The organism is Bifidobacterium stellenboschense (assembly GCF_000741785.1).
Taxonomy (GTDB): Bacteria; Actinomycetota; Actinomycetes; order Actinomycetales; family Bifidobacteriaceae; genus Bifidobacterium; species Bifidobacterium stellenboschense.
In genome coordinates this window covers 1-49,672 of sequence record NZ_JGZP01000008.1, presented here as the reverse complement: position 1 = coordinate 49,672, position 49,672 = coordinate 1, and the positions used below count along the sequence as shown (strand labels likewise).

35 protein-coding genes, 2 tRNA genes, 1 rRNA gene and 2 pseudogenes are annotated in these 49,672 nt (G+C 66.0%); 8 read left to right on the top strand and 32 right to left on the bottom strand.

The features are described from left to right. The 15 genes and pseudogenes from BSTEL_RS03335 to dapE all read right to left on the bottom strand — a co-directional run. Positions 1–274 (bottom strand): 16S ribosomal RNA (locus BSTEL_RS03335); the annotation flags it as partial. Positions 275–1,013: 739 nt separating this feature from the next. Continuing rightward, positions 1,014–1,706 (bottom strand): 50S ribosomal protein L1, encoded by a 693-nt coding sequence (rplA, locus tag BSTEL_RS03330; protein WP_034527119.1) that lies wholly within the window; start codon positions 1,704–1,706, stop codon positions 1,014–1,016. A gap of 15 nt (positions 1,707–1,721) precedes the next feature. Continuing rightward, on the bottom strand, positions 1,722–2,153 hold the full coding sequence (gene rplK, locus BSTEL_RS03325; protein ID WP_034527117.1) for a 50S ribosomal protein L11: 432 nt from the start codon (positions 2,151–2,153) through the stop codon (positions 1,722–1,724). A 331-nt stretch (positions 2,154–2,484) separates the two neighbouring features. Next, a complete protein-coding gene (locus BSTEL_RS03320) occupies positions 2,485–2,820 on the bottom strand; it encodes a hypothetical protein (RefSeq protein ID WP_034527115.1) in 336 nt (111 codons plus the stop codon). Between the two features lie 49 nt (positions 2,821–2,869). After that, a complete protein-coding gene (locus tag BSTEL_RS03315) occupies positions 2,870–4,621 on the bottom strand; it encodes a sodium:solute symporter family protein (protein WP_034527113.1) in 1,752 nt (583 codons plus the stop codon). A gap of 2,443 nt (positions 4,622–7,064) precedes the next feature. Then, on the bottom strand, positions 7,065–7,979 hold the full coding sequence (nusG, locus tag BSTEL_RS03310; RefSeq protein WP_034527111.1) for a transcription termination/antitermination protein NusG: 915 nt from the start codon (positions 7,977–7,979) through the stop codon (positions 7,065–7,067). A gap of 42 nt (positions 7,980–8,021) precedes the next feature. Next, positions 8,022–8,249, bottom strand: coding sequence for a preprotein translocase subunit SecE (secE, locus tag BSTEL_RS03305; protein WP_034527108.1), 228 nt, complete (start codon positions 8,247–8,249; stop codon positions 8,022–8,024). Positions 8,250–8,283: 34 nt separating this feature from the next. Then, positions 8,284–8,359, bottom strand: a tRNA-Trp gene (locus tag BSTEL_RS03300). Between the two features lie 187 nt (positions 8,360–8,546). Next, positions 8,547–9,755, bottom strand: coding sequence for a pyridoxal phosphate-dependent aminotransferase (locus BSTEL_RS03295; RefSeq protein ID WP_034527106.1), 1,209 nt, complete (start codon positions 9,753–9,755; stop codon positions 8,547–8,549). Positions 9,756–9,801: 46 nt separating this feature from the next. Continuing rightward, on the bottom strand, positions 9,802–10,935 hold the full coding sequence (gene proB / locus BSTEL_RS03290) for a glutamate 5-kinase (RefSeq protein ID WP_034527104.1): 1,134 nt from the start codon (positions 10,933–10,935) through the stop codon (positions 9,802–9,804). A gap of 143 nt (positions 10,936–11,078) precedes the next feature. Beyond that, positions 11,079–12,757, bottom strand: a pseudogene (gene obgE / locus BSTEL_RS03285) (GTPase ObgE). Between the two features lie 155 nt (positions 12,758–12,912). Continuing rightward, positions 12,913–13,164, bottom strand: a complete 252-nt coding sequence (rpmA, locus tag BSTEL_RS03280) for a 50S ribosomal protein L27 (protein WP_034527102.1) — start codon at positions 13,162–13,164, stop codon at positions 12,913–12,915. Positions 13,165–13,219: 55 nt separating this feature from the next. Beyond that, positions 13,220–13,528, bottom strand: coding sequence for a 50S ribosomal protein L21 (gene rplU / locus BSTEL_RS03275; protein ID WP_034527101.1), 309 nt, complete (start codon positions 13,526–13,528; stop codon positions 13,220–13,222). A gap of 166 nt (positions 13,529–13,694) precedes the next feature. Continuing rightward, positions 13,695–16,634, bottom strand: a complete 2,940-nt coding sequence (locus tag BSTEL_RS03270; RefSeq protein ID WP_051922816.1) for an Rne/Rng family ribonuclease — start codon at positions 16,632–16,634, stop codon at positions 13,695–13,697. Between the two features lie 330 nt (positions 16,635–16,964). After that, the gene (gene dapE / locus BSTEL_RS03265) at positions 16,965–18,170 is read right to left on the bottom strand and encodes a succinyl-diaminopimelate desuccinylase (RefSeq protein ID WP_101621778.1); all 1,206 of its coding nucleotides are present in this window, start codon (positions 18,168–18,170) and stop codon (positions 16,965–16,967) included. Positions 18,171–18,319: 149 nt separating this feature from the next. Here dapE and BSTEL_RS03260 point away from each other — a divergent pair, with 149 nt between their 5' ends. Beyond that, a complete protein-coding gene (locus BSTEL_RS03260) occupies positions 18,320–19,264 on the top strand; it encodes an AEC family transporter (protein ID WP_034527095.1) in 945 nt (314 codons plus the stop codon). Here the strand turns inward: BSTEL_RS03260 and BSTEL_RS03255 are convergent. The 7 genes from BSTEL_RS03255 to BSTEL_RS03225 all read right to left on the bottom strand — a co-directional run bounded on the left by BSTEL_RS03255 (position 19,242) and on the right by BSTEL_RS03225 (position 30,289). Further along, positions 19,242–19,964 carry an HAD family hydrolase gene (locus tag BSTEL_RS03255; protein WP_051922814.1) on the bottom strand — a complete coding sequence of 241 codons (723 nt, stop codon included), beginning with the start codon at positions 19,962–19,964 and terminating at the stop codon, positions 19,242–19,244. The two genes, BSTEL_RS03260 and BSTEL_RS03255, sit on opposite strands and share 23 nt — an antisense overlap. Positions 19,965–20,014: 50 nt before the next feature. Beyond that, positions 20,015–20,926, bottom strand: a complete 912-nt coding sequence (locus tag BSTEL_RS03250; RefSeq protein WP_051922813.1) for an AraC family transcriptional regulator — start codon at positions 20,924–20,926, stop codon at positions 20,015–20,017. 107 nt (positions 20,927–21,033) lie between these two features. After that, positions 21,034–23,349, bottom strand: coding sequence for a beta-galactosidase (locus BSTEL_RS03245; protein ID WP_034527093.1), 2,316 nt, complete (start codon positions 23,347–23,349; stop codon positions 21,034–21,036). Between the two features lie 182 nt (positions 23,350–23,531). Further along, positions 23,532–24,365, bottom strand: a complete 834-nt coding sequence (locus BSTEL_RS03240; protein WP_034527133.1) for a carbohydrate ABC transporter permease — start codon at positions 24,363–24,365, stop codon at positions 23,532–23,534. Positions 24,366–24,397: 32 nt separating this feature from the next. Then, positions 24,398–25,327 (bottom strand): carbohydrate ABC transporter permease, encoded by a 930-nt coding sequence (locus tag BSTEL_RS03235; protein WP_051922812.1) that lies wholly within the window; start codon positions 25,325–25,327, stop codon positions 24,398–24,400. Between the two features lie 38 nt (positions 25,328–25,365). Next, entirely contained in the window at positions 25,366–26,634 is a 1,269-nt protein-coding gene (locus BSTEL_RS03230) for an ABC transporter substrate-binding protein (RefSeq protein ID WP_238567612.1), read from the bottom strand. Between the two features lie 304 nt (positions 26,635–26,938). Then, a complete protein-coding gene (locus tag BSTEL_RS03225; protein WP_034527091.1) occupies positions 26,939–30,289 on the bottom strand; it encodes a tetratricopeptide repeat protein in 3,351 nt (1,116 codons plus the stop codon). A gap of 217 nt (positions 30,290–30,506) precedes the next feature. Here BSTEL_RS03225 and BSTEL_RS03220 point away from each other — a divergent pair, with 217 nt between their 5' ends. Further along, entirely contained in the window at positions 30,507–31,385 is an 879-nt protein-coding gene (locus tag BSTEL_RS03220) for an AraC family transcriptional regulator (protein ID WP_034527089.1), read from the top strand. Positions 31,386–31,424: 39 nt separating this feature from the next. Here BSTEL_RS03220 and BSTEL_RS03215 read toward each other — a convergent pair whose 3' ends face one another. From BSTEL_RS03215 to BSTEL_RS03205, 3 genes are all read right to left on the bottom strand, one after another. Then, complete coding sequence (locus tag BSTEL_RS03215) at positions 31,425–32,876, bottom strand: Maf family protein (protein ID WP_034527087.1); 1,452 nt, start codon at positions 32,874–32,876, stop codon at positions 31,425–31,427. Positions 32,877–33,160: 284 nt separating this feature from the next. Then, entirely contained in the window at positions 33,161–34,195 is a 1,035-nt protein-coding gene (locus BSTEL_RS03210; protein WP_034527085.1) for a homoserine kinase, read from the bottom strand. A 13-nt stretch (positions 34,196–34,208) separates the two neighbouring features. After that, the gene (locus tag BSTEL_RS03205; protein WP_420796392.1) at positions 34,209–35,564 is read right to left on the bottom strand and encodes a homoserine dehydrogenase; all 1,356 of its coding nucleotides are present in this window, start codon (positions 35,562–35,564) and stop codon (positions 34,209–34,211) included. A 318-nt stretch (positions 35,565–35,882) separates the two neighbouring features. Between BSTEL_RS03205 and nagE the strand changes: the two genes are divergently transcribed. Both nagE and BSTEL_RS03195 read left to right on the top strand, forming a co-directional pair. After that, positions 35,883–37,403, top strand: a complete 1,521-nt coding sequence (gene nagE / locus BSTEL_RS03200) for an N-acetylglucosamine-specific PTS transporter subunit IIBC (protein ID WP_034527083.1) — start codon at positions 35,883–35,885, stop codon at positions 37,401–37,403. Between the two features lie 150 nt (positions 37,404–37,553). Beyond that, positions 37,554–38,072 carry a PTS sugar transporter subunit IIA gene (locus BSTEL_RS03195; RefSeq protein ID WP_034527081.1) on the top strand — a complete coding sequence of 173 codons (519 nt, stop codon included), beginning with the start codon at positions 37,554–37,556 and terminating at the stop codon, positions 38,070–38,072. A 298-nt stretch (positions 38,073–38,370) separates the two neighbouring features. Here the strand turns inward: BSTEL_RS03195 and BSTEL_RS12680 are convergent, their stop codons facing one another. From BSTEL_RS12680 to BSTEL_RS03175, 4 genes are all read right to left on the bottom strand, one after another. Further along, positions 38,371–40,137: a diaminopimelate decarboxylase family protein gene (locus BSTEL_RS12680; protein WP_034527079.1), complete on the bottom strand. Its 1,767-nt coding sequence runs from the start codon at positions 40,135–40,137 to the stop codon at positions 38,371–38,373. A gap of 208 nt (positions 40,138–40,345) precedes the next feature. Beyond that, positions 40,346–42,190, bottom strand: a complete 1,845-nt coding sequence (gene argS / locus BSTEL_RS03185) for an arginine--tRNA ligase (RefSeq protein WP_034527077.1) — start codon at positions 42,188–42,190, stop codon at positions 40,346–40,348. A gap of 320 nt (positions 42,191–42,510) precedes the next feature. After that, on the bottom strand, positions 42,511–43,917 hold the full coding sequence (locus tag BSTEL_RS03180) for an amino acid permease (RefSeq protein WP_034527075.1): 1,407 nt from the start codon (positions 43,915–43,917) through the stop codon (positions 42,511–42,513). 96 nt (positions 43,918–44,013) lie between these two features. Next, a complete protein-coding gene (locus tag BSTEL_RS03175; RefSeq protein ID WP_034527123.1) occupies positions 44,014–44,403 on the bottom strand; it encodes a Rid family detoxifying hydrolase in 390 nt (129 codons plus the stop codon). Between the two features lie 238 nt (positions 44,404–44,641). On the opposite strand from BSTEL_RS03175, the gene BSTEL_RS03170 reads away from it, so the two are divergent. Then, positions 44,642–45,280: a hypothetical protein gene (locus tag BSTEL_RS03170; RefSeq protein WP_034527073.1), complete on the top strand. Its 639-nt coding sequence runs from the start codon at positions 44,642–44,644 to the stop codon at positions 45,278–45,280. Between the two features lie 51 nt (positions 45,281–45,331). Here the strand turns inward: BSTEL_RS03170 and BSTEL_RS03165 are convergent. Then, positions 45,332–45,404: transfer RNA gene (locus tag BSTEL_RS03165), tRNA-Arg, on the bottom strand. 1,214 nt (positions 45,405–46,618) lie between these two features. Here BSTEL_RS03165 and BSTEL_RS03160 point away from each other — a divergent pair. Together BSTEL_RS03160 and rpiA are read left to right on the top strand one after the other, a co-directional pair. Next, positions 46,619–47,608 (top strand): ribonuclease H family protein, encoded by a 990-nt coding sequence (locus tag BSTEL_RS03160; RefSeq protein WP_034527121.1) that lies wholly within the window; start codon positions 46,619–46,621, stop codon positions 47,606–47,608. Positions 47,609–47,703: 95 nt separating this feature from the next. Next, complete coding sequence (rpiA, locus tag BSTEL_RS03155) at positions 47,704–48,402, top strand: ribose-5-phosphate isomerase RpiA (RefSeq protein WP_034527071.1); 699 nt, start codon at positions 47,704–47,706, stop codon at positions 48,400–48,402. A 113-nt stretch (positions 48,403–48,515) separates the two neighbouring features. Here the strand turns inward: rpiA and BSTEL_RS11705 are convergent, their stop codons facing one another. Together BSTEL_RS11705 and BSTEL_RS03150 are read right to left on the bottom strand one after the other, a co-directional pair. Beyond that, on the bottom strand, positions 48,516–48,605 hold the full coding sequence (locus tag BSTEL_RS11705) for a 30S ribosomal protein bS22 (RefSeq protein ID WP_004268639.1): 90 nt from the start codon (positions 48,603–48,605) through the stop codon (positions 48,516–48,518). Between the two features lie 105 nt (positions 48,606–48,710). Next, the gene (locus BSTEL_RS03150) at positions 48,711–49,325 is read right to left on the bottom strand and encodes a hypothetical protein (protein WP_034527069.1); all 615 of its coding nucleotides are present in this window, start codon (positions 49,323–49,325) and stop codon (positions 48,711–48,713) included. Between the two features lie 186 nt (positions 49,326–49,511). Here BSTEL_RS03150 and BSTEL_RS12300 point away from each other — a divergent pair. Next, positions 49,512–49,672 (top strand): annotated as a pseudogene (locus tag BSTEL_RS12300) (DNA repair protein RadA); the annotation flags it as partial.

The window sequence follows — 49,672 nt, the reverse complement described above, 5'->3', positions numbered from 1 at the left end:
CACGGTAGGCCATCACCCCACCGTCAAGCTGATAGGACGCGACCCCATCCCATACCAGTAAGACCCTTTCCCAGAAGACCATGCGATCAACTGGAACATCCGGCATTACCACCCGTTTCCAGGAGCTATTCCAGAGTACGGGGCAGGTCGGTCACGCATTACTCACCCGTTCGCCACTCTCACCACCAAGCAAGCTTGATGGATCCCGTTCGACTTGCATGTGTTAAGCACGCCGCCAGCGTTCATCCTGAGCCAGAATCGAACCCTCCACAAAAAAACCTTCATGAAGAGAACCAAACAAATGACTCTCAAAAAAAGAAAAAAGACGGAACCCCTTATAAGGAAAGAGGTTCGCACAAAAACCCCGACACCATTCAAACCCCCTCGGGCACTCCGGAAAAACCGGAGCCGGCATCGGACTGGCAATCATTGACTATAAAGAAGTAAGTAGTACAACACACTCTTGAGTTCTCAAACCACCACACACAGCCAACCCCGGAACCACACAAGAGCAGGAACCAGAAGCCGACCGGCAGCAAGAGATAAACATACACCACCCGGCACCACCACGCAAACCCGCATGCGAAAACCACCCCGGAAACGTTGCAAACACAACAATCCACCGGCGTGTCGAAAACAGGCCCAACAAGCCCCACAACCACCAGACTACCCAACCAGACACCACCACACACGCCCCAACCAACACAATTCACCCACAACCAACCACACATTCACCCAACACGCCCCCGCCGGCGGGGGCTCCCGGCGAAGCGGGTGGGGGTGGTGCCGAACAACCACCGGCCACACCCTGGAACCAACGGCCACACACCCACGACCACCCTCCGACGCGCTGCGCGCGCCACCTCCCGCCAGCGGGAGGAACGACACGACGACAGCGGGAGGAACGACACGACGACGGCACATACGACAAGATCCCCGGCTCCTTTCGGAACCGGGGATCTTCAGTGTGTTACGGCTTCACGCCGAGACGGCATCACGCCTTGACGGTGACGTCAGGCAACCACGTTCGGGTCGACCGGGATGCCGGGGCCCATGGTGGAGGTGATGGTCGCCTTGGTGATGTAGCGGCCCTTGACGGTGGCCGGCTTGAGGCGCTTGACCTCGTCGGCGACGGCGCGGAAGTTCTCGTCCAGGGCGGACTCCTCGAAGGAGGCCTTGCCGATCAGGAAGGAGAGGTTGCCGTTCTTGTCGACGCGGAACTCGATCTTACCGGCCTTGATGTCCTTGACGGCCTTGGCGACGTCCATGGTCACGGTGCCGGTCTTCGGGTTCGGCATGAGGCCACGCGGACCGAGCACACGGCCGAGGCGGCCGACCTTGCCCATCATGTCCGGGGTGGCGACGACGGAATCGAAGTCGAGGAAGCCGCCCTGCACCTTGGCGATAAGCTCGTCGTCACCGACGATGTCGGCGCCGGCCTCCTGGGCCGCGGTGGCCTGCGGGCCACGGGCGAAGACGAGGACCTTGACGGTCTTACCGGTGCCGTGAGGCAGGCTCACGGTGCCGCGGACCAGCTGGTCGGCCTTGCGCGGGTCGACGTTCAGGCGAAGCACCGCTTCGACGGACTCGTCGAAGTTGCGGGCCGGCATGCTCTTGAGCAGCGCGATGGCCTGGTCGGGGGTGTACAGGTTGTTGCGATCGACCTTCTCGGCCGCCTCAAGGTACTTCTTGGAATGCTTAGCCATCTGTCCTTCTCCTTATCAGTCGGTCACCGTGATGCCCATGGAGCGGGCGGTACCTTCGATGATCTTCATGCCGGCCTCGATGTCACGGGCGGAGAGATCGGCCATCTTGGTCTCGGCGATCTCACGAACCTGCGCCTTGGTGACGGAGCCGACCTTGTGGGTCAGCGGGTTCTCGGTGCCCTTGTCGATGCCGGCGGCCTTCTTGAGCAGAGCCGCGGCCGGCGGGGTCTTGAGGATGAAGGTGAAGGAACGATCTTCGTAGACGGTGATCTCGACCGGGATCACCTGTCCCATCTTGTCCTGCGTCTGGGCGTTGTACGCCTTGCAGAAGTCCATGATGTTGACGCCGTGCGAACCCAGCGCAGGGCCCAGCGGCGGGGCCGGGTTGGCCTTGCCAGCCTGAATCTGCAGCTTGATCAGCGCGGAGACTTTCTTCTTGGGAGCCATGTTATGGTTCTTCTTTCTATAACGCGGTGCAATCGGTCGCCGTCCGTCCGCACGCGCCGCCGAAGCGATGCGCGGCCGCCGCACGGTCTCCTCCCGCAACTTATATTGCTGTGCTGTGCTAGCGGGTCTCCCCTCCAGACACAAACCATCCTATTATGCGGGTCCGTCCCGACATCATCGCCGTCATCGACACGCGCGATACGCGAAAGGGGACCGTCGGGAGAGCATTGCTCCCGACGGTCCCCTTTGCCGCGTGGCGGTGACGTTCCGCGCGTCGCCGGCGTGCCGGCCGCGCGCGACGTCACCTCATACGCGAGTCACCGCGCACGACTCACTTCGCGCTTTCGTGCTGGACCTGCGCCTTGCGCACGGACTCCTCGGCGGAGGCGATGATGTCCTCCGCGGACAGCGGCTTCAGACGGCACCACAGTTCGAACGCGATGCCGACGACCAGCATGATGATACCGGTCCACAGGTTGATCGCGATGCCGTTGGTGTCGGCGCCGTTCATGTTCGGCGCGACGATGCCGACGATCGTGACGATCACGCCGTAGATGATGAACAGGATGGCGATGAGCCGGCGCAGATCGTTGTTGCGCGCCGCCTTGACCGCCTGGTCCTTCTCGGCCTGAGTCAGCAGGTCCTTGCCCTGAGTCTCTTCTGCCATTGCAAACTCCTTAAGACGTTCCTACGTACTATGGGTCAACCCGATGGGTTTAGAAGAACGGGATGTAGAAGACGAGGCCGAGCACGAAGATCACGGTGCCCAGGATGAGCGGCTTCTTGTACCACGGGACCTTCACGGTGGCGACGTCCTTTCCGGCTTCCTTCGCGGCGCGCTTGGCGTCCTCAAGCTCCTCGGCGGAGGCCTCCTTGAAGTACTTGATGCCGTTGGTGCCGAAGGTCAGGCCCTCGAGCTCCTTGTCGGTCTTGGACTTGGTGAACGGCGTGAGCACCGCGGCCACGATCCAGGTGGCCAGGCAGGAGATGATGGCGCCGTACCAGGTCTCGGCGGTGGCGGAGCCGAAGATCGGGTTGCCGGCGGCGACGGACTGCAGGTACAGGATGTAGGTGATGAGCGGGGCGATGATGCCGCACACGTAGCCGACGGTGCCGGCGACGTTGGAGACGCGCTTCCACACGAGGCCGAGGATGAACACGGCGAACAGCGGGGCGTTGAAGAAGCTGAACAGCGTTTGCAGGTACGTCATGATGTTGCCGAACTGCGACGCGATCCACGCGGTGAACACGGAGATGAACACGCCGATCACGGTGATGATGCGGCCCATGTTCAGGTAGTACTTGTCGTTCTGGCCCGGCTTGACGTAGTCCTGCCACAGATCGTAGGTGAACACGGTGTTGAACGAGGAGACGTTCGCGGCCATGCCGGCCATGAAGGAGGCCATCATGCCGGTGATGGCGACGCCGAGGACGCCGTTCGGCAGGTACATCTTGAACAGGTACGGGATGGCTTCGTTGTACTGCAGGACCGGGTGGGCGCCGGAGAACAGGTTGCCGACGGTGGCGGCCGCGATCATGCCCGGGATGATGATGATGAGCCAGATGAGCATCTTCGGGATGGCTCCGAGGATAGGCGTCATGCGGGCTGCGGTCATGCTCTTCGCGGCGAAGGCGCGCTGCACCTCGGTGAAGTTCGTGGTCCAGTAGCCGAAGCCGAGCACGAAGCCGAGGCCCATCAGGATGGAGAACCAGTCGCCGCCGACTGGGTTGGTCACGTTGCCGATGCCGGTGCCGGCCCAGGCGTGGATGGAGCCGCTCCAGCCCTTCATGCTGTCGAGCTTGGCGGTCAGACCGCTCCAGCCGCCCACGTGGGACAGGCCGATGACGGTGACCGGGATGAGGGCCGCGACGATGACGAAGAACTGCATGACCTCGTTGTAGATGGCGGAGGTCAGGCCGCCGAGGGTGATGTAGGCGAGCACGAACACGGCGGACACGATGATGGCGGTCCACTGGCTCCAGCCGAGCATGGCCTGGAGGATCAGGGCCATGGCGTACAGGTTGATGCCGGCCTGAAGAATCGTGGAGACGGCGAAGCAGAGCGACACGATGACGTGCGCGCCCTTGCCGAAGCGCTGGTACATGAATTCAGGCACGGAGCGCACGCCGGAGCCGTAGTAGAACGGCATCATGAAGATGCCGAGGAACACCATGCCCGGCACGGCGCCGATCAGGTAGTAGTGGATGGTCGGCGTACCGATCTGGGCGCCGTTGGCGGCCATGCCCAGGATCTCGGTGGCGCCCAGGTTGGCGGCGCAGAACGCGAGGCCTGCGATCCAGGCCGGCATCGAACGACCGGCGAGCAGGAAGTCCTCGGAGGACTTCTGCTGCTTGTGGATTGAGTAGCCGATCCAGACGATCATGGCAAAGTAGACGATGAGGATAAGCCAATCCACCCAGCTCAGCGACAGGCGAATCGCGGATTCCCCGGCAGCAAGATCAATCATGCCGCTCCCTCTTTCCTAGAGTTGTTCTTCCTCGAACACAGGCACCGGCAGCCGCCGAGGCAACGTCGATGTTTGCGTTATCGTGACGGTAATATAGTCCGGTTTACACAAAATGCAACTCGTTTCGCACAATTCGACAGCAAAAAGAGAACATTTACTGACAAATCAAAACGGTTCGACACTTCGTCGCCCTATGATTCTGCGGCTCTCGGCATTGTGGCGCGCGTAGGCCCGCGCGACTGTGATTTCCCTCATACTCTCCCGCCGGAGGGTGGGCCCATGGGGAGTGGTGCTGGATCATGCGGCCGCAGTCTTCGTATCCACCTATCCCCTGCCGGCGCAGCCACCCCCACCCGACTCACACCGGGAGCCCCCGCCAACGGGGGCGAAGAAACCGTGGCAGGCTAGACGGGAAGTAGAGCACATGAGGCATGGCCTCCCTATTCTCCTCCCGCTGGCGGGAGGTGACGCACAGCGCCGGAGGACGGCCAACGGGCATGCGGCCTCGGATCACGCGGGGCAATTCCCCATTCCCCTCCCGCTGGCGGGAGGTGGCGCATGGCGCCGGAGGGTGGTCACGGGCCGGGATCCGGTGCGTTCGTCACTGCTGAGCCGGTCATTCCAGGCGTGGGCCGGTCATTCCAGGCGTGGGCCGGTCGGTTCGGTCATGGGCCCGGTTCGTTTTCGGGGTGCGCGCGGCATCCTGTGCCTCGTGTCCCGGCCGGTCCTGCTCCACAACACGTGCCGGAGAGCCTGTTGTGGAGCAGCATCCCGCCGCAACCCCCGCGTAAACCCCTGTTTTCGGCGTTCCCGGCCCGTGTAGTGCGCCACGACTCCCCGCAATCCCGGGTTCCGTCCCTGTTGTGGAGCGGGCCCGCTCCACAACAGCCGCCGGTATCGCTCCCACCGCATGTTGTGGAGCAGACAACCCTCAAATCGCGCCACAACTCCCACGAACCGCCTCCCACGACCCTGTTGTGGCGCACCACCGCTCCACAACACCATCCCCGCATGCCGTTGTGGAGCGCCACCATCCCACAGCAATTCCCACACGCTGTTGTGGAGCACCGCCCTCCCCACAGCACAATTCCCACATACTGTTGTGGCGTACCGCCATCCCAGCGGCCGCCCCATGGCACGGACCGGTGCGACGAGCGGAGCATCGCGGTCCCACATCACAATCCCCGCATGCCGTAGTGGAGCGTCGCCATCCCCACAACATGATCCCCGCACGCTGTTGTGGCGTACCGCCATCCCAGCGGCCGCCCCCATGACACGGACCGGTGCGACGAGCGGAGCATCGCGGTCCCACAGCGCTCCCCGCACAATGTCGTGGAACGCCGTCGCCCCAAACACGATCCCCGCACGCTGTCGTGGAGCGCCAACATCCCCATGGCTGCACCCCGTGGCGCGGATTCCGCATGTCGTAGTGGAGCATCGCCGCACCCCACGGCGCGGATCGGCGCGGCGCGCGTGGGGCATCATGGTTCCGTGGCATGTTCCCCGCTCAATGTTGTCGCAATGTTGTGCGGAGCACCCCAGGGGTGTGGGTCGGCGCAGCGGGTGGAGCTTGAGAACGTCCCCTGTCTTGAGAACGTCCCCTGGCCCGAGAGCGCCCCCGGTCCGAAGGCCGCCCACCGCATCACCCCAGGAGTTCGCCGCCAGCGTCACAAATCCCGGACGAAGCCGCTCATCTCCGGAATCCGGGACGCTGGGAGGGGCTCAGCATCCCGGATTACGGACGAAAGCGCCCGTTTCCCGAATCCGGGACGCACCCCCACTGGTCAGCGTCACAAATCCCGGACGAAACCGCTCAACTCCGGAATCCGGGACGCTGGGTGGGACACTGGGAAAGATTCAGCGTCCCGGGTTACGGACGAAGCCGCCCGTTTCCCGAATTGGGGACGTTGGGAGAGGCTCGGCATCCCGGGTTACGGACGAAGGCGCTCATCTCCCGCATTGGGGACGCTGGGAAAGACTCAGCATCCCGGATTACGGACGAAGCCGTTGTTCTCCGGGATTTGCGACGCCGGGGCGGATATCGGCGCATATCGTCCCGCCGTGGCTCGACCACCCTCCGGCGCTACGCGCCACCTCCCGCCAGCGGGAGGAAGATGGGAATCCCAGCTGCACAATCCAGCACGATCGACACCCCGACTCGTGACCACCCTCCGACGCGAAGCGCCAGTTCCCGCCAGCAGGAGGAAGGTAGGCGGCAACAAAAAATCCCCGCGCGAGGCGGGGATTCCTAAAGTCTGCGGGCACGCCGGCCCAGAAGAAAGGCGGAAGGCGCTCCGTCGTGGCATGTCATCCACTGAGGTTCGACGACGCGTGCGACTTCTAGGCGCACCGAGGGAAGATGTACGAAGGTACGTCGACCGAGGAGCAACAACGACAACGCTCAGTCGCCGAAACTCCGTCGTCGAAACTCCATCGCCGAAACTCAGTCGAGCTTCTGCACCTGGTTGAAGCCAAGCTCCACCGGCGTATCGCGGCCGAAGATGGACACGAGCACGGTGAGCTTCTGCGTGGTCGGCTCGACGTCGGAGACGACGGCGGCCATGGTGGCGAAGGGGCCGTCGGTGACAGTGACCTGATCGCCGATCGCGTAGGAGACTTCGACGGTGCGCTTCTTGGCGGCGGCGGGCTTGTCGCCGGCCTTCTTGAGCGCCTCGGAGGCGATCATCGGGGCCATCATCGCAACGACTTCCTTGCGGGACAGCGGCGCCGGGTCCTTGGTGGGGCCGACGAAGCCGGTCACGCCTTCGGTCTCGCGAACGATGCGGCGGGCGTTCTCGTCAGGCCACATGCGGATGAGCACGTAACCGGGAACACGCACGCGGGTGATGACCTTCTTGCCCTTTTCAGTGTGTTTTTCGACTTCCTCCATCGGCACTTCGATCTGGAAAATCGTGTCTTCGAGGCCGAAGGACTGGATGCGGGATTCGACGTTGGTCTTGACGCGCTTCTCGTAGCCGGAGTACGTGTGCAGCACATACCACTTGCCTTCGAGGGTGCGCAGGGACTTGGAGAACGCTTCGACGGCGGCCTGACCGGCATCGGTGGCTTCGGCCTGCTCGGATTCGTTGGTCTCCTGCTCCTCATCATCGTCGAGGGAAACAGCAGGGGTTTCGATGGAGGCAGCCGGAGCATCGTCAGTCTCGTCGGACTTGTCAGACTCTTCAGCCGTAGCGGTTTCAGCGGCCGCAGCAGCCTCGACCGTATCGTCGGAGGTGATAGCATCGACCGCCTCGGCGGCCTGATCGGATTCCGCGGTCTCGGCAGTCTGCTCGACCGGAGCGGTCTCCGGCAGATCGGGCAGCGCGTCGAGGTTATCGAGATTCACTTCATCACTCATGCGTATTCACCTTCGGGTTCGTTGTCGTTCACGTAAAGACGATCAGCCGAACATCCAGAGCGTGAGCTTGCTCAGACCGAAGTCCATGCCGGTGACGAGAGCCATCAGCAGCAGCACGAAGATGAACACGGCCAGCGACCAGAAGAACAGTTCCTTGGCGGTGGGGGTCACGACCTTGCGAAGCTCATCGATGATCTGCTTGATAAACAGACCGATGCGCATAAAGACGTTCGGCTTTACGGCCTTTTCGCTCTTGCTAGCCTTCGCCATATTCATCCTTCGCTCAGGGTATTCGTAAGATCCTTGGCAGGGAAGGCGGGACTCGAACCCACAACCTACGGTTTTGGAGACCGTTGCGCTACCAATTGCGCCACTTCCCTAGGTGAACTTCACCTTGCTCGACGTTCCCAAGAGAACGCTTCGCCCGGCGAAAACCGCCAAGCAGATATAGTAGCGGCTCCCCCGGATTCCGTCAATTCGTGGTGTCCACATACAGAGAATCCCGTGGCAAAACCACGGGATTCCAACGATGTCACGGCATGTCGCGAACCGCGCGAAACGCGGGCGTCACGCCTCGACGTAGGCCTTCATGCGGCGCATGCCCTCGGCGAGCTGGTCGTCGGCCAGCGCGTAGGAGAAGCGCAGGTAGCCAGGAGCGCCGAACGCCTCGCCCGGGACGGCGGCGACGTGCGCCTCGTCGAGCAGCGCGGCGGCGAATTCGGAGGAGGACTGCGAGACGGTGCCGTTGGGGCCGAGCGGCTTGCCGAGCAGCGCGGTGATGTCGGCGAACGCGTAGAACGCGCCGGTCGGCGTCGGGCAGTTCACGCCTTCGATGTCGTTCAGCGCGGCGACGATCGCCTTGCGGCGCACGTCGAACGCCTCACGCATGCGGTAGACGGCGTCGAGCGGGCCGGAAACGGCGGCGATGGCGGCGCGCTGGGAGACGTTCGCCACGTTGGAGGTCATGTGGCCCTGCAGCTTGGCGGCGGCCTTGGCGACCGGTTCGGGGGCGATGAGCCAGCCGACGCGCCAGCCGGGCATCGCGTAGGTCTTGGCGACGCCGTTGAGCACGATGAGCTGGTCGCGCACCTCGGGCACGGCGGTGCCGATGTACGTGGTGTGCGCGTCGTCGTAGTTGAGGTGCTCGTAGATTTCGTCGGAGATGACCCACACGTGGTGCTCGATCGCCCACTTTGCGATGCCTTCGATCGTCTCACGGCTCCACACGGCACCGGTCGGGTTGTTCGGGGAGGTCACGATGATCGCCTTGGTGCGCTCGGTGCGGGCCGCTTCGATCGCGTCGAGATCCGGCTCGAAGCCGCGGTCGGCGCCGGCGAACACCTCGACCGGCTTGCCGCCGGCGAGCTTGACGGCCTCCGGGTAGCTGGTCCAGTACGGCGTCGGGATGATGACCTCGTCGCCTTCGTCGAGCAGGATCTGGAACGTCGAGTAGACGGCCTGCTTGCCGCCGTTGGTCACGACGACCTGCTCGGGCGTCACCTCGTAGCCGGAGTCGCGCAGCGTCTTGTCGGCGATGGCGCGACGCAGCTCGGGCAGGCCCGGCGTGGGCGTGTACTTGTAGTTCTTCGGGTCGCGGCAGGCGGCGGCGGCCGCGTCGACGACGTAGTCGGGTGTCGGGAAGTTCGGTTCGCCGGCGCCGAAGCCGATGACGTCGAGTCCGGCGGCCTTCATGGCCTTCGCCTTGGAGTCGACGGCGAGCGTGGCGCTCGGGGTCACGTGATTGATACGGTCGGAGAGAGTCTGCCAATCAGCCATAGTCATGGCTCCCACAATAAACCCGGGGAACGAAAAAGGAAACGCCTCAAACGAGCACGAGATTGTCGCGGTGGACGAGCGGATGCGCGTACTCCTCGCCGAGGATGCGCTTGAGCTGCGTCGTGTTGCGTCCGAGCATGCGCGGCACCTCCTCGGAGTCGTAGCCGGCGAGTCCGCGCGCCAGATGCGTGCCGTCCTCCGCGTCGATCCACACCGGGTCTCCGGCGGAGAACGCGCCGCGCACCTCGACCGCGCCGGCGGCGAGGAGCGACGCGCGTCCGCCGCGCACGGCCTCGGCCGCGCCGGCGTCGACGATGATCGTGCCGCGCGGTTCGGCGGCGAAGCCGATCCACAGCCGTCGCGTCGAGCCGCGGCGCTTCACCGGCGCGAATGCGGTGCCCACCGGATCGCCCATCAGCGCCGGCCCCGCAAGTCCCGCGCGCGTGAGCACGGTAGGGATGCCGGAGACGGCCGCGACGCGCGCCGCCTCCAGTTTCGTGACCATGCCGCCGGTGCCGACTTTCGAGCCGGTCCCGCCGACCTTCACCTCGCCGAGCGCGTCCACCACGTTCGGCACGTAGCTGATGCGCTTCGATCCGGGTTCCGACGGCGGGGCCGTGTACAGGCCGTCCACGTCGGTGAGCAGGATGAGCGCGTCGGCGCGCACGAGGTTCGCGACGAGCGCCGACAGCCGGTCGTTGTCGCCGAAACGGATCTCGTTCGAGGCGAGGGAGTCGTTCTCGTTGATGATCGGCACGACGCCCAGGTCGAGCAGACGGTCGAGCGTGCGCTGCACGTTGCGGTACTGGGTGGCGCGGATCGTGTCCTCCGCGGTGATGAGGATCTGGCCGACGCGCACGCCGAACCGGCCGAACGCCGCCTCGTACTGCGCCATCAGCAGGCCCTGGCCGACGGCCGCGGTCGCCTGCTGCGTGGCGACGTCGGTCGGACGCGCGTCGAAGCCGAGCGGGCCGAAACCGGCGGCGATGGCGCCGGACGAGACGAGCACGACGCGCGCGCCCATCAGGTGCGTCGAGGCGAGCGCGCCGACCAGCGCGTTGAGCTTGCCGACGTCGAGATGGCCGTCCGCCTGCGTGAGCGAACTCGAACCGACCTTGACGACGACGGTCTCCGCCTCGGCCACGCGCCTGCGGATCTCGGCCTGTGATGGTGTGGACATGATTCCCCTTCCGTTTCGGCTCCCTCTAACGAGGGAGCTGTCGGCTGCAAGCCGGCTGAGGGAGAGATCCGCATGCCCCCGGGTGGTCTCTCCCTCAGTCCCGCTACGCGGTCCAGCTCCCTCGTCAGAGGGAGCCACGATGACTACTGCTCTTCGACCTCCTCGCCGCGACCAAATAGACTCTTTTCGTCGTGGCGGTCGTCGTCGATGGACGGGTCGGCCCAGTGGCCGGCCTTGCGTTCCTTCATCATCGCCTCGCGCACGGCGGCCTTCGCGTCCATCATCGCATGGTATTCGCGGCGGCGTTCCGCGTTCGTGCGGCGGCGGGAGCCCGGCTGTTCGGCATCGAGGCGCAGGTCCTGGCCGCGCGCGCCCAGCGGCGCGCCGTCGAGACGCTCCGCGCCGGCGGCGATGGTCGGATCCCAGTCGAACTCGACCGCGCGGTCGCCGCGGCCGATGCGCACCTCGTCGCCCGGCTTGGCGCCCTTGCGGCGCAGCTCGTCCTCGACGCCCAGCTTGGCGAGACGGTCGGCGAGGTAGCCGACGGCCTCGTCGTTGTCGAAGTTGGTCTGCTGCACCCAGCGTTCCGGCTTGCGTCCGGTGACCTCGAACCAGAATTCGCCGAGCTTGTTCTCCTTGCGTTCGACGGCGAAGTCGATGCCGGTGCCGCGCTCGTCGGCGGAGCGGCGGCGACGGCCCTGCGTCTCCAGCGGCTTGATGACGACGCGGGCCTCCTCCTCGGCCTGCTCGCGCCTGGCGACCTCGTCGCGCATCTCGGCGACCATGCCGGCCAGAGCGAAGTTGAGCTCCTTCAGACCCTCATGCGAGGCGGTGGAGATGACGAACACCTTCATGCCCATCTTCTCGAATTCGGGCTTGACGAATTCGGCGAGCTCCTTGGCCTCCGGCACGTCGGCCTTGTTGAGGATGATGATGCGCGGGCGCTCCGGGATCGGGATCGCGCCAAGCGGCAGTTCCAGCGAGCCCGCGTATTCGGCGAGCTCGTGCTCCAGCGCCTCGTAGTCGCTCATCGGGTCGCGGCCGTCCTCGAGCGTCGCGCAATCGATGACGTGCGCGATGATCTCGGTGCGTTCGATGTGGCGCAGGAATTCGAGGCCCAGGCCCTTGCCCTGCGAGGCACCCGGGATCAGGCCCGGCACGTCGGCGATCGTGTAGCGCTGGTCGCCGGCGACGACCACGCCGAGGTTCGGCACGAGCGTGGTGAACGGATAGTCGGCGATCTTCGGCTTGGCGGAGCTCATCGCGGCGATGAGGCTCGACTTGCCGGCGGACGGGAAGCCCACGAGCGCCACGTCGGCGATGGACTTGAGCTCGAGGATCACGTCGCGCTCCTCGCCGAGCTCGCCGAGCAGGGCGAAGCCGGGGGCGCGGCGCGTGCGGTTCGCCAACGCGATGTTGCCGAGACCGCCGGCGCCGCCTTCCGCGGCGATGAAACGATCGCCCTCATGGCGCAAGTCGCGAGCTCCTCGCCGGGGTGCTTGGGGGCGCCCTGCGCGCCCTTGGCCGTGAAGATCACGGTGCCGCACGGTACGGGCAGGATCAGATCCTTGCCTTTGACGCCGTCCTTGTTGTCGCCCAGGCCCATCGTGCCGCTGGGCGCCACACGGTGCGGCATGAAACGATAGTCCAGCAGGCTGGTCGCGTTGCGCGTCGCCTCGAAGATGACGGAGCCGCCGTCACCGCCGTTGCCGCCGTTCGGGCCGGCCAACGGCTTGTACTTCTCACGGCGGATGCCGGCCGAGCCGTTGCCGCCGTCACCGCCCTTGACATGGACGGTCACTCGATCCACAAAATCACTCATAACTGTTAACCCTATCCTGACCCTTGGTTCGGGGCCGTTCCTGCTACGCCGGATACTACGCCGGATACTACGCCGGCCGTTACGCCGGATACGAAAAAGCCGCGTCCTTACGGGCGCGGCTTTCCGAAACGCTTGTCGCCGAAATGGCTTGTCGCTCAGGCGGCGATGACGTCGACGACCTTGCGGTCACGACGGACGCCGAACTTGACGGAGCCGTCGGTCAGCGCGAACAGGGTGTGATCCTTGCCCATGCCGACGTTCTGGCCCGGGTGGAAGTTGGTGCCACGCTGGCGAACGATGATGTTGCCGGCGACGACGGCTTCACCGCCGAACTTCTTCACACCGAGGTATTGAGGATTTGAATCGCGACCGTTACGCGAGCTGGAAGCACCCTTCTTATGTGCCATGATCGTTTCCTTTCGGTACTAATTAAGCTTTAACGGAAAACCTGCTGTCAAGAACTCAGGCGATCTCGGTGACCTTGACCATCGTCAGCTTCTGACGGTGACCCTTGCGGCGGGCGACGCCGGTCTTGTTCTTGTACTTCTGGATGCTGATCTTCGGGCCCTTGGCATCGTCCTTCACGACCTCGGCCTTGACGGAGATCTTAGCCAGATCAGCGGCGGCGAGGGTGACGTTCGCACCGTCGACAACGAGCGCGACCGGGAATTCCACGGTATCGCCCTGCTTGGCGTCGAGACGGTTGACGAGGATGACGTCGCCGACCTCGACCTTTTCCTGATGGCCACCGGCCTTCACAATCGCGTACATAATCGTTCCTTTATTGAATTGGCAAGCTTCTTGCCTGACTCACCCGGATATGCCGGGCTCGCGGTCAGACACCAGCAATCAAACGTACACCGACGCGCGGACTAACGCAACCGTGTTCCGTCCGCGTGTCTGTACGAACTGTGTTATAGGGCCGAAGCGGGCGGGCTTACTCCTCACCGCCGGCGGCCACGGCGGCCGCGGCGATCTGGGCGAGCTTGGCCTTCACGTCCGGCGTGGAGCCGGCCGGCTCCGGCGCAGGGGTCGTGCCGCGGCCGTGCTTGTTCGTCTTGACGAACGGGTCACCGCCGCGCAACGCGTACGGATCGTCGTAGTCGGCGTTGACGATCGGCTTGTCGTGCAGGATGAAGCCGCGTCCCTTGCAGGTCGGGCACTCCTCGGAGAACGCCTCCACCAGGCCCTGGCCGATGCGCTTGCGCGTCATCTGCACGAGGCCGAGCGACGTGACCTCCGCCACCTGGTGCTTGGTGCGGTCGCGCGCCAGGCATTCGACGAGGCGGCGCAGCACGAGGTCGCGGTTGGCCGGCATCACCATGTCGACGTAGTCGATCATGATCATGCCGCCGATGTCGCGCAGGCGCAGCTGGCGCGCGATCTCCTCGGAGGCTTCGAGGTTGCATCGGGTGACGGTCTCCTCGAGCGACTTGCCGCGGCCGATGAAGCGGCCGGTGTTCACGTCGATCGTGGTCATCGCCTCGGTGCGGTCGATGACGATCGAGCCGCCGGACGGCAGGTACACCTGACGTTCCATACCCTTGCGGAGCTGCGAGTCGATCTGCCACTTGTCGAACACGTCCTTGCCCTGATGGTCGGCCGGATCCCACTTCTCCAGCTTGTCCTTCAAGTCGGGGGCCATCGTGTCGAGGTACTCCTCGATGCGCTCGTACACCTTGTCGCCCTCCACGATGAGCTTCGTGAAGTCGTCGTTGAAGATGTCGCGCACGACGCGAATCGCCACGTCCGGCTCGCCCTGCAGCAGCTTCGGGCGCTTGCCGTGCCAGAACTCCTCGCGCTTGGCGTTGATGCGCTCCCACTGGCGCACGAGGCTCTCCAGATCCTTGACGATCGCCTCCTCGCTCGCTCCCTCGGCGGCGGTGCGGATGATCACGCCCATGTTCTTCGGCGCGATCTTGGAGACGATGTTCTTGAGGCGGGAGCGTTCGCGCTCCGAAAGCTTGCGGCTCACGCCGGTCATGCCGCCGGACGGCACGAGCACGAGGAAACGGCCGGCGAGCGTGACCTGTGAGGTCAGACGGGCGCCCTTGTGGCCGATCGGGTCCTTGGTGACCTGCACGAGCACCGGATCGCCGGACTTGAACGCGAGTTCGATGCGGCGCGGCTGGCCTTCGAGACGCGTCGCATCCCAGTTGACCTCGCCGGCGTACAGCACGCCGTTGCGCGCCTGCCCGATGTCGACGAACGCGGCCTCCATGCTCGGCAGCACGTTCTGCACGCGGCCGAGGTACACGTTGCCGACGGTCTGCACCTCCTGGATGTCGGACACGTAATGCTCGACGAGCACGTTGTCCTCCACGACGGAGATCTGCGTGTGCTGCTCCTTCTCGCGCACGACCATGAGACGTTCGACGTTCTCGCGGCGCGCGAGGAAGTCCTGTTCCATGAGCTGCGACTGGCGGGAGCGTTCGCGGCGGTTGTCGCGGCGGCGCTGCTTCTTGGCTTCGAGTCGGGTCGAGCCTTCCACGTCGGTGATCTCGTCGATGTACTGCTGCTTGCGGGAGCGGCGCGCGACGATCTGCTCGTCGTCGCCGCCCTTGCCGCGACGGCGGCGACGACGGCGCGTGACCGTCTCCTCCTCGTCGCGGGAGGCGCGCTCGTCGCGGTCCTCATGTTCGTCGGCATCGGCACGTGCGGCGCGCTCGTCGCCGGACGCCTGGTCGGTCTTGTTGCGACGACGGCGACGGCGACGCGTGCGCGTCTCGTCGGCCGTATCGTCGTTCTCCTCCTCGTCGATCGGACGGTAGGCGATGTCGTCGAGTTCGAGGTCCTCCTCGATCTGTTCGACTTCGGCGGCGGCGCGGCGTTCCTGCGCGTTGAGACGGCGGTTGCGGCCGCGGCGCGTGCGCGTCGAGCCGGACTCCTCGTCCTGCGGCTCGACGCCGTCGCGCTCGGCATCACGCGTGTCGGATTCGTCGCGGTCGGCGTCCGCGTCGCCGCCGCGGGCATCGCCGTCGGAGCGGTCGGCACGGTCGGCACGGCGACGGCGGCGCGTGCGACGGCCCTCGCGGGAGCCGCCTTCGCGCTCGTCGTCACGGTCGGTGTCACCGCCGCGATCGTCGCGGGACTCCGCGTCGTCGTCATCGTCGTCGTTCGCGGCCGGCGCGCCGACCGGCAGCACGGGCTCCTGGAACAGCAGGGACGTCATCGGCTTGGCGCGGCGGCCGCCGTTGCGGTCATCGCGATCGTGGATCGGCAGCACGTCGAGCAGCTCCTCGGCGCGTTCCAGCTGATCGTCGTCGTCATCGTCGCGGCGGGCGCGGCGGGAACGGTCGTAGCGCATGTCATCGTCGTCATCGTCGTAGTCGTCGCGGATGGCGCGGCGACGACGCGCACGGGACGGACGCTCGTACTCGTCGTCATCATCGTCGCGCACGGCACGGCGGCGACGCGACGGACGCTCGACGAGCTCGTCGTCATCGTCGTAGCGTGCGCGGCGGCGACGCGACGGACGCTCATCGCCGCGCTCGTCGTCGTCATCGTCGGAAAGACGCGCACGACGGCGCGAGCGGGACGGACGCTCGTCGACGTCGTCGCGTTCGTCGCGGGCGACGCGGCGACGACGCGAGCGCACGGGCGTCTCATCGTCGTCATCGTCGATCCGCGTCACGGACGACGCGGCATCGTCCGACGGTTGGTCGGCGATCGGCAGCTTCGGCTCCTCGAACATCGGCGAGGAATGGTCCTCGACTTTCAGCTCGAGCGACGCACCGGCGGCGCCGGCACCACGCACCACGCGACGGCCGCCGCGGCGACGACGGGACGGCGTGGAGGACGATTCGGAAGCGGATTCGGGTACGTTGATGTTCAGGGCGCCGACCTCGTCGGCCCCATCGTTGTTCACAGTGGGCACGATGCTCCTCGCCGGCATGCTGCATCATGCCAGCCTTACTCAGGGCTCACTGCGGCTGTCACACCACGCTCTCACCGTGGCCGCGCATCGGTTGCGCCCGCAGAAGCAAATCCAGTCAAAGTCTGTGCGGCTCGGACGGCGGACACCGGCGCTCGCGCGGAGATTCGGGGGGAAAGACCCGATGCGAGGGGATCGACGCCATCTGGCACGTCGGCGGCTTGCAGAACCGCCATCCTTAAGTATGCCACAACTTTGACCGGGCTGCGTTCACCCACGGCCCACGGCTTGGCTCATGGCTCGGACGGACCGACGGCCGAGCCGCCACAGAGCTCAGACGAGCCAGGCGAGGAGGATGTCGGCGAGGAGGGGAAGCTCGGAGGCGGGCAGCTGTTCGTCGTGCTTGTGGGCGAGCAGCGGATCGCCGGCGCCGAGGTTCACCGCGGGGATGCCGAGCTGCGAGAACCGGGCCACATCGGTCCACCCGAGTTTCGCAAGCGGCTCGCGGCCGGTGCGTTCGCGCACCAGATCGGCAAGGGAGACGGCGAGCGGCGCGTCCATGCCCGGACGGGCGGACGGCGACTCGTCCTTCATCTCGATGCCGTAGCCCTCGAACACGCCGCCGGTGGCGACATGCTCGCCGTTGCCGAGTTCGGCACCCGCGTCGGCGCCCATCATGAGGGCCTTCGCCTCGGCCAGCGTCTTGTCCGGGGCGAACCGGTAGTTGACGTGCACGCGGCACTCGTCGGGAATCACGTTCGTGCCCTTGCCGCCGGAGATGAGCGTGGCGTTGAGGCCCTCGCGGTAGACGAGGCCGTCCACCTCCACGTCCGCCGGCTCGTAGGCGGCGAGACGGTTGAGGATGCCGGCCGCCTTGTGGATCGCGTTCTCGCCCATCCACGCGCGGGCGGAGTGCGCTGCCACGCCGTGCGTGACCACGTCGAAGCGGATCGTGCCGTTGCAACCGCCCTCGATGCCGCAGTTGGTCGGCTCGCCGATGATCGCGAAATCGCCTGCGATCCAGTCGGGGTGGCTTTCGACGACCTTCCTCAGGCCGTTCTTCTCGGCGGCGACCTCCTCGTGGTCGTAGAACACGAACGTGAGGTCGGCCTTCGGGGTGGTCTCGGGCGTGGAGCCGTCGAGCGTGGCGGCGAGATGGAGCATGACCGCGTCGGACGCCTTCATATCGGTGGCGCCGCGGCCCCACAGCACACGTTCTCCGGGGTGCGCGGCGGCCACGTCCCCGCGGATGAGCGGATCGCCGGGTTCGAGCCACTTCGGCGGGAAGTTGTCGATGACCGGCACCGTGTCGATGTGCCCGGCGAGAATCACGCGACTCGGCCTGCCGAACGCGGTCGAGGCGACGATCGTATCGCCGTGGCGTCGCACGTCGAGATGCGGGTATTCCTTGAGGAACGCCTCGATGTCGTCGGCGAGCGCGGTCTCGTCGTCGCTGACGGAGTACACGCCCATGATCTGGTCGAGCAGGGATTCGAGCTGTTCGCCGCGCGGCGCGGCGGTGTTCAGGGAAAGCGTCATGCCGACCATCCTAACGGCGGGGCGTGGAATGTGATTCCTCTTACCATTGGGTGAGATTTCACGGCCGCGCGCACGGTTCTGTGCCACACTCTAGATGACGATTCACAAGGAATCACGAGGAATCACGAGGAAAGAGGGTCTTCACGGGTATGCCTGGTCTGTTGAGCGCGATGCAGGGGTTCTGCGTCATCGGCATCGTGATTTTCGTGGGCTATGTGGCGGCGCGCATGCGCATCGGCGGTCCGAGCGCGCAGATGGTGCTCAACCGCTTCTCGTTCTTCGTGTCGAGCCCGTGCCTGATGTTCGCGATCCTGTCGAAGGAGCCGATCTTCGACATCTTCCACCCGTCGATCATCGTGGCGTTCCTGTCGGCCATGCTCGTCGGCGTCGTGTTCCTCATCCTCAACCGCATGTTCTTCCATCTGAAGGCCCCGGATGCGACGATCGGCGCGTTGAACTCGCTGTACCTGAACTCGAACAACATCGGCCTGCCGGTGGCCACGTACATCCTCGGCAACGGCGCGCTCGTCGCCCCGATCCTCGTCATGCAGCAGGCGCTGTTCACGCCGATCGGCCTGACGGTGCTCGACGTGACCACGAAGGGCAAGGTGTCGCTCAAGGAGATCGCAAAGCAGCCGCTGCACCAGCCGCTGCTCATCGGCTCGCTGCTCGGCATCGTGGTCTCGGCGCTGAGCGCGAAGCTCGGCTGGTTCCCGGTGCCGAACTACATCTACGATCCGATCAACATGATCGGCGAGTCGGCGGTGCCGATGATCCTCATGGCGTTCGGCATGTCGCTGCACGGCACGAAGCCGCTGCAGCAGAAGGGCGACCGTCCGGCGATCTTCACGGTGGCGGCGCTGAAGAACATCGTAATGCCGACCATCGCGTTCCTGCTCGCCTACTTCATGATGGGCTTCCGCGGCCCGGAGCTGTACGCGTGCGTCGTGCTCGCCGCCCTGCCGACCGGTCAGAACGTGTACAACTACGCGGCCCGCTACAACGTGGGATTGACGTTCGCGAGGGACGGCATCCTGATCTCCACGATGACCAGCCCGGTGTTCATCGCGATCATCGCGGCGTTGCTGAGCTGATCTCCTCCAGCGATTCCACAATCGGGCATCCCATGCCGCGCGGCAACGGCACGCGCGCGCACGCCTCGACGCCGACCGCATGCGCGCCGGCGGCGAGCGCGGCCGTCAGCCCGCCGGCCGAATCCTCGAAGACGAGGCAGTCACGCGGGTCGGCCCCGGCCAGGCGCGCGCCGGCGAGGTAGGGCGCGGGGTCGGGTTTGTGCGCGAGCCCGTCGTCGCCGGCGACCAGTCCCGCGAACACGCCGGCGGGCGCGGCGGCGATGACGCGTTCCCCGAGCGAACGCGGCGAGCCGGTGACGAGCACGGACGGCACGGATGCGGCCCGCAGGGCGAGCATCAGGTCCCCGGCTCCCGGCGTCCACGGAATGGAGGCGCCGTTCCCCGCGCCGCGACCCGCGCCGGCCTCGTACATGGCGGTCACGTCGGCGACGAGTCCGCGAATCACCGCGTCGGCGCTCTCCCCCACGCCGGCCTCGCGCAGGACGCGCGCGCAGACGGGTAGCGGCGCGGCGGTCATCGCGCGGCTCAGCGCGTCGCTCCATGCGACGCCGTGGCGTTCGGCGCACCGACGTTCGGCCTCCACCCACATCGGGTCGGAGTCGACGAGCGTGCCGTCGAGGTCCCACAGCACGGCACGCGTCTCGTATGTGTGGCCGCCCGCGGTGATGGCGATGCACGGCGCGACGTCTGTTCCGTTCATGTCGTTCCTTTCCCTGGCCGCACGCCGCCGGTCACGCCGATCACGTGCGGTCACGCCGCGGGTTCCGCCGGTTCCGCCGCCGGCCTGCCGCCGCGGCGGAACGCCAGCGGCGAGACCCCGGTCTTCCGTTTGAACGCGGCGCACAGCACGGACGGCGAGGAGAATCCGCATGCGGCGCAGATCTCCTTCAATCCGGCGTCCGTGTTGGCGAGCAGGTACTGCGCGGCGTCGATGCGCGCCTGCATGACGTAGGCGTGCGGCGTGTATCCGGTCTGCGCCTTGAAGACGCGGATGAAGTTGTATTCGCCCATGTAGGCGAGGGCCGCCAGGTCGGCGATGGGCAGCGGTTCGTCGAGATGCTGCCCGATGTATGCGACGACGCGTCTGATGTCGTCCTGTTCCTGCCGCCGGTCCGCCTCGATCGTATTCTCGGGGGCCAGCATCTCGCACAGGATGTCGTTGATGGTCTTGCCGAGGACGGGCTCGCAGATGCGCTCCCCGTCGGCGAACACCTCGTGGATGCGGGCCAGCCGGTTGATCGCGTATGCGGGGTTCCTCAACGCGAAGGTCGTGCCCAGCCGGGCGTGGATCGCGTCGTAGTACGGCCGCGCCGCCTTCCCGTCGAAGTGCAGCCACAGCACGTCGCTTTCCTCCAGCGCCCGGTAGTAGTGGTACGTGTAGCAGTCGAGCAGCGCGAAATCGCCGGCATGCGCCGAGCTCTCCTCCTTCCGTTCCCCGGTGCGGAACGTGAACGACCCGCTGTTGAGGTACATGATGAGGAAGCTGTCGTAGGCGGCGCGTTCGGTGGTGTGGCCCGGCCGGTAGCGGTACAGTCCGGTCTGCAACGGGTAGAGGAACGTGTCGCGCGCTACGAGGCTGGGCGTGTGCACGTAGTAGTCGTAGCTGTCGGCCCATACGAGGTGCTCGGCCGCGTCGGCGTATTCGATCTCGTTGATGTCCATCGGCCGGCCTCCTCGCTCTCCCCACGTCGCACCGGTTTCCCAGTGTAGCGCGGGGAGACGGGAGGCCGGCCCGCCGCCGCATCGTGCGGATGGTCCGATCCGGACGGCTACGCCTTGCGTAGCGCGGTCTCGTAGACGGGCGTGACCTCGACCGATTCGAGCGCGGCGATGCGTCCGTCGGCGCGTTCCATGCGCGCGGCCATCGCCGATTCGACGTTGACGTTCGCGCCTTCGCGGATCGGCGTGATGGTCAGGACGAGCCGGCCGCGGGCGTCGGCGAGACGGGACGCGCAGTCGCGCAGTCCCACCTCCCAGGTGTCGCCGTTCGCGAAGTTGTCGTCGACGAGCACGCCGTCGCACCACAGCCAGCCGATGTCGCCGGCGTAGCGGATGCGCAGGCGCGCGTCGGCCATGCCGGCGCCGCGCGCCGCGCCGTCCGCGAGCGCGTCGACGAGCGTGTCCGGCAGGTCGATGAGGTAGCGCGTGTCGGACAGCCGCGTGACGGTCGCGGCGGCGCGCACGGGTTCGCGCGTGACGGTGCGGGAGGCGAGGTAGCCGTCCGGATAGGAGGTGACGTCGACGTGGGCCGTGGTCGATTCGACGACGAGGCGTCCGCCGGTCTCGTAGACGACGGCGCCGTCGTTGACGATGCTCGGCCGTGCCGGATCCTGCGCGACCGGCGTGCCGGCGAAGACGAGCGCCTCGCCGCCGATGACGGTCATCGTGTCGGCCTTGGCGCGGCTGACGCACACGATGTCGACCGCGTGGCCGGCGTCGTCGCGCGCCTCGAACCGTTCGAGGTCGGCGTCGGCGGCGACATGCCGCACGTCGCCGCCGGCGAACCGGAACCAGCAGTCGTCCATGCCGTCGGGGCGCAGGAAGACGAACGTGCGGCGCGACGAGCCCGGCGTCGCGATCGCGGTGACCGGCTGCGCGGTGGCCGCTTCGAGCAGGACGCCATCCAGGTCCATGTTGAACGGCAGCACGCAGTTCTCGTCCGCGGCGAGCGAGACGCCGTCGAACGTGACGGTCGCGCCGGAGGCGAGCGTGATCGCGATGGTCTCGTCCTTCTTGGCCGTCATCGTGTCGTGGTCCTGGAAGTTGTCGATGAAGACGAATCCGCGTTCGCCGTCGGTGCGCACGCACCAGCGCAGCGTGTTCTTGTCGCGCGGGTCGATCGCGGTCTGGCCGTCGGGGACGGCCACGCCGAGCGGGCACAGGCGGTCGGCGAACGCGAGGCCGAAGTAGTGGAGGGCCTTGCAGCGGCGGTACGATTCGCGGGCCTGGCCGAACTCGCCGAGCGCCGCCTGGAAGTCGTAGGAGATCTTCGGGGTCTGGCTCTCGTTGAGGTAGACGCCGTCGCCGATCGGGTTCGAGCCTCCCTGGAACATGTAGTAGCCGAGGAAGTTGCAGCCGGACGCCATCTTGATGTTGGCCATCGCGTCCACGGACTTCATGGGCAGGACGAACCGGTAGTTGTACGAGCTGAACATGCCGCCGCCCATCTCGCAGCAGGCGTACGGCTTCGATTCCGGCTCGTAGGTGGGGTCGAACTCCTCGCCGCGGGGGCAGTCGTTGGCGTGGAAGTCGCGGTACAGGTACTCGTCGGTGACGGGGTGTTCGCCGGCGTCGCCGTAGAACAGCCACGGGCGGTACGCGTAGCCGCCCCACAGCGGCAGCACGTCGTCGGGCACCGGGGAGCCGCCCCAGCCGGTGTTCGTGTAGAACGGCACGGAGATGCCCTCCTCCTCGGCGATGCGGCGCAGCGCGTGCACGTAGTCGAAGCCGTCGTGGCCGCCGGGCACCCATTCGTCCGAGATGCCGGTGGTCATCTCCCACGGCGCGGACGAGTGCATGTACTCGTTGTCGAGCTGGGCGGCGACGATCGGGCCGCCGTCCTTGAAGTAGAGGCCGTCGAGCTGGGCGGCGATGTGCGCGTACAGGTCGTGCACCTTCTCGAGGAAGCCGGGGTCCATGGAACGCACCTCGTACGGCTTGCCGTACATCCAGTCGGGGATGCCGCCGTTGCGCACCTCGCCGTGGTCGAAGGGGCCGAGTCGGACGATCACCTTGAGCCCGTGCCGGGCGCACAGCCGTACGAAGCGGCGCAGGTCGCGGCGTCCGGTGAAGTCCCACTCGTTCTCATGCTCCTCGTGGTGGTTCCAGAACACGTAGGTGGCGACCACGTTGACGCCGCCGGCGGCCATCTTCGCGAGCTGGGCGTCCCAACGGTCCGGGCTCATGCGCGAATAGTGGAATTCGCCGCACACGCCGTAGAACGGCTTGCCGTCGAAGGTCATGTAGTAGTTGGTGAAGTCGATGGCGGTGCCGTCGGGGGCGACGCCCCAGTCGTTGCGGGTGATGGGGAACGGGACGATGCGCTTCGGCTGGAAGCCGGTGAGGTCGAGGGTGTTGAGGGTCATGGGAAAAGCCTTTTTCTTGATTGCGGGTTGGGGAGGCGGGAGCAATAATGGCCGCTCCCGCCGGCGGGAGCTGTCGCCGAAGGCGACTGAGGGTGGTCGACGGCAATCGACGATGGTCGACGTACCGGAACCACCCTCCGGCGCTACGCGCCACCTCCCGCCGGCGGGAGGAACTGGGGGCGTCAGCCCTTGACCGATCCGGCGACGAGGCCGGAGACGATCCACTTCTGGCAGAAGATGAAGAAGACGAACACGGGGACGAGGGCGATGAACGTGATGGTCATGAACAGCGGCCAGTTGGTGGTGAACTGTCCCATCGCGTTGAACACCTGGAGGACGAGGGTCTGCTTCTCGACGGAGGAGATGTATATGTTCGGCGTCATGAAGTCGTTCCACGTCCACATCGTCTCGAACACGATCACGGTGGCGAGGATCGGGCGGCACAGCGGCAGGACGATCTGCCAGAAGATGCGCAGGGAGCTCGCGCCGTCGAGGCGGGCCGCCTCGAACAGCTCCTGCGGCAGGCCTCGCATGTAGTTGACGATGAGGAAGTAGCAGAACGTGGAGGCGCCGGTGTACAGCACGACGAGGCCGAGCAGCGAGTCGACGAGGCCGAGCGAGGACTCCATCTTGTACTGCGGGATGAGCAGCACCTGGCCGGGCAGCACGAAGGAGAGCAGCAGGAACGAGCCGATGGCGGCGGTGAACCGGCTCTTCTTCTGGACCATGCCGTAGGCGGCGAGCGAGCCGATGAGCACCATCAGCGCCACGGAGACGACGGTGACGATGATCGTGTTGACGGTCGCCTGGATGATCGGCAGGTTCTCGAACGCGTACACGTAGTTCTCGAACGTGGGGGCCTTGGGCAGGCCGAACGGGTCGAGCGACATGTCCGCCGAGTTCTTGAACGTGTTGACGATGACGATGTACAGCGGGATGGCGCAGATCAGCGCGAGGGCGATCATCACCACCGACAGGATGCCGGCGTGGAGGCGCTTGCGCTGCCCCATGCTCATGCGTCCGCTCGTCTTGCTCTTGCTTGCCTTGCTCATGACAGCCTCTTTTCGATTGCGTTGGTGGCGACCTGCTGGAGGGCGACGAGGACGACGCAGCAGATGAAGAACACGACGCCGAGCGCGGAGCCGATGCCGTAGCGGCCGGAGCCGATGCCGGTGACGATGATGGACTGGGTGACGGTGTAGGTGGAGGAGCCAGGGCCGCCGGAGGTCAACGCGAACGGCAGGTCGTAGACCTTGAGGCCGCCGGTGAGGAGCATGAACACGGACACGCCCATCGCGGGGACCATCTGCGGCAGCGTGATGTTCGTGAACTGCTGCCAGGTGGAGGCGCCGTCCACCTGCGCCTGCTCGTAGAGGTCGGCGGGCACGGCCTGCAGGTAGGCGAGGTACAGGGTGGCGTGCCAGCCGATCTGCGCCCACACGGCGATGAAGATCACGCAGAACTTCGCCCATCCCGGCTGGGAGAGGAACGGCACGGTGTCGAAGCCAAGCTTGTCGAGGATCATGTTGACCGCGCCGGTCTTCATCGGGGAGAAGATGTACTGCCAGACCAGCCCGAGCACGACCATCGACGGCACGGACAGGAAGAAGAACACGGAGCGCACGAAGTCGCGGCCGAAGAACTTCTTGTTGAGGACCACGGCCAGCGGCAGCGCGATCGCGGTGATGAGCACGGTGGTGAGGATCGTGTACATGAGCGTGAAGCCGAGGCCGTTGAGCAGCGTGGGATCATGGAAGATCTGCACGTAGTTGTCGAGGCCCACGAACTTCGCGGTGGCGAAGTCGTAGCCGCCGTAGTCGGTGAAGCTGTAGACGATGCTCTGCGCGAACGGCACGAGCATGATGACGACGTACACGAGGAGGATGGGGGCGAGGAATCCGAGCGAGGTCAGGTTCTCCGCGAGGTTGCGGCGTCTGCGGGCGTTGCCGTGGACGGTTTCGGTCGATGGATCGGACATGGTCTGCGCCTTTTCGTGTGGGACGGTTCGCTCGGCGGTCACTTGTAGGACTGGAGCTTGCCGTCGAGGTTCTTCGCCGCGGTCGTGCCGTCGATGGAGCCCATCGCGACCTGCTGGAGCTGGCTGAAGGTCTCGGCGCGCAGGGCGGTGCGTCCCTTGGCGGGCCAGCCGAGCGTGTTGAGGTAGACGTGGCCGGTCTTCATGTAGGTGTCGTACACGGTCTTGAAGCTGGGGTCGATCTCGGCGTCGTAGCCTTCGACGACCGGGATGTTGCCGGTGCCCTCCTGGTAGGCCTTCAGGCCTTCGGGCGAGGCGAGGAAGGTGAGGAACTTCTTCGCATTCTCGAGCTTCTGCCCGCTGATCTTGGCGTTGATCGCGAACGACGGGTCGGCGGCGCCCGGCGTGTACTGCTCTTGGTCCTTCGTGAGCATCGGCACGGTGCCGAACTCGAAGTCGATGCCGCTGTCCTTGAACGTGGGGACGTCCCAGGCGCCGGAGGCCATGACGGCGAGACGGCCGGACGTGAACTCGGTGCGCATCTGGTCGGCGGAGATGCCGGTCACGTCGGAGGTCATCACGTCCTCCTTGAAGAGCTTCGACCATTCGGTGTACAGCGGGCCGTAGGTCTTCTCGAACGTGGTCTCGCCGTCGGTGATGGACTGGTCGAGCATCTTGCCGTCGTTGTCGGCGGCGGACTCCTCGCCGAGCCATCCCTCGACCGGGATGCCGAGGCCGTCCTTCGCCTCCAGGTACGGGGTGACGTCCGGCTCGGTCTTCTTGATCTTCTTGAGCATGTCGATGAACTCGTCCCACGTGGCGGGGATCTTGTCGTAGCCGGCCTTCTTGAGCAGGTCCTTGTTGAACGCCAGCGCGTTGATCCACGTGGACACGGACATGCCGTAGGTCTTGCCGTCCTGCGAGTACGGGGCCTTGTTGGCCTCGGGGATGGACTTCATGAAGGCCTCGTCGGTCAGGTCGAGCGCGAGCTGGTTGTCGACCATGTCGGAGAGCTGCTCGGGCGGCAGTACGAACACGTCGGTGAGCTTGCCGCCGGAGATGCGGGTCTGGAGAACCTGCTGGTAGCCGCCCTGGGAGCCGTTGGTGGTGCTGAACTTCACCTTGATGTCCGGGTACTTCTTGGCGAACGCGTCGAGCACCGGCTGGTAGGCGTCCTGCGTGTTGTTCGCGAAGAAGGTGAGCGTGTTCGGATCCGAGTCGGCGGAGGCGGAGCCGCACGCGCCGAGCGGTGCGAGCATCGCGACGGCGGCCGCGGCTGCGATCATCGTCTTCATGTTGCGCGACATCATTGTTCTCTCCTATCTCGCCGGACCGTTCCGGCGTTGATAAAAACCACTGGATTCCGTCTACGTCGTCGTTGATGGTTCGTATGCGATCCAGCGTGGTGAATGATTCCAGTGTACGATTGCAACGCGGCCGTTTCTCTATTTTCCTTGACTTGGAATAGTGAAAAATTGCTGTCTTCGACTATTGCCGCATAGTGAAAAACTGCTTGTCGGCAGACGCGTGGAGGGCGGGGCGCGCGCCGTCATGGCATGCGCCCCGCCCTCCACGGGGATCACGTCGCGGAAGACCGCGTCGCGGTAAACCGCGTCACAGCACGTGGCGGTCGGCGAGCTCGTCGGCGAACAGGTTCGCCTGGATGTGGCTCGGGTCGAGCGCCGTCGCCTCGTGCAGGAACTCCGCGGCCTTGGCCTTGTCGCCGGTGCCGATGTTGGCGAGCGCCATCAGGTACAGGCAGTGGATGCGGTTCATCTTCGTGTAGTCGTTCTCGAAGATGAGGAAGTCGGGCAGCGAGACGGCGAAGTAGTCGATCCTGACCTGGTCGTCGAGGTGCTGCTCGCCGTAGTCGAGCAGGCGGTAGAAGCGGGCGTTGGCCGGGCCCTCCTCGCCGAGCGCCTTGTGGGCGAGACCCTGGAAGAGGATCATCTCGGCGGGCTGGTCGTTGTAGTACATCGCGCCCTTCACCTCGTCGGGGCCGATCGTGGCCTGGCGGAATTCGGCGCGGGCCGCCTCCTCGTCGCCCAGATGGCGTTCGACCACGCCGAGGTAGTAGTGGATGTCGTTGTCCTTCTGGCCTTCGAGCTTGCCTTCGCCGAGGTTCTCCGGGTAGGCGAGCGTCCTGACGAGCAGCTCCTTGGCCTTCGCCCAGTCGCCGGCGGCCATGGCGTCCTTGGCGAGCAGGGTGAGGGCGATGCGGTACTGGCCGGTGACCTTGCCTTCGCCGCCCTCCCACGGGTGGAAGCGGCGTTCGCCCATGAGCTCGTAGGCCTTGGCGTAGTTGCCGGTGAGGTCGAGCACGGTCAGGTATTCGATGAACAGGTCGTCGCGTTCGGCGACCACGTCGAGGTGCTTCTCGAATTCGGCGAGGCGGCGGGCGTAGGTCCAGCCGATCTTGCGGTGCAGCTGGTCGAGCTCGAGGAAGACGCGGGCGTCGGATTCGTCGAGACGGTAGGCCTCCTCGATCTCGCGCTCGGCGGATGCGGCGTCGCCGCGCTTGTTGTAGTAGGCGAGCGCGAGGTTGCGGTGCACGGTCGGGAAGCTCGGGTCGAGGTCGCGCGAACGCTCCCACAGGGTGATGGCCTTTTCGGCCTGGACCTTGTCGTAGTACAGGCAGCCGAGGTAGTAGGGGGCCTTCGCGCCGTTCACGATCTCGATGGCCTTCTCGAGCGGGGCGATGTCCTCCAGCTTGTTCGGGAAGCAGTAGTCGCTCGGGGCGGCCTCGGCGGCTTCGAAGGCGGCCTTGGCCTCCTCGTCGCGGCCGAGCTTGGCGAGGTAGTAGCCCTCGTAGTACTTGACCATCGGCTTGGTCTGGTCGGTCTGCGCGAGCAGCTGCAGCGCCTCGTCGTACGCGCCGAAGAGGGCGTAGTCGCGGGCGGCCTGCAGGTAGTTCTCGTGGAAGCCGCGCATGAGGCCCTTGAGTTCGGCGGCGGCGCCGTCGACTCCGGCGAGCGCGCGCTCGTAGCCGGACACGAAGTCGAAGCGGTCGATCTTGAGGTTCTCGTCGAGGGCGGCGGCCGCCTCGTCGGCGCGGCCGAGCCTGCGCAGCAGGTAGGCGCGAAGGCCGCGGGCCTTGATGTTCATCGCGTTGCGGGTGAGCGCGGTCTCCACGTATCCGAGCGCTTCGGCGTAGTCGCCGCGGCGGGCGGCGATGGCCGCCAGGTAGAGGAAGGCGCGCTCCTTCTGGGTGTCGTCCCACGTCGCCTTGTAGAAGGCGTCGAACGCCTTGTCGTCCTCGCCTTGGAAGAGCAGCGCGAGGCCGAGGTTGTAGTGCGGCTCGGAGTCGTACGGCTGCGTGTTGTGCTTGGTGAGGCGCTTGATGGCGGTGCGGAATCGGTCCTCGGCCTGCGCGAACACGCCGCGGCGCAGCAGCAGGCGGCCGTACGCGTTGTTGATGCGGGCGTCCTCCGGGTCGCGCTTGAGGCCTTCGAGGTAGTACGGGTCGGGCATGTAGGTGGCGTGGCGGTACTGTTCGAGGTGCAGGCCGGCGAGCAGCAGTTCCTCGTTGGTGAGGATGTCCTCCGGATCGTCGGCGGCCTTCGCCGGCTCGGACAGCTTCTCGATCTTCTTGGGTTGCGGGGTGTAGTCGATGAGCACGGTGCCGTCGGAGGCCTTCACGGTGGCGGTGATGTCGGTCGCCGCGGCGTCGCCGGTCTCGAATTCGGCGCGCACGGTGTCCGTCGGGCTGATCCGACCGTTGTAGGCGTACAGCACGTCGCCGCTCGTGGTCGTGACGGTGACGGTGGCGTTCTCGTACACGGCGGTCGCGTACACGGTCACGCGGCCCTGGCCGGCCTTGAGGCCCTGTGCCTCGATGCCTTCGGTCTCGCCGGCCGCGCCGAACGTGTCCTCGGGACCGATCTCCAGGTTGACGGCCGCATTGATGGAGGCGTTCTTGACCTGGCCGACGGCCTTGTACGGCATGAAGTACTGGGTGAAGGTCTTGCCCTCGTACGGCTTGAGCCAGGTGAAGTCGGGCTGGTTGTCGGTGAAGACGCCGGTCATGAGCTCGACGTACGGGCCGTTGGCGTCGGTCAGGTTGCGGTCCCATGCGCGGCCGAAGTCGCCGTTGCCCCACGTCCACTGCTTCTTGCCGGGGCTCACGTGATGGTCGGCGATGTGCAGGATGCCGGCCTGCTCGTGGAAGTCGTAGCCGCCGACGAAGTTGTAGTCGGAGTGCGCGGCCATGTAGCTGGTCGGGACCGGCACGTTCTTGTAGCGGCCGATGTCGACGCCCTCGGAGTAGTCGTGCTTGTAGTAGGTGCCGGTGGCGATCGGGTAGCGGGAGACGTCGCGCTTGCCGTGGTCCATGACGGCGGTCACGTCCGGCGGCATCACGGTCTTCGTGTGCTCGTTGACGGGCACGGCCGGGTTCGCCCACCACAGGAAGGTCTGCGGCAGCGCGGTGCCGTTGTACAGCTGCGCGGAGATCTCGATGTACGCCTTGCCGGGGTGCAGGGCGATCGTGGTGACGACCTGGGTGCCGTACATCTGGTCGGTGTCGTGGCACTGCACGGCCTTGCCGCCGTCCGGCAGGTCCTTGACCGTGTAGTCGACCGGCAGGTAGGTGGTCGGACGGTGGTGCTGCGGCCAGTTGAACTCGATGCCGCCGGAGATCCACGGGCCGGTCAGGCCGACGAGCGCGGGCTTGATGACGTCGTTGCGGTAGACGAAGTCGTAGTCGTTGGTCTTGTCCTTCGCGTACTGGATGCGGCCGCCGAGCTCCGGCAGGACGGTCACCTCGAGGTATTCGTTCTCGATGATGACGGCCTTGTAGTCCTGATCGTGCTTCTCGTCGCTGATCGTCTCGATCACCGGGTACGGGTAGACGCGGCCCGAGCTGCCCTGGTAGACGCGCTTCTCGATGAACTCCGGGTTCTTGTCCGCCGCGCCGATTCCGTAGGTGGGGATCGTGATGACGGTGTCCTTGATGGTCACGGCCATGATGTGCTCCTTCGCTGGAGGCCACTGCATGCGATTGCCGCATCGCGTCGCATGCATTGGTGTTTTGTTGATTACTTGCCTACCAGCCTAAAGCCGCTTTTCAACGGTCCTTACGGTTTTCCTGCTCCCCCGTATGAAAAAATTGCGGATGCACAACCCGTGCGAACCGCTATACTGGCAATCATCGGCAACAATGCCCATCCAAGGAAGGAGACCCATGAAACCGGCCGAACACGGCATCCTCGACGAGGGCTCCGAATTCTACATCTACACGCCCAGCAAAACCGCCCTGCGCACGTTCCTCTACCCGCTGCGCGTCGGCTCGTTCCATTACGAGGCCGGCTACCGGCAGGAGCGCAGCTCGTTCGACAGCTTCCTGATCATGGCGATCCGCCGCGGCTCGTTCGATGTCACGACCGGGCAGGGCACCGCCCACGTCTCGAAGGGCGATTTCGCGCTGATCGACTGCTACGCCCACCACGCCTACGGCACCGATGAGCCGAGCGACGTGCTGTGGATGCATTTCGACGGCGAGATGGCGCGCGCCTACCATGATCTGATCGTCTCGCGCCTCGGCGTCACGTTCACGCTCAAGGACCCGGGCTACGCGTTGACGCGTCTCAACGCGATCTACGACACGTTCCATGCGGGCGCGCGCATCTCGGAGCCGCAGATGGCGAAGCACATCACCGACATCCTCACCGAGTTCGCCGTCGCCGCATCCGACGCCGGCGTCTCGACGCAGCGGCAGCCGCACGTCATCGAGGACGTGCTCACCTACATCTCGAACCATCTGGACGAGCCGCTGCCGATCAGCGAGCTGGCCGCGATGGCGTACATGAGCGAATACCATTTCATCCGCGTGTTCAAGAAGGAGACCGGGTACACGCCGCACGCCTACATCATGGACGCGCGCATGCACGCGGCGAAGTATCTGCTCATCAACTCGGACATGCCGTTGAAGCGGCTGTGCGAGGAGTGCGGCTTCACCGACACCTCCGCGTTCTGCGCCGCGTTCAAACGCAAGAACGGCGTCTCCCCCATCCGCTTCCGCGCCGAGTCCCTGCGGACCGGCACCGAGGCGGATGGTTCCTGAGACGCCGTGGAAGATCCCACCGCGACCGCTGCGCCGCGGCTACCGTTCGCGGTAGGCGGCGGCCAGCGCCCTGAGCCGCGCGTCGAAGCGCGGCCAATCGGTCTTCATCGCGGTAAGGAGCTTCCTGTCCGGCACCTCGTCGATCGGCACCCAGCCGATCTCCATGCTCTCGTCGTCGTTCGCGCGCGGATGCACCTCATGCCCCGGCTTCTCGAACGCGAACACGGTGGTGTACGCCCACGGCCCGTGGTCCTCGCGGTAGGAGCCGACCACCTCGATGTCCTCCGGGGTGATGTTCGCCTCCTCGTACGATTCGCGCAGCGCGCCTTCGATCGGCGATTCGCCGTCCGCGGTCGCGCCGCCGGGAATCCCCCACGTGCCGCCTTCCGCCGACCATTTCGCACGATGCTGCATGACGACGTGCGTCACCTCGCCGCTCGCCTCGTCACGGCGGGCGAGCAGCACGCCGGACGCGCCGTTCGTCCCCCAATGCTTGCGCCCGCACGCGCAGTCCACCCAGCCGTCGCCCGGCTGGTGCACGTTCTCCTTCGGCGGGATCTCGTTGCCGTCCTTGTCGAGCACGCCCGGCAGGTCCTCGCCGCGCGCCACGTTCCACAGGTCCGTCCAGTCGACGCCGAGCTCGCCGACGAGACGACGCAGCAGCGGCAGGCTGATGCCGATGATGCCGTGCGGGTCGCCGTCGATCGCATCGATGAACGCGCCGCCGAAGCCTTCGAGCGTGAACGATCCGGCGACCTCCAACGGCTCGCCGGTCGCGATGTAGCGTTCGATGTCGCGGTCGGTGAACTCGCCGAACCGCACGGTCGCGTGGCTCGCGCCGCGCGCGACGCGACCGGTCGCGAAGTCGATCACGCAATGCCCGGTCCACAGCTCGCCGGTCGCGCCGCTCATGCGGTGCAGCCGTTCGCGCGCCACGTCGACGCTGTGCGGTTTGCCGTAACATTCGCCGTCGAGCAGGAACATCGAGTCGCAGCCGACGATCAGCGGGCCGACGGTCGAGCGCGTCAGGCCCGGCTGCATCGCGATGATGTTCGTGATCGGTTCGGTGACGGTCGGCATGTCCACGCCGGAGAAGTCGCGCGTCGTGGCGATCTCGTCACGCGAATAGTCGATGGACGCGGCGTCGGCGGCACCGGCGTCGCCGCCGTCCGCCGCGGCACGCGCGTCGGCGGCGATCACGCTCTCCGCGCGCAACGGATACGCGATGACGCGTTCGCCCGTCGCGGCCGACGCCGTCGCCGCGACGTCGCGGTACGCGCGGTGCACGGCAGCGGCCTTCGCGCCGGCGAGGATCGTCACGCGTTGTTCGATGGTGAGATCGTCGACCGTGACGCCGGATTCGCGGGCCGCCGCCTCGAGCGCGGCCGGCTCGTCGACGTGCGAGACGCGGATCGTCGGGCACACGCCCGCCGCATACAGCACGTCGCGGCGCGGCTTCGACTTCGATGCGAGAATCAGCGGAATGGACATGCATACCTTCCCGCTCCCGCCAGCGGGAGCTGTCGAACAAGGTGAGACTAAAGGCGGCTCCACACGGAGCCACATCCGACATATCCGCTCCCGCTGGCGGGAGCTGTCGAACGAAGTGAGACTGAGGGTGGTCCCATACGAAACCACATCACGTATTCGCTCCCGCTGGCGGGAGCTGTCGAACGAAGTGAGACTGAGGGTGGTCGCGCGGTCCGACGACCATGCCGCAACCACCCTCAGACCGCCTGACGGCGGCCAGCTCCCGCCAGCGGGAGCCGAACGGACTAACGGCGCACGACCTCCACGCCGGCGGTGTTGATGGGCAGGTGGAGGACGCGCCAATGCCCGGAGGCGAGCTGTTCGGCGGCGATCTCGTCGATGGCCGTGCGCGCGTCGCCGTAATGCAGGACGAGCACGCACGGGCCGGCGCCGGAGACGGCGGCCGCATAGCCCTTGGACCGGAACAGCGCAATCAGCTCGGTCGACGGCGGCATGAGCGCGCCGCGGTACGGCTGGTGGAGCTTGTCCTGCGTGGCGGTGAACAGCAGCGCGTTCGCCTCATGGCTGGCGTCGGAGCCTTCCGCCTCGGAGGCGCCGCCGGTCGTGGCGAGCGCGGACGGGTTCATCGCCGCGGGCAGGAGCCCGACGCGCGAGACGTTGTACACGGCGTCCTTGTACGGCAGTTCGGCGGGCAGCGCCCGGCGCGCCTTCTCGGTGGACAGCTCGTAGTCGGGCACGAACACGGCGGCGGTGATCGCCTTGTCGACCGGATAGTTGACCGTGTGGAAGCCGCCGTGCAACGGGTCGCCGCCGGGGATGGCGACCGAGCCGACGCCCTCCGCGGTCTCGAAGTCCCAGGAGACGGTGAGGCCGCCGAACACGGCGGGCGCCACGTTGTCCGGGTGGCCTTCGATCTGCGCGGCCATGTCGAAGATGGCGGGGCGGTTGAGCGCTCCGGGCTGCGCGAACGCGGCGGCCGCGGCGATGCCGGCGACGATCGCCTCGGCGGACGAGCCCATGCCGCGCGCCTGCGGGATGTTGTTCGTCGCTTCGAGCGTGAAGCCGAGTCGTCCGAGACCGAACGTGGCGCAGGCGCGACGGAACGTGGAGACGACGAGATGCGTCTCGTCGCGCGGCAGCGTGTCCTCGCCTTCGCCGTGGATGACGACGTGGGCGACGCCGTCGCTCGGATCGTCGTTCAGCGTGAACATGAGTTCGTCGTGGTAGTCGAGCGCGAGACCGACCGTGTCGAAGCCGGAGCCGAGGTTGGCGCTGGTCGCCGGCACGCGCACGCGCACCTGATTGCAGATGGGGTTCATGATGCCTCTATGGTCAGTCGAGAACGCGCAGGATGGACGGCTGGCCGGTGACGAAGTCGAGCGCCTGGACGGCCTTGACGGTCTCGCGCAGGGTGATCTCGTCGGTCGCGTGCGTGACGAGGCGCAGCTGCTGGACCTCGCCGTCATAGCCCGGGGCCTTGAGCGAGGGCTTCAGATCCTGGTTGACGCCGTTGATCGACACGCCGTTGCGGGCGAATTCGGTGGCGATGGCGGCCAGCACGCCCGGCTTGTCGTGGATGAGGAAGCGCACGGCGAACGCGGCCTTCGACGCGTTGATCGGCGCCTTCTTCAGGTCCTTGTACAGCGGGATGGACGGGCCGGTGCAGCCGGCGGCGATATGGCGGGCGACGGTCACGACGTCGCCGACGACGGCGGAGGCGGTCGGCGCGCCGCCGGCGCCGCGGCCGTAGAACATGAGGTCGTCGGCGGCCTCGGCCTTGACGAAGATCGCGTTGAAGGAGCCGTGCACGCTGGCGAGCGGGTGGTTCTCGTCGATGAGCGCCGGGTAGACGCGCGCGGAGACGCCGGCCTCGCCGTTCTCGACGACGGCGAGCAGCTTGATGACCTTGTGTTCGGCGGTCGCGGCGGCGATGTCGTCGGCGGTGATGTTGGTGATGCCCTCGACGGAGACGTCGTCGATGGTGACGGAGGTGTGGAAGCCGAGCGTGGCCATGATGGCGGCCTTGTTGGCGGCGTCGTAGCCTTCGATGTCGCCGGTCGGGTCGGCCTCGGCGTAGCCCTTGGCCTGCGCGTCCTTGAGGACGTCGTCGAACTGGAGGCCCTTGACGGTCATCTCGTCGAGGATGTAGTTGGTGGTGCCGTTGACGATGCCGAGCATGCTCGTCACCTTGTCGCCGACGAGGGATTCTCGCAGCGGGCGCAGGAACGGGATCGCGCCGCCCACGGCCGCCTCGAAGTAGATGTCGACGCCCTTGGCCTCGGCGGCCGCGTAGATCTCCGGGCCGTACTTGGCGAGCAGCGCCTTGTTCGCGGTCACGACGGACGCGCCGGATTCGATGGCGGCGAGCACGAACTTGCGCGCCACGGTGGTGCCGCCGATCAGCTCGATGACGATGTCGGAGTTCGTGGCGACGCTCATCGTGTCGGTGGTGACGATCGACTGGTCGATCCACGGGAACCGCTCGGTCTCCTTCGGATCGAGGCAGGCGACGCCGGTCAGTTCGATGGGACGGCCGATGCGGGCGGCGAGCTCGTCCTTCTGCTCGACGATGAGACGTGCGGTCTGCGAGCCCACGGTGCCGGCGCCCAACAGTCCGACACGGATGGGGGTTGCGTTCTGGTCAGCCACGGAAATTCCCTTCTGCTGTACGGCGATCTTTGGCACCATCCTACGGAACCTTTTCGACACGCCGACGGAAAACGTTCTTTACCGAAATCATGCAAACGATTGCCGGAAATCGGAGTCCACATGCGAGTAGCGCTTACGGGCGCAACGGATACCACGTGAGGCGACCTTTTACGCAAAGAAAGTTAACGAATTGCTTGCGGCGCATGTCCGCCATGACGTACCATAACGGATGAAGCGGTGCTGCCCCGAGAAGCAGGAACGTGACGGCCAACGAAGGCCGGAACGCTGCGGCGAAGACGACGCAGACGGGAATCCACCCCACCGCCGGAATCCTCGCAATGAGGGAGGTAAGAAGTAATGAAAGCCTATATCCAGCGACTCGGCCGCGCGTTGATGCTGCCGGTCGCCTGCCTGCCCGCGGCGGCGCTCTTCCTTGGAATCGGCTACTGGATCGACCCGAGCGGATGGGGCGGCAACAACGTCGTCGCCGCCTACCTGTGCAAGACCGGCTCGGCGATCCTCGACAATCTCGGCCTGTTGTTCGCGGTCGGCGTCGCGGTCGGCATGGCCCGCGAGCGCGACGGCGCGTCCGCGCTGTCCGGACTGGTCGGTTTCATGACCGTCACGACGATCATGGGCTCCGCGTCCGCGTTCCTCGGCTTCGACGCCGAGAACCCGCCGGCCGCGTTCGCCCCGGGCGCCATCGGCAACAAGAACGTGTTCTTCGGCATCATGGTCGGCTGCGTGGCCGGCGCGCTGTACAACAAGTTCCATAAGACGAAGCTGCCCGATTTCCTCGCGTTCTTCTCCGGCCGCCGCTGCGTGCCGATCCTGACCGCCGCGCTGATGAGCGTCGTGTCGCTGCTGCTGCTGTTCGTGTGGCCGCTCATCTACAACGGCCTGGTCTCCTTCGGCGAGGCGATCATGGGCATGGGCGCGGTCGGCGCCGGCATCTACGCGTTCTTCAACCGTCTGCTCATCCCCACCGGCCTGCACCACGCGCTCAACAACGTGTTCTGGTTCAACCTGGCCGGCATCGACGACATCACGAAGTTCTGGAGCGGCATGGGCGGCCTCGACGGCAAGACCGCGGCCGTGGTCGCGACCGGCGGCTTCCACCCGTGGGGCGAGTACGTGACCGGCATGTACCAGGCCGGCTTCTTCCCGATCATGATGTTCGGTCTGCCCGCCGGCGCGTTCGCGATCTACAAGAACGCGAAGCCGCAGAACAAGAAGGCCGTCGGTTCGCTGATGCTGGCGGGCGGTCTGGCCGCCTTCCTCACCGGCGTGACCGAGCCGCTCGAGTTCTCCTTCATGTTCGCCGCGTTCCCGCTGTACGTGGTGCATGCGCTGCTCACCGCCCTGTCGGTGTTCATCGCCGCCTCGTTCCAGTGGATCGCCGGCTTCAACTTCTCCGCGGGCTTCATCGACTGGTTCCTGTCGCTCAACGTGCCGCGCGCCCACATGCCGGTGATGCTGCTCGTGCAGGGTCTCGTGTTCGCGGTCATCTACTACTTCGTGTTCGACTTCATGATCCGGAAGTTCAACCTGAAGACCCCGGGCCGTGGCGATGACGACGAGGCCATCTCCTCCTCCGCGCTTGAGGACTCCCCGGCCGCCGCCAAGGCCGACAAGGAGTCGGCGCTCGCCGCGAAGCTCTACGAGCTGCTCGGCGGCAAGGCGAACGTGGTCGACATCGAGAACTGCACGACCCGCCTGCGCATGGGCGTGCAGGACACCTCGAAGGTGGATGTGGACGCGATCCGCAAGCTCGTGCCCGGCGTCAAGGTGATCGACGCGAAGAACATCCAAGTGGTGGTCGGCACGCAGGTGCAGGCCGTCTGCGACGCGATGGAGGAGATCCACCGGCGGTCGTGACGTCCCGCGCGGCGGGCGGGCGCGCATGACGCGCATCCGTACGCCCGTGCGCCATCGTACGCCATGAAGGCCGTTCCTTCCCGAAAGGACGGCCTTCGTGGTGTACGGTGGTATCCGAAGCATCCTTATCCCAGATCAAGGAGGATATCCATGGGATTGTTCTCGAACCTGTTCCATAAGCCCGAGGCCACGGAATCCGACTCCCCCGCCCCGATCACGATCGTCGCGCCGGTCGACGGCACGATCGAGCCGGTCGAGGAGGTGCCGGACGAGACGTTCGCCGCGAAGATCCTCGGCGACGGCTTCGGCGTGGTTCCGACCTCCGGCACCGTGGTCGCCCCGGTGTCCGGCACGGTGACGACCGTCGCGAACGCGAAGCACGCGGTCGGCATCACCACCGAAGGCGGCGTGGAGGTGCTCGTCCACATCGGCGTGGACACGGTGCAGCTCAAGGGCGAACCGTTCGACATGCTCGTCGCCGAAGGCCAGACCGTCACCGCCGGCAAGCCGATCGAACGCGTGGATCTGGAGGCGGTGAAGGCGGCCGGCAAGCCGACCGACGTGATCGTCGTGTTCACGAACCCCGCCGCGATCGCCTCGCTCGACGTCGACAAGGTCGGCCGCACCGTCGCCACCGGCCAAAAGCTCGGCACGATGACCACAAAGTAACAACAAACTTGGCCGGCCGAGCATTCTCGCCCTCGCCGACAGCAGTCCCACCCCGCCGGTTAAGCATTCTCGCCCCACAAATTGAGCGGTCCCGTCTCACTGGCTAGGCATTCTCGCCCCCGCTGGCGGGGGCTGTCCGTCCCTTGGACGGACTGGGGGTGGTCCATGCGCAAGCCCGCAACCACCCCCAGTCAGCTTCGCTGACAGCCCCCGCCAGCGGGGGCGCAGTTGGTCGTTTTGGACTGTCGGCACGAAGGTATGGTGACAGTCCCCCCGCTAGCGGGGGCTCAGTCGTATCTCACTCGCTCACATCAAGCGACAGCAGGTCGTCGATGGTCTGGCGGCGCAGCATCACATGCGCGCCGCTCTCGCTCACGCCCACGACCGCCGGAATCAGCGCCTGATTGTAGTTCGACGCCATCGTGCGGCCGTACGCGCCGGTGACCGGCACGGCGAGGATGTCGCCGCGCTTCAAGTCGGCGGGCAGCCGCACCTCATGCACGACGATGTCGCCGGATTCGCAGTGCATGCCGACGACGCGCACGAGCATCGTCTCGTCGGATCCGCGGCGGTTGGCGAGGCGGGCCGTGTAGTCGGCGCCGTACAGTGCGGGGCGGATATTGTCGCTCATGCCGCCGTCGACGGACACGTACACGCGTTCCGTGATCGGCTCGCCCGCCTTGTCCTTCGCGTCGCTCAGATGCACGGGCTTGATCGTGCCGACACGGTAGAGGGTCACGCCGGCGGGCGCGACAATCCAACGGCCCGGCTCGAAGCTGATCGCCGGCGCGGGCATGCCGAGCGCGCGGTTGATGCCCGTGACCGCCTCGGCGAGACGCGTGAGCTCGCGGCGCACGTCCATCGAATCCTCGCCGTCCGTGTACGCGACGGAGTAGCCACCGCCCAGATCAACTTCGGGCAGCGTGTACGCGTCGGTCGCGTAGAACGTCTTGCGCAGGAGCATCATGCGCTTGGCGGCCTGGATGAACGCGTCCGCATCGTGGATGTTCGAGCCGATGTGCGAGTGGATGCCGACCAGTTCGAGCGTGTCCTGATGGCGGAGGATGTCCTTGAGCACGGCGAGCGCCGGGCCGTCTGCCACGGTGCTCATCGCCTCGGCGAGCGCCTTGTCCGTCTCGGAGACCTGCTCATGGCTCAGGTCATACGGATACTTCACGTCATACTGCAGTTCACGCGCGCCGCGAGCACCGGCACCTTCCCCGCTCCCGCTAACGGATTCCGCACGCGGACCGGCACCTTCCCCGCTCCCGCTAACGAATCCCGCACGCGGACCGGCACCTTCCCCGCTCCCGCTAACGAATCCCGCACGCGGACCGGCACCTTCCCCGCTCCCGCTGGCGGGAGCTGTCCGCGAAGCGGACTGAGGGTGGTCACCGCGCTCCACGAGCCGCGCGTTGGTCGCGGCGGGCGTCGCCGCGTCCGGTTCGGCGGCGAGCGTGTCGAGCACGCCGAGGACACCCGCGTCCGCGCCGGTGGGCAGCAGCGGCACGCCGAACTTCTGGTCCTCGTGCGCGGTGGAGATGTACTCGTGGCCACCCGCGTGGATGCCGGCGGTGACGCGCAGCATCACCTTGGCGCGCTTGCCGAGCTTTTCGGCGATGGCGGCGATGCGTGCCGGCTCGTCGGGCGAGTCGACGACGATCTTCGCGAAGCCTTCCTCGATGGCGAGCGCGATCTCCTCGTCCGTCTTGTTGTTGCCGTGGAGCACGAGGCGGCGCCCGGGCGCGCCGGCGGCGAGCGCGATCCGCATCTCGCCCATCGAGCAGGTGTCGACGAGCATGCCCGCTTCGGTGACGATGCGCACGATCTCCTTCGAAAGGAACGCCTTGCCGGCGAAGCTCACGTGCGTGGTGGACGTGTGAAACGCGTCGGCGGCGGCCTTGACGAAGTGGCGTGCGCGGTCGCGCACCTCATCGGTGTCGATGAGGTAGAGCGGCGAGCCGAACTCGTCGAGCAGGGATTCGGCGGTGCGCCCGTGGAAGGTGAGCGCGCCGGTTTCGCTGTCCACGGCCGAAGCGGCCGGCCAGATCGGTGTGATGGCCATATCAGGTCCTTCTTTCCCCTCCCGCTGGCGGGAGGTGGCATGAAATGCCGGAGGGCGGTCGACGGACAGGCCATCGGACCACCCCCAGTCCGCTGTATACATTGAGCCTGACTGTCGTCAGGCCTTCGCCTAAAAACACCTCCGGTGTTTTCTTCACGGCTCAGCCCCGCCAGCGGGGGCCGAAATGCGTATCGGCTTCGCCGATTCCTTACATCTTGTCCGGGGCGGAGACGCCGAGCAGGTCGAGGCCGGAGCCGATGACCGCCTGGACGGCGTCGTTGAGCTTGAGTCGGGCGGCGGCGCGGGCCGGTTCGGGGGCCTTGGCGATGCGCAGCGCCTCGCGTTCGGCTTCGCTGCCGCGCTCCTCGAGTCCGGTCAGATCCATCGGCACGACGCGCTCCACGTTGTACCACTTGTGGTACGTGGCGGCGAGGTCTTCGAGGTAGCGGGCGACGCGGTGCGGGGCGCGCTTGTCGCCGGCCTCCTTGACGACGGCCGGCCACTGGGCGATTGCGGCGAGCACTTCGCCGTCCGCCTCGGTGTCGAGCAGGCCGAGGTCGGCGCCTTCCGTGGTGACGTTCGCGGCGGCCGCGTTGCGGTCCACGTTGCAGGAGCGCGCGTGCGCGTACTGCACGTAGTACACCGGATTGTCGTTTGAGTGGGAGGCGAGCAGGTTGAGGTCGATGTCGACCGGCGAGTTGTAGTCGGTGCGCGCGAGCGAGTAGCGGGACGCGTCCACGCCGATCGCGTCGACGAGGTCGTCGATGGTGACGACGTTGCCGGCGCGCTTGGACATGCGCACGGCCTTGCCGTCCTTCATCACGTTGACGAGCTGTCCGATGAGGATCTGCATGTTCTCGCCCGGCTTGTCGCCGAACGCCTCGCACATGGCCATCATGCGGCCGATGTAGCCGTGGTGGTCGGCGCCGAGCATGTAGATCGCCACGTCGGCCGGGTCCTGCGCGCGGTGGCGCTTGTTCCAGTAGTAGGCGATGTCGGCGGCGAAGTATGCGAATTCGCCGTTGGACTTGATGATGACGCGGTCCTTGTCGTCGCCGTGCTTGGTGGACGCGAACCAGGTGGCGCCGTCCTTCTCGTAGATGTCGCCGCGGCCGCGCAGTTCGGCGATGGCGCGCTCCACCTCGCCGTCCTGGTAGAGGCTGTTCTCGTGGAACCACACGTCGAAGTCGACGTGGAAGTCCTTCATCGACTTGCGGATCTCGTCGAACATCATTGGCACGGCGCGCTTGCGGAACTCCTCGCGCAGCTCGGAATCGGATTCGCCGATCGGCTCGCCGTCCGCGTTGAGTCCCTGATCCTCGTGCTGCAACGTGGTCAGGTCGACGCCGTCGGCCTTCGCTTCGGCTTCGACGCGGCGGGCGATCTCGTCGATGTACGCACCCTTGTAGCCGTCGAACGGGGTCTCGGTCTGGTAGCCCTGCGCGCCCAAGTCGTTGTCATGCGCCCAGGCGGCGACGAGGGACTTGGCGAAGCGGTTGATCTGCTCGCCGTGGTCGTTGAAGTAGTATTCGCGCACGACCTTCGCGCCGTTGGCTTCGAGCACGCGGGCCATCGAATCGCCGGTGGCGGCCCAGCGGGTGCCTCCGATGTGGATCGGTCCGGTCGGGTTGGCGGAGACGAACTCGAGGTTCAGGGTCTCGCCGCCGAGGTGGTCGTTGCGACCGAACGCGGAGACGCCGGCGTCGGTGCGCGGCGCGGCGAGCACCGCGTCGACGACGGCCGCGGCGGACGCGGAGTCGAGGGTGATGTTGATGAAGCCGGGGCCGGCGACCTCCACCTTGGCGATGCCGTCGGCGGCGGTGAGTTCGGCGGCGAACAGGTCGGCCAGGTCGCGCGGCTTCATGCCGGCCTTCTTGGCGAGCTGCATCGCGGCGTTCGACGCCCAGTCGCCGTGCGCGCGGTCCTTCGGACGCATGACGGCGAATTTGGCGACCGGCGGGATGAGGTCTTCGGTGAGCTGTCCGGCCTTTCCGGCGGCGACAAGCTCGTGGGCAATACGCGAAATGAGTTCGCTCAACGCTTCAGGATTCATTCTTCCAAGAATACCGACCGCGCCGACGTTCCCCGCCAGTCGTTATCGTCGCCTTTTCTCTTCGTCCCCAACCGCGTCATCGCTCAACCGTCGCCCCGCCCGAGCCGACCGGCGCAAGAAATCCCGGAGAACATCCCCGTCATCCCGGATTTCTCGCACTGACCATCCCCCAGCGCAAAAAATCCCGGAAACCGACCCACATTCCCGGGAATTCTTGCACTGACCACGTCTCAGTGCAAGAAATCCCGGACGATACGGATTATTCCCGGGAATTCTTGCGCTGCACCGTCACGGCGCTGCACCGTCACGACACCGCAACGTCACCGACCAGTGGCGCTGCCGCGTCGACGTTCCAGCAGATGGTACCCGCCATAGCACAGCGCGACGAACGGAATCATATAGAGCAGCGTCGAACGCTGCGTCTCGTCGAGCACGACGAGCACCAGCGCGCCGATGCACATGACGATCGCCATCCACGGCAATACCGGGAATCCCGGCGCACGGTAGCCGAGCTCGTCGACCGTATGACCGTCGCGACGCCATTCGCGCCGGAACCGGATATGGCACACGCACACCGAGAACCACACGACCAACGTCGCGAGACCGGAGACCGCGACCAGCACGAGATACACGGTGGAGGCGGCGACCACGGACGACAGCAGCGCGAGCAGCGAACCCGCCATCGAGAACAGCACCGCCCACACGGGCACGCCGCGGAAGTTCGTCTTCGCGAACCGCGCCGGGATCAGACGCTCCTTCGCGAGCGACCACACCATGCGCGAGCACACGTACAGGCCGGAGTTCGCGGCCGACAGCACGGCCGTCAGCACGACGAAGTTCATCACGTCGCCGGCGAACGGCATGCCGATCGACTGGAACACGAGCACGAACGGGCTGGTCTCCACGCCCGCCTGGTGCCACGGGATCAGCGCGGCCATCACGAGGATCGAGCCGATGAAGAAGATCGCGAGGCGCAGCACCGTCGTGTGCACGGCCTTCGGGATCGCCTTGCTCGGGTCCTTCGTCTCGCCGGCCGCGACGCCCACCACCTCGGTGCCGGAGAACGCGAACACGACGGTGAGCAGCGTGGAGAACACGGGCGCGAAGCCGTTCGGGAACCAGCCGTTGGCCGTGAAGTTGCCGAACAGCGGCGCGTGCGTGTAGCCGGCGATCGGTATCGCGCCGAAGATCGCGAGCAGGCCGATCACGATGAACGCGACGATCGCGAACACCTTGATCGACGCGAACCAGAATTCCGCCTCGCCGTAGAGGCGTACGGAAAGAATATTGAGCGCGAACACGACGGCGATGAACACCGCCGACCACACCCATGCGGGACTGTCCGGGAACCAACGTTGCATGAGCAGGCCGGCCGCCGTGAACTCGCTGGCGAGCGCCACCGCCCAGTTGAGCCAGTAGAGCACGGCGATCACGAACGCGGTGCCGGGGCCGATGAACCGTTTCGCGTACATGTGGAAACTGCCCGCGTACGGCATCGCGACGGACAGTTCGCCGAGCGAGACCATCACACAGTAGACGAGCACGGAGCCGACCGCGTACGCGAGGATCGCGCCGAGCGGGCCAGCCTGGTGGATCGTGTAGCCGGACGAGACGAACAGGCCGGTGCCGATCACGCCGCCGAGCGAGATCATCGTCAGGTGGCGCGACTCCATCTTGCGTTCGAGATCATTGCCGTGATTGTCGTCGGAATTGCCGGCGTGGGCCATGCTGGGACTCCTTATATCATCCGTGTCAAGTCGTCATGCGGCGACTACCGTATGATACCAACGCCCGCAACGTCGGGAGCATGGCCCCGGCCGCGATCACAGCACGGCGATCGCGTCGATCTCGACGAGCGCGCCCTTCGGGATGTCGTTGCCGCCGAACGCGACACGCGCCGGCTTCACGGAACCGATGAACACCTCGGCGTAGCGGGCGTCCACCTCCTTGAAGTCCTCCACGTTCTTCAGGTAGATGGTGGCGCGCACGACATGCTCGATGCCGGTGCCGGCCGTGTCGAGGATGTGCTTGATGTTCTTCAACGCCTGCGCGGCCTGCTCGCCCGCGGTCTCGCCGGCCAGTTCGCCGGTGGCCGGGTCGATGCCCAGCTGGCCGGACACGAACACGAAGCCGTTGGCCTTGACCGCCTGGCTGTACGCGCCCAGCGCCGCCGGCGCCTCGGAGGTCGCGACCGCTTCCATCTTTTCGCTCATCATGTGCTCCTCTCGGTTGGCTCGCCGTTCGCCCGACGCCGCAGCCGGCGCCGTGACCGATGCGGCCGGTGCCGCACGGGCGATCGATTACCCAGCAGTGTAGTGAGCGCATGTGTCGCCGCCGTGCGCGATGCCCGTCATACGGTCACGGCGCGGCCGCATGAAGCGCCCGACCGCGCGAGGCAGCCGGTCGAATCGGGAAACGGCCTCCGGGCGGATGAACGGATATGATGCTCGTATGGCATCGGATTGGATTACCGGCGACAGCAAAACCGCCGCAAGCATCTGGCGGAAGATGAAGAGCACGAGCACACCCGTGTGGCTGGCGCTGCTCATCATGGGATTGGTCATCGCGTGGCTCATCGGAGGATTGCCCTGGCCGCCCGCCTTCCTGTGGGCGTTGCGTGTGCTGGTCGTCATCGTGATTCCGGTCGTCGGCATGGGAATCCGCATGTGGCATGAATCGACGTCGATTCCGGTGCCGGAGGGACTGACCGGAGTGCGCGCGAACCTGTTGCCCTACAGTCCCGTCACGGTCGACGTCGGCAAGGGGAACGCCGACCCGACGCTGACGACGGCAAGCACGGTCATGTGGACCAATGCGGGAAGGAGCGGATTCCAGTGGCCGGTGCGTGACGGGGAGGGGCGTCTCCTGCTCGCCGCGTTCAAGGTGGAGGGGCCGCGTATCCGCATCGCCGAGACGAAGCCGATCGACGCGGATACGGTGCGCAGGGTCGAGGCGAATCCCGCACGGTTCCAAGCGAAATTCGGCCGCCCGGATGTAATCACCGCCAAGGACGGCGCATGGATGCGGTTCGACCACGCCCACGCCGGACGCACGAAGCGGCCGGTCAAGCGCGCGGGATCCAAGAAATAGCCCCCACACGGCAACAGCCTCCGTATCAACGATACGGAGGCTGTTCTGCAGTGGGCTCGAAGGGGTTCGAACCCTCGACCTTCTGTTCCGGAGACAGACGCTCTATCCACTGAGCTACGAACCCAGAATCATGCATTCGCAACCTGCCCGAAGGCATGCCACGACATGCAACTCCACTACTGTACACCACGTCCACGCCACACGCGACATTATCCGTCCATGCGTCCACGTTCCATCACCCCACGATGGCAACAAGCCGTGCCACACAAAGGGTACAGCGGTGAAGTGTGGCGCACGAGCGTGCCACACTTCACCGGAATCGGTGGGCGGGCGCGCGAAGTGGCACACCGAGGACACGAAAACGTGCCACGAAAGCCCACGAAACGGGTTCCGGCGGATAGTGTGGCTCAGGGTCGCGCCACACTCGGGAGGATTTCGCGCTTTGCGGGCTTGTATGGCACACATTCACCGCGAAATCAAGCCACATGAGCTCGAATCGGGCCGACACCGGTGTTGTGTGGCGCGATACCGTGCCACACAACGTTCCGGCAACCATTGCGTGGCACCATTGCGTGGCACGCGAATCCCCGCAATCCCGCGCCCGAACAGACAAGCCGGACCCACGCGCCCAACATGGCCGAGCCAACGCACACAATCACCCCCCCCCAGCACAACAGCAACAGACAGCGCGGATACTCCGGATACGGCTTAAGTGCCGAACAATGACGACATTGTCATCCACCAAAAAATGCGTTCCACGACACTTTTTAGCACTTAACCGCGAAACGGACACGTCACGTGGCGCGGTATCACGCCACACAAGCACGAAAATGAGCACATCACACGTCGCGTGGCACGGCCTCTCGTCCACACTTACGCAGAACCCACCGGTTCCTGCCGAGTGTGGCGCGGTATCACGCCACACAAAGCGCAAATCCACCATGCACGGCGTCATGTGGCGCGAACGCGTGCCACGCAACGTCGTGGCACCCCTTGTGTGGCACATAACCCGCATAACACCCCATGTCCTTGCATGAACACGGACCCGAAATAATATCCCGATACCCTCGCGTGACACGGACCCGCATAACACCTCGTTATGCCCTCACACGACACGGATCCGCGCAACATCCGATGCCCTGGTCCGTGAATCCGTCGGCGGGGATGGGGGTGATCGTTTCATCGCGGGTGAATCCCCCCATCACACCCGCGGGTGAATCCCCATCACACCCGCCCGCGGGTAGATTCCCGCCCGCGGGTGCCATTAGTGTGGGAGGCATGACAGACACGATTGTGGTATCGACGGACGGGTCCGCGCTCGGCAATCCGAACGGACCGATGGGCTGGGCGTGGGCCGACCACGCGAAAGACGCAGGCGACGGCGGCGAACCGGGCCACGAGCACGATTCGCGCGGCTACGACGCGGGCGGCGCCACGAACGGCACCAACCAGATCGGCGAACTGTGCGCCGTACTCGAAGCGCTGCGCGCGCATCCGGGAGAACAGAAGCTCATCATCGAATCGGATTCGCAGTACGCGATCAACTGTTCGACGAAATGGGTCAAAGGCTGGAAGAACAACGGCTGGAAGAACGCGCAGAAGAAACCGGTCAAGAACCGCGAACTCATCCAGGCGATCGACGAGGCGATCTCGCAGCGTCCCGGTCCCGTCGAATTCAAATGGGTGAAGGGGCACGCGGGCAACGCGGGCAACGAGCTCGTCGACGAACTCGCGCGCACGTACGCCGGCGACTGCCGGTCGGGCGCGCGTGACGGATACCTGCCGATCGAAGGATGGCGCGCGCTGCTGAACTCCGAATACTCGCGCGGTACCGACGTGCCGCCGGACGTCCAGCTCGTGCTGGACGGCAAGGCGGACGCGGCGAGCCTGCGCGAGCACGCGGCCGACGCGGGACGACTCGCGACGCGGGACGACTCAGAATCGCGGAAGAGTCTTGCGGACCTTCTCGCCGAGCCGGAGGGCGTGCCGGACGATCTCGGCGGCGTGAGTGATGCCGTGTCGGACGCGGACGTGCGCGCATCGCGCCGCACGATGCCGGCGGAGATGCGCGCGATGTCGTCACACATGGAGATTGCGCAGTCCATGTCGCAGCCCGTGCAACCCGTCGTGCAGCCCGTCGCGCAGCCCGCGCTTCCCGCGCCGAGCGGACTGAGGGTGACGGGCGACGTGCGGTTCTCGCCTGCGCCGAAGACGAGTCCGTACTTCGACGGCACGCCGATGCACGTGCGCGGATACATCGCGGTGGACGGGTTCGTGGACGGCGACGGCAATCTCACGATCACGGACGCGGATTTCCTGCGCGACTGAACATTTGGCGAACACGAGCGCACACAGCCGCGCACAATCTTCCACCCGCGTTAGGATGGAAACGACTTTTCATATGGAAGGAAAGGATTCACATCATGGATAAGGCACAGCAGGACGCCCTCAAGAAGGCCGCCGGCATCGAGGCCGCCAAGCTCATCGAGAACGGCATGATCGCGGGCCTGGGCACCGGCTCCACCGTCAAGTTCCTCGTCGACGAGCTCGGCCGCCGCGTGCAGGAGGAAGGTCTCCAGTTCACCGGCGTGACCACCTCCCGCCGCACGCAGGCGCAGGCCGAGAGCTACGGCATCAAGATCGTCGACATCGACGACGTGGACCACATCGACGTGACCATCGACGGCGCCGACGAGGTCGACAAGAACTTCAACGGCATCAAGGGCGGCGGCGCGGCCCTCCTGTGGGAGAAGATCGTGGCCACCAACTCCGACAAGATCGTGTGGATCGTCGACGAATCCAAGGTCGTCGACACGATCGGCAAGTTCCCGCTGCCGGTCGAGGTGATCCCGTTCGGCGCCGGCCACGTGATCAAGAAGTTCGAGGCCAAGGGCTACAAGCCGGTCCTGCGCCTCGACGCCGAAGGCAAGGAGGTCCGCACCGACGAGAACAACTACGTCGTGGACCTGCATCTGGAGAAGATCGAGCACCCGTTCGAGCTGGCCGAGGACCTCATCAACACGGTGGGCGTCGTCGAGCACGGCCTGTTCCTCAACATGGTCGACAAGGTGATCGTCGGCGATCCGAACGGTCCGCGCGTCCTCACCAACGGCAACAAGTGAGTCGGTTCGCCTAGGTCCGGCCGATCAGGTCGGCCGGACCCGCGAGCATAACGAAGACCCCCGCCGAACCTTCCGGTCCGCGGGGGTCTTCTCATGCCTTGATGCAGGTAAGACTACTTGCGCTGGTGGCGGGTCTTACGCAGCAGTTTGCGGTGCTTCTTCTTGCTCATCCGCTTGCGGCGCTTCTTGATGACGGAACCCATCTGAAGCCTCCAATCCGATTAATCGTAAAAGTTGCAACTCGCACGAGTATACACGTTCTCGCGGACTACGCCACCCGTGCGTCGCCGTGTGATCCCGGAACTCCTTTACAGCGGGAACTTCTGGTAGAACCGCTGGACCGCGGCCTTCGAGCCGGTGGCCTGGAACACGACCGTGTCGTTGCGCCACAGCGCGGTGGCCTTCTTCGCGTCGCCGGAATCGGTCTTCACCACGTAGTCGCCGGTGGTGTCGCCCTGTACCTTCACCGCGCCCGATGCGATCGACTTGCCGGTCAGGTTCTTGGCGAGCGCGTCGTACTGGGTCTTCGCCGGGTCGGACGTGCTCCACTGGGCGACGACGAGCGTCACGTCGGCGGCCTTCTTGCCGGTCGAATAGGTGAGCGTGTACTCCTCGAGCGGCGTGGCGGAGTTCCATGTGGTCGAGGCGTCCGCCTTGGTGCGCGCGTAGTTGAGCACGCTGTCCGGCATGGCCTTGAGCAGTTCGGTCGCGTTGTCCGGCAGGGCCGTGGCCTTGATGCTCGGCGTGGTCGGCTCCGCGGTCTGCTGCGCGCTGTTCTGCGTGCCAGCGGCGTTCTTGTTGAGCGCCCAGCCGGGCCAGACGAATGCGGACAGCAGGGCGAGGACGACGACGAGCGCAGCGGCGATGATGACGGCGATCAGTTTGCCGTGGCCGTGCTGCGCGGAACTACGAGTATTCGACATGGTTCCGATTGTGGCACAGCCTTGTGACGCTATGACCGGCGCGGAACGCCGGAATACGGCGGCGCGGACGGTTTGCCGGAGTCGCGGATGCGCTGGTATGGCGGAGTCGCGACGCGACACTCCGAAGGACAGCGACAAACCGGTATACATCTACCGGTTTCTTGATTGCGTGCGTATCGTCGAGGCATGGCGAAGACGAATGTGCAGTACCTGTGCTCGGAATGTGGCTGGACGGGCACGAAATGGTATGGGAAATGCCCCGAATGCGGCCAGTGGGGCACGGTGGACGAGTTCCACGAGGCCCGGCCGGCCGCCTCGCGCCGTAGCGGCGGCGCGGCCGGCGGTGC

What these genes read in the sequence shown, in the direction of transcription:
- BSTEL_RS03180 (WP_034527075.1), bottom strand. Translation starts at nt 43,917, where the DNA reads ATGGCCCACGCCGGCAATTCCGACGACAATCACGGCAATGATCTCGAA.
- secE (WP_034527108.1), bottom strand. Translation starts at nt 8,249, where the DNA reads ATGGCGAAGGCTAGCAAGAGCGAAAAGGCCGTAAAGCCGAACGTCTTT.
- BSTEL_RS03320 (WP_034527115.1), bottom strand. Translation starts at nt 2,820, where the DNA reads ATGGCAGAAGAGACTCAGGGCAAGGACCTGCTGACTCAGGCCGAGAAG.
- BSTEL_RS03240 (WP_034527133.1), bottom strand. Translation starts at nt 24,365, where the DNA reads ATGAGCATGGGGCAGCGCAAGCGCCTCCACGCCGGCATCCTGTCGGTG.
- nusG (WP_034527111.1), bottom strand. Translation starts at nt 7,979, where the DNA reads ATGAGTGATGAAGTGAATCTCGATAACCTCGACGCGCTGCCCGATCTG.
- BSTEL_RS03295 (WP_034527106.1), bottom strand. Translation starts at nt 9,755, where the DNA reads ATGGCTGATTGGCAGACTCTCTCCGACCGTATCAATCACGTGACCCCG.
- rpmA (WP_034527102.1), bottom strand. Translation starts at nt 13,164, where the DNA reads ATGGCACATAAGAAGGGTGCTTCCAGCTCGCGTAACGGTCGCGATTCA.
- rplK (WP_034527117.1), bottom strand. Translation starts at nt 2,153, where the DNA reads ATGGCTCCCAAGAAGAAAGTCTCCGCGCTGATCAAGCTGCAGATTCAG.
- BSTEL_RS03205 (WP_420796392.1), bottom strand. Translation starts at nt 35,564, where the DNA reads ATGGTGCCAAAGATCGCCGTACAGCAGAAGGGAATTTCCGTGGCTGAC.
- BSTEL_RS03245 (WP_034527093.1), bottom strand. Translation starts at nt 23,349, where the DNA reads ATGACCCTCAACACCCTCGACCTCACCGGCTTCCAGCCGAAGCGCATC.
- proB (WP_034527104.1), bottom strand. Translation starts at nt 10,935, where the DNA reads ATGTCCACACCATCACAGGCCGAGATCCGCAGGCGCGTGGCCGAGGCG.
- BSTEL_RS03150 (WP_034527069.1), bottom strand. Translation starts at nt 49,325, where the DNA reads ATGTCGAATACTCGTAGTTCCGCGCAGCACGGCCACGGCAAACTGATC.
- BSTEL_RS03175 (WP_034527123.1), bottom strand. Translation starts at nt 44,403, where the DNA reads ATGAGCGAAAAGATGGAAGCGGTCGCGACCTCCGAGGCGCCGGCGGCG.
- BSTEL_RS03225 (WP_034527091.1), bottom strand. Translation starts at nt 30,289, where the DNA reads ATGGCCGTGACCATCAAGGACACCGTCATCACGATCCCCACCTACGGA.
- BSTEL_RS11705 (WP_004268639.1), bottom strand. Translation starts at nt 48,605, where the DNA reads ATGGGTTCCGTCATCAAGAAGCGCCGCAAGCGGATGAGCAAGAAGAAG.
- BSTEL_RS03170 (WP_034527073.1), top strand. Translation starts at nt 44,642, where the DNA reads ATGGCATCGGATTGGATTACCGGCGACAGCAAAACCGCCGCAAGCATC.
- BSTEL_RS03160 (WP_034527121.1), top strand. Translation starts at nt 46,619, where the DNA reads ATGGGCTGGGCGTGGGCCGACCACGCGAAAGACGCAGGCGACGGCGGC.
- BSTEL_RS03215 (WP_034527087.1), bottom strand. Translation starts at nt 32,876, where the DNA reads ATGTCCATTCCGCTGATTCTCGCATCGAAGTCGAAGCCGCGCCGCGAC.
- rplA (WP_034527119.1), bottom strand. Translation starts at nt 1,706, where the DNA reads ATGGCTAAGCATTCCAAGAAGTACCTTGAGGCGGCCGAGAAGGTCGAT.
- BSTEL_RS03250 (WP_051922813.1), bottom strand. Translation starts at nt 20,926, where the DNA reads ATGGACATCAACGAGATCGAATACGCCGACGCGGCCGAGCACCTCGTA.
- rplU (WP_034527101.1), bottom strand. Translation starts at nt 13,528, where the DNA reads ATGTACGCGATTGTGAAGGCCGGTGGCCATCAGGAAAAGGTCGAGGTC.
- BSTEL_RS03210 (WP_034527085.1), bottom strand. Translation starts at nt 34,195, where the DNA reads ATGAACCCCATCTGCAATCAGGTGCGCGTGCGCGTGCCGGCGACCAGC.
- BSTEL_RS03195 (WP_034527081.1), top strand. Translation starts at nt 37,554, where the DNA reads ATGGGATTGTTCTCGAACCTGTTCCATAAGCCCGAGGCCACGGAATCC.
- nagE (WP_034527083.1), top strand. Translation starts at nt 35,883, where the DNA reads ATGAAAGCCTATATCCAGCGACTCGGCCGCGCGTTGATGCTGCCGGTC.
- rpiA (WP_034527071.1), top strand. Translation starts at nt 47,704, where the DNA reads ATGGATAAGGCACAGCAGGACGCCCTCAAGAAGGCCGCCGGCATCGAG.
- BSTEL_RS03260 (WP_034527095.1), top strand. Translation starts at nt 18,320, where the DNA reads ATGCCTGGTCTGTTGAGCGCGATGCAGGGGTTCTGCGTCATCGGCATC.
- BSTEL_RS12680 (WP_034527079.1), bottom strand. Translation starts at nt 40,137, where the DNA reads ATGGCCATCACACCGATCTGGCCGGCCGCTTCGGCCGTGGACAGCGAA.
- BSTEL_RS03230 (WP_238567612.1), bottom strand. Translation starts at nt 26,634, where the DNA reads ATGATGTCGCGCAACATGAAGACGATGATCGCAGCCGCGGCCGCCGTC.
- BSTEL_RS03255 (WP_051922814.1), bottom strand. Translation starts at nt 19,964, where the DNA reads ATGAACGGAACAGACGTCGCGCCGTGCATCGCCATCACCGCGGGCGGC.
- BSTEL_RS03220 (WP_034527089.1), top strand. Translation starts at nt 30,507, where the DNA reads ATGAAACCGGCCGAACACGGCATCCTCGACGAGGGCTCCGAATTCTAC.
- argS (WP_034527077.1), bottom strand. Translation starts at nt 42,190, where the DNA reads ATGAATCCTGAAGCGTTGAGCGAACTCATTTCGCGTATTGCCCACGAG.
- BSTEL_RS03315 (WP_034527113.1), bottom strand. Translation starts at nt 4,621, where the DNA reads ATGATTGATCTTGCTGCCGGGGAATCCGCGATTCGCCTGTCGCTGAGC.
- BSTEL_RS03235 (WP_051922812.1), bottom strand. Translation starts at nt 25,327, where the DNA reads ATGTCCGATCCATCGACCGAAACCGTCCACGGCAACGCCCGCAGACGC.
- dapE (WP_101621778.1), bottom strand. Translation starts at nt 18,170, where the DNA reads ATGACGCTTTCCCTGAACACCGCCGCGCCGCGCGGCGAACAGCTCGAA.